37 protein-coding genes and 1 tRNA gene are annotated in these 42022 nt (G+C 70.3%); 24 read left to right on the forward strand and 14 right to left on the reverse strand.

Features of this window, described 5'->3' with window-relative positions; all coding sequences use genetic code 11:
- The first annotated feature begins 217 nt into the window (after positions 1–217).
- The 4 genes from AC07EQ_RS38705 (at position 218) to AC07EQ_RS38720 (ending at position 5541) form a co-directional block, all read left to right on the forward strand.
- Positions 218–811 carry a hypothetical protein gene (locus tag AC07EQ_RS38705; protein ID WP_207954315.1) on the forward strand — a complete coding sequence of 198 codons (594 nt, stop codon included), beginning with the start codon at positions 218–220 and terminating at the stop codon, positions 809–811.
- A 299-nt stretch (positions 812–1110) separates the two neighbouring features.
- Positions 1111–3858: a type I DNA topoisomerase gene (topA, locus tag AC07EQ_RS38710; protein WP_478392782.1), complete on the forward strand. Its 2748-nt coding sequence runs from the start codon at positions 1111–1113 to the stop codon at positions 3856–3858.
- A gap of 63 nt (positions 3859–3921) precedes the next feature.
- Entirely contained in the window at positions 3922–4254 is a 333-nt protein-coding gene (locus AC07EQ_RS38715) for a hypothetical protein (RefSeq protein ID WP_478392783.1), read from the forward strand.
- A 63-nt stretch (positions 4255–4317) separates the two neighbouring features.
- Positions 4318–5541 (forward strand): DNA polymerase III subunit delta', encoded by a 1224-nt coding sequence (locus AC07EQ_RS38720; RefSeq protein ID WP_478392816.1) that lies wholly within the window; start codon positions 4318–4320, stop codon positions 5539–5541.
- A 233-nt stretch (positions 5542–5774) separates the two neighbouring features.
- Here AC07EQ_RS38720 and AC07EQ_RS38725 read toward each other — a convergent pair whose 3' ends face one another.
- Both AC07EQ_RS38725 and AC07EQ_RS38730 read right to left on the reverse strand, forming a co-directional pair.
- Positions 5775–6014, reverse strand: coding sequence for a hypothetical protein (locus AC07EQ_RS38725; RefSeq protein WP_478392784.1), 240 nt, complete (start codon positions 6012–6014; stop codon positions 5775–5777).
- An 81-nt stretch (positions 6015–6095) separates the two neighbouring features.
- Positions 6096–7172, reverse strand: coding sequence for an alpha/beta hydrolase (locus tag AC07EQ_RS38730; protein ID WP_478392785.1), 1077 nt, complete (start codon positions 7170–7172; stop codon positions 6096–6098).
- A 190-nt stretch (positions 7173–7362) separates the two neighbouring features.
- Between AC07EQ_RS38730 and AC07EQ_RS38735 the strand changes: the two genes are divergently transcribed.
- Positions 7363–9708, forward strand: coding sequence for a helix-turn-helix domain-containing protein (locus tag AC07EQ_RS38735; protein WP_478392786.1), 2346 nt, complete (start codon positions 7363–7365; stop codon positions 9706–9708).
- A 230-nt stretch (positions 9709–9938) separates the two neighbouring features.
- On the opposite strand, the gene AC07EQ_RS38740 is transcribed toward AC07EQ_RS38735, so the two are convergent.
- Entirely contained in the window at positions 9939–11321 is a 1383-nt protein-coding gene (locus tag AC07EQ_RS38740) for a hypothetical protein (protein WP_478392787.1), read from the reverse strand.
- Between the two features lie 231 nt (positions 11322–11552).
- Here AC07EQ_RS38740 and AC07EQ_RS38745 point away from each other — a divergent pair.
- The 3 genes from AC07EQ_RS38745 to AC07EQ_RS38755 all read left to right on the forward strand — a co-directional run bounded on the left by AC07EQ_RS38745 (position 11553) and on the right by AC07EQ_RS38755 (position 13120).
- Positions 11553–11626 (forward strand) — tRNA-Thr (locus tag AC07EQ_RS38745).
- Positions 11627–11779: 153 nt separating this feature from the next.
- The gene (locus AC07EQ_RS38750; protein WP_478392788.1) at positions 11780–12112 is read left to right on the forward strand and encodes a hypothetical protein; all 333 of its coding nucleotides are present in this window, start codon (positions 11780–11782) and stop codon (positions 12110–12112) included.
- 792 nt (positions 12113–12904) lie between these two features.
- Positions 12905–13120 (forward strand): pentapeptide repeat-containing protein, encoded by a 216-nt coding sequence (locus AC07EQ_RS38755; protein WP_478392817.1) that lies wholly within the window; start codon positions 12905–12907, stop codon positions 13118–13120.
- Between the two features lie 294 nt (positions 13121–13414).
- On the opposite strand, the gene AC07EQ_RS38760 is transcribed toward AC07EQ_RS38755, so the two are convergent.
- Positions 13415–13906 carry a peptidylprolyl isomerase gene (locus AC07EQ_RS38760; protein WP_478392789.1) on the reverse strand — a complete coding sequence of 164 codons (492 nt, stop codon included), beginning with the start codon at positions 13904–13906 and terminating at the stop codon, positions 13415–13417.
- A gap of 408 nt (positions 13907–14314) precedes the next feature.
- Between AC07EQ_RS38760 and AC07EQ_RS38765 the strand changes: the two genes are divergently transcribed.
- Together AC07EQ_RS38765 and AC07EQ_RS38770 are read left to right on the forward strand one after the other, a co-directional pair.
- On the forward strand, positions 14315–14629 hold the full coding sequence (locus AC07EQ_RS38765) for a hypothetical protein (RefSeq protein WP_478392790.1): 315 nt from the start codon (positions 14315–14317) through the stop codon (positions 14627–14629).
- Positions 14626–15456 (forward strand): CHRD domain-containing protein, encoded by an 831-nt coding sequence (locus AC07EQ_RS38770; RefSeq protein ID WP_478392791.1) that lies wholly within the window; start codon positions 14626–14628, stop codon positions 15454–15456. Before AC07EQ_RS38765 ends, AC07EQ_RS38770 begins: the two co-directional genes overlap by 4 nt.
- Positions 15457–15613: 157 nt before the next feature.
- Here AC07EQ_RS38770 and AC07EQ_RS38775 read toward each other — a convergent pair whose 3' ends face one another.
- From AC07EQ_RS38775 to AC07EQ_RS38785, 3 genes are all read right to left on the reverse strand, one after another.
- Positions 15614–16060, reverse strand: coding sequence for a hypothetical protein (locus tag AC07EQ_RS38775; protein WP_478392792.1), 447 nt, complete (start codon positions 16058–16060; stop codon positions 15614–15616).
- 288 nt (positions 16061–16348) lie between these two features.
- Positions 16349–16837 (reverse strand): pyridoxamine 5'-phosphate oxidase family protein, encoded by a 489-nt coding sequence (locus tag AC07EQ_RS38780; protein ID WP_478392793.1) that lies wholly within the window; start codon positions 16835–16837, stop codon positions 16349–16351.
- A 17-nt stretch (positions 16838–16854) separates the two neighbouring features.
- Entirely contained in the window at positions 16855–18261 is a 1407-nt protein-coding gene (locus AC07EQ_RS38785) for an MFS transporter (protein ID WP_478392794.1), read from the reverse strand.
- Positions 18262–18591: 330 nt separating this feature from the next.
- Here AC07EQ_RS38785 and AC07EQ_RS38790 point away from each other — a divergent pair, with 330 nt between their 5' ends.
- On the forward strand, positions 18592–19110 hold the full coding sequence (locus tag AC07EQ_RS38790) for a DinB family protein (RefSeq protein ID WP_478392795.1): 519 nt from the start codon (positions 18592–18594) through the stop codon (positions 19108–19110).
- A 16-nt stretch (positions 19111–19126) separates the two neighbouring features.
- Here AC07EQ_RS38790 and AC07EQ_RS38795 read toward each other — a convergent pair whose 3' ends face one another.
- Positions 19127–20044 carry a LysR family transcriptional regulator gene (locus AC07EQ_RS38795; RefSeq protein WP_478392796.1) on the reverse strand — a complete coding sequence of 306 codons (918 nt, stop codon included), beginning with the start codon at positions 20042–20044 and terminating at the stop codon, positions 19127–19129.
- Positions 20045–20187: 143 nt separating this feature from the next.
- Positions 20188–21555 carry an MFS transporter gene (locus AC07EQ_RS38800; RefSeq protein ID WP_478392797.1) on the reverse strand — a complete coding sequence of 456 codons (1368 nt, stop codon included), beginning with the start codon at positions 21553–21555 and terminating at the stop codon, positions 20188–20190.
- A 120-nt stretch (positions 21556–21675) separates the two neighbouring features.
- On the opposite strand from AC07EQ_RS38800, the gene AC07EQ_RS38805 reads away from it, so the two are divergent.
- Positions 21676–22575, forward strand: coding sequence for a LysR family transcriptional regulator (locus AC07EQ_RS38805; RefSeq protein ID WP_478392798.1), 900 nt, complete (start codon positions 21676–21678; stop codon positions 22573–22575).
- Here the strand turns inward: AC07EQ_RS38805 and AC07EQ_RS38810 are convergent.
- Entirely contained in the window at positions 22572–23456 is an 885-nt protein-coding gene (locus tag AC07EQ_RS38810) for a LysR family transcriptional regulator (RefSeq protein ID WP_478392799.1), read from the reverse strand. The two genes, AC07EQ_RS38805 and AC07EQ_RS38810, sit on opposite strands and share 4 nt — an antisense overlap.
- Positions 23457–23543: 87 nt before the next feature.
- Between AC07EQ_RS38810 and AC07EQ_RS38815 the strand changes: the two genes are divergently transcribed.
- The 4 genes from AC07EQ_RS38815 to AC07EQ_RS38830 all read left to right on the forward strand — a co-directional run bounded on the left by AC07EQ_RS38815 (position 23544) and on the right by AC07EQ_RS38830 (position 27819).
- Positions 23544–24713: an MFS transporter gene (locus AC07EQ_RS38815; protein ID WP_478392800.1), complete on the forward strand. Its 1170-nt coding sequence runs from the start codon at positions 23544–23546 to the stop codon at positions 24711–24713.
- 221 nt (positions 24714–24934) lie between these two features.
- A complete protein-coding gene (locus AC07EQ_RS38820; RefSeq protein ID WP_358567257.1) occupies positions 24935–25267 on the forward strand; it encodes an ArsR/SmtB family transcription factor in 333 nt (110 codons plus the stop codon).
- Positions 25264–25497 carry a hypothetical protein gene (locus AC07EQ_RS38825; RefSeq protein ID WP_132484466.1) on the forward strand — a complete coding sequence of 78 codons (234 nt, stop codon included), beginning with the start codon at positions 25264–25266 and terminating at the stop codon, positions 25495–25497. Before AC07EQ_RS38820 ends, AC07EQ_RS38825 begins: the two co-directional genes overlap by 4 nt.
- A 141-nt stretch (positions 25498–25638) precedes the next feature.
- The gene (locus tag AC07EQ_RS38830) at positions 25639–27819 is read left to right on the forward strand and encodes an MMPL family transporter (protein ID WP_478392801.1); all 2181 of its coding nucleotides are present in this window, start codon (positions 25639–25641) and stop codon (positions 27817–27819) included.
- A gap of 80 nt (positions 27820–27899) precedes the next feature.
- On the opposite strand, the gene AC07EQ_RS38835 is transcribed toward AC07EQ_RS38830, so the two are convergent.
- A complete protein-coding gene (locus tag AC07EQ_RS38835; protein WP_478392802.1) occupies positions 27900–28583 on the reverse strand; it encodes a FadR/GntR family transcriptional regulator in 684 nt (227 codons plus the stop codon).
- Positions 28584–28761: 178 nt separating this feature from the next.
- Here AC07EQ_RS38835 and AC07EQ_RS38840 point away from each other — a divergent pair, with 178 nt between their 5' ends.
- Positions 28762–30477: a 2-isopropylmalate synthase gene (locus tag AC07EQ_RS38840; protein ID WP_478392803.1), complete on the forward strand. Its 1716-nt coding sequence runs from the start codon at positions 28762–28764 to the stop codon at positions 30475–30477.
- 306 nt (positions 30478–30783) lie between these two features.
- Here the strand turns inward: AC07EQ_RS38840 and AC07EQ_RS38845 are convergent, their stop codons facing one another.
- The gene (locus AC07EQ_RS38845) at positions 30784–31722 is read right to left on the reverse strand and encodes a zinc-binding dehydrogenase (protein ID WP_478392804.1); all 939 of its coding nucleotides are present in this window, start codon (positions 31720–31722) and stop codon (positions 30784–30786) included.
- Positions 31723–31799: 77 nt separating this feature from the next.
- Between AC07EQ_RS38845 and AC07EQ_RS38850 the strand changes: the two genes are divergently transcribed.
- Complete coding sequence (locus AC07EQ_RS38850) at positions 31800–32444, forward strand: TetR family transcriptional regulator (RefSeq protein WP_478392805.1); 645 nt, start codon at positions 31800–31802, stop codon at positions 32442–32444.
- Between the two features lie 44 nt (positions 32445–32488).
- On the opposite strand, the gene AC07EQ_RS38855 is transcribed toward AC07EQ_RS38850, so the two are convergent.
- Positions 32489–33343: a helix-turn-helix transcriptional regulator gene (locus AC07EQ_RS38855; protein ID WP_478392806.1), complete on the reverse strand. Its 855-nt coding sequence runs from the start codon at positions 33341–33343 to the stop codon at positions 32489–32491.
- Positions 33344–33443: 100 nt separating this feature from the next.
- Here AC07EQ_RS38855 and AC07EQ_RS38860 point away from each other — a divergent pair, with 100 nt between their 5' ends.
- The 4 genes from AC07EQ_RS38860 to AC07EQ_RS38875 all read left to right on the forward strand — a co-directional run bounded on the left by AC07EQ_RS38860 (position 33444) and on the right by AC07EQ_RS38875 (position 36966).
- A complete protein-coding gene (locus tag AC07EQ_RS38860) occupies positions 33444–33986 on the forward strand; it encodes a YceI family protein (protein ID WP_478392807.1) in 543 nt (180 codons plus the stop codon).
- Positions 33987–34464: 478 nt separating this feature from the next.
- Complete coding sequence (locus tag AC07EQ_RS38865; RefSeq protein WP_478392808.1) at positions 34465–35052, forward strand: M23 family metallopeptidase; 588 nt, start codon at positions 34465–34467, stop codon at positions 35050–35052.
- Between the two features lie 252 nt (positions 35053–35304).
- Positions 35305–36117, forward strand: coding sequence for an SLATT domain-containing protein (locus AC07EQ_RS38870; RefSeq protein WP_478392809.1), 813 nt, complete (start codon positions 35305–35307; stop codon positions 36115–36117).
- A 162-nt stretch (positions 36118–36279) separates the two neighbouring features.
- Positions 36280–36966, forward strand: a complete 687-nt coding sequence (locus AC07EQ_RS38875) for a hypothetical protein (protein ID WP_478392810.1) — start codon at positions 36280–36282, stop codon at positions 36964–36966.
- Between the two features lie 134 nt (positions 36967–37100).
- Here AC07EQ_RS38875 and AC07EQ_RS38880 read toward each other — a convergent pair whose 3' ends face one another.
- On the reverse strand, positions 37101–39716 hold the full coding sequence (locus tag AC07EQ_RS38880) for a PEP/pyruvate-binding domain-containing protein (RefSeq protein ID WP_478392811.1): 2616 nt from the start codon (positions 39714–39716) through the stop codon (positions 37101–37103).
- A 168-nt stretch (positions 39717–39884) separates the two neighbouring features.
- Here AC07EQ_RS38880 and AC07EQ_RS38885 point away from each other — a divergent pair, with 168 nt between their 5' ends.
- Together AC07EQ_RS38885 and AC07EQ_RS38890 are read left to right on the forward strand one after the other, a co-directional pair.
- A complete protein-coding gene (locus tag AC07EQ_RS38885) occupies positions 39885–40124 on the forward strand; it encodes a hypothetical protein (RefSeq protein ID WP_478392812.1) in 240 nt (79 codons plus the stop codon).
- 173 nt (positions 40125–40297) lie between these two features.
- Positions 40298–41917: an MDR family MFS transporter gene (locus AC07EQ_RS38890; protein ID WP_478392813.1), complete on the forward strand. Its 1620-nt coding sequence runs from the start codon at positions 40298–40300 to the stop codon at positions 41915–41917.
- The last annotated feature ends 105 nt before the right edge of the window (positions 41918–42022 follow it).

The raw sequence follows: 42022 nt of genomic DNA on the forward strand, positions 1-42022 counted from the left end.
ACGCACCCCCCCCCTCCCCCCCCCCCCTCCCCCCCCCCCCCTCCCCCCCCCCCCCCCCCCCCCCCCCCCCCCCCCCCCCCCCACCTCACAACCCCGAGGCCAGTTTCAATTGAAACTGTCATCTGGTGCTCGTGAGGGCGCAGTTTCAATTGAAACTGCGGTGGACGGTGACGCAAACGGGTGGATGTGCTGGCCAAGGTCGAACTGCTGTTCTAGCATGCGGGCCGTGGACCAGCTGTCCTTCTACTCGGCCGAGGCGCGGCAGCCAGACGTCGCCGACCTCGCGGGCATGCTGTGCGGTCCGGGGCAGGCGGTCGGTTTCGGCCGCGGCACCGCGGCCCGGCTGTCCGTGGTGGTCGACGCCGAATGGCGCGCCCGCTCCCTGGTCGTGGCCTGCGCCGAACGCGGCGTGGAGGCAGAGCTCGGCCGCTCCGAAGAAGGCCGCCCGCTGATCCGCACCGCGTTCCGCGCGGACCTCACCGGCCTCGCGGCCCGCTGGCTGCGCGGCGCCGTGAAGTCGGTCCCGCCGGACTTCGTCCCGGACGGCGCAGCCCTCCGGCTCTGGGCGCTGACCGCCGGCTCCGCCGAGCCCACCGGCTACCGCCTCGGGCTCGATCCGCACGCGCCCGACACGCATGCGCCGCTGGTCACGGCGCTGCGCGGCTGCGGCCTCCCGGCGAAGCCGGTCGGCCCGCGCGCCGGCGGGCCGGCGCTGCGCGTGACCGGTCGACGGGGGCTCGCCCGCCTCGCTGAGCTCGTCGGTCCAATGCCCGATGGTGCGATCGAGCGAACGTGGCCGTTGGTGTCCTGACCGGTTTGACGCACATCACGCCAGGTCACGCAACGGAACACCACCGTCACCCGATACGTTCGTACAAGAAGACGTTGACGAGTCTCAGCGTGTTATGTGCAACCCTGTGCCTTCCCGGCGTGCTGCGAATCGGCGCATAAGGGGCACACTGAGGAACTTGTCGGGTAGCACCGGGTGCAATGGAAGCCTCCGGAAGAAGAGAGCAGGTAAGCGTGGCTGGGTCGACACGGACGAAGAAGGCCGGCGGGACCGGCCGGGCTTCGGGGTCCTCCAACGGGGCTGGCTCCGGGGGTCGGCGCTTGGTGATCGTCGAGTCGCCTGCGAAGGCCAAGAAGATCGCCTCCTACCTGGGCTCGAACTTCATCGTCGAGTCTTCGCGCGGTCACATCCGGGACCTGCCGAAGAACGCCAAGGACGTGCCGGAGAAGTACAAGGGCCAGGCGTGGGCCCGGCTGGGCGTCGACGTCGACAACGACTTCGAGCCGCTGTACCTGGTGAGCTCGGACAAGAAGGCGACGGTCACCGAGCTCAAGGACGCGCTCAAGCAGGTCGACGAGCTCTACCTCGCGACGGACGGTGACCGCGAGGGCGAGGCGATCGCCTGGCACCTGCTGGAGACGCTGAAGCCGAAGGTGCCGGTGCGCCGGATGGTGTTCCACGAGATCACCGAGTCGGCGATCCAGGCGGCCGCCGCGAACCCGCGCGACCTGGACCACGACCTGGTGGACGCGCAGGAGACCCGCCGCATCCTGGACCGGCTGTACGGCTACGAAGTCAGCCCGGTGCTGTGGAAGAAGGTCATGCCGAAGCTGTCGGCGGGCCGCGTGCAGTCGGTGGCGACCCGGATCGTGGTCGAGCGGGAGCGCGAGCGGATCAGGTTCGTCCCGGCGGAGTACTGGGACATCTCCGCGACGATGGACGCCGGCGCGGACGCCTCGCCGCGTCGCTTCGGCGCCCGCCTGGTCAACGTGGACGGCGCGAAGCTGGCCACCGGTCGCGACTTCGGCCCGGACGGGCGGCTGAAGAACGCCGACACGCGGGTGCTGACCGAGCAGGAGGCGCGCAGCCTCGCCGCGGCGCTCGCCGACGTGCAGCTGCACGTGTCCAGCGTCGAGGAGAAGCCGTACACGCGGAAGCCGTACGCGCCGTTCATGACCTCCACGCTGCAGCAGGAAGCCAGCCGCAAGCTGCGGTTCTCGGCCGACCGCACGATGCGCACGGCGCAGCGGTTGTACGAGAACGGTTACATCACCTACATGCGTACCGACTCGACCACGCTATCCGAGACGGCGATCAACGCGGCGCGCAACCAGGCCCGGGACCTCTACGGCGACCAGTACCTATCGCCGCAGCCGCGGCAGTACAACCGCAAGGTCAAGAACGCCCAGGAGGCGCACGAGGCGATCCGGCCGGCGGGCGAGAGCTTCCGCACCCCGGGCGAGGTCGCCGGCGAGCTGCGCAACGACGTAGACGGCTACAAGCTCTACGAGCTGATCTGGCAGCGCACCATCGCGTCCCAGATGGCCGACGCGAAGGGCACCACGCTGTCGGTGCGCATCACCGGCACCGCCACCAGCGGCGAGGAGTGCACGTTCGCCGCGTCCGGTCGCACGATCACCTTCGCCGGGTTCCTGAAGGCCTACGTCGAGGCGGTCGACTCGGAGGCCGGCGGGGTCGCCGACGACGCCGAGTCGCGGCTGCCGCAGCTGGTGCAGGACCAGGCGATCACCGCGCCGGAGCTGTCGCCGGACGGGCACACCACCAACCCGCCGCCGCGCTTCACCGAGGCCAGCCTGGTGAAGACGATGGAAGAGCTGGGCATCGGGCGCCCGTCGACCTACGCGTCGATCATCAGCACCGTGCAGGAGCGCGGCTACGTCTGGAAGAAGGGCTCCGCCCTAGTCCCGTCGTGGATCGCCTTCGCCGTGGTCGGACTGCTGGAGAAGCACTTCGGCCGGCTGGTGGACTACGACTTCACGGCCGCCCTGGAGGACGAGCTGGACCGCATCGCGGAAGGGCGCGAGGAGCGGACCAGCTGGCTGTCCGGTTTCTACTTCGGCGGCGACGTGGGGCCGGAGGGCTCCATCGGTCGCGCCGGCGGGCTGAAGAAGCTGGTCGGTTCCGGGGTCGAGGAGATCGACCCGCGCGAGATCAACTCCATCCCGATGTTCAACGACGACGAGGACCGCACCGTCTACGTGCGGGTCGGCCGCTACGGCCCGTACCTGGAGCGGACGCTCGCCGACAGTTCGTCGCAGCGCGCGAACCTGCCGGACGACCTGCCGCCGGACGAGCTCACGGTGGAGATCGCGGAGAAGCTGTTCGCCACCCCGATGGAGGGCCGCAGCCTCGGTACCGACCCGGAGTCCGGGCACGAGGTCGTCGCGAAGGAAGGCCGGTTCGGGCCGTACGTCACCGAGGTCCTGCCCGAGGGCAACAAGAACAAGCCGCGCACCGGCAGCCTGTTCAAGCACATGTCGCTGGACACCGTGTCGCTCGACGACGCGCTGAAGCTGCTGTCGCTGCCGCGGGTCGTGGGCAAGGACCCGGAGTCCGGCAACGAGATCACCGCGCAGAACGGCCGCTACGGCCCGTACCTGAAGAAGGGCACGGACTCGCGGTCGCTGGAGACCGAGGACCAGATCTTCTCGATCACGCTGGAAGAGGCGCTCAAGATCTACGAGCAGCCGAAGCAGCGCGGTCGGCGGGCGGCCGCGGCCCCGCTGCGGGAGCTCGGCGAGGAGCCGGACACCGGCAAGCCGCTGGTGATCAAGGACGGCCGCTTCGGCCCGTACGTCACCGACGGCGAGACGAACGCCTCGCTGCGCAAGGGCGATGACGTCGAGTCGTTGACCATGGATCGCGCGGTGGAGCTGCTCGCGGAGCGGCGGGCCAAGGCCCCGGCGAAGAAGAAGGCCCCCGCGAAGAAGGCCCCGGCCAAGAAGACCACCGCGAAGTCGACGACGAAGACGACCGCTGCGAAGTCGACGGCGTCCAAGACGACGGCCGCGAAGAAGCGGACGAGTTCCACTTCGAAGTCGTCCTGATCCTGGTGTTCCGCCGCCCCGAGGCGGAGACTTCCGACTATCGGAAGCCTCGGGGAGGCGGACATGCGGGATGCCTTGCACGGTTTCGACGGCACGCAGCCGTTGCCGCCCTTGCCGGCTCGTCCGGATGCCCTGTTCGGCACGTTCGCGGTGCCGCAGCAGCGGACCGCGCCGCCGCAGCCCTGGACGCCGCCTAGTACGGCGGAGGACGTGCGCAGGCCGATTCGGCGCCGTCGCGCTCCGGCGGCCAGCCCCCAGACACCTCGTCTTGAGCCGCCGGGGGAGCGGCCGCGCCGCACGCCCGGGGCGGTCGTGGGCTTCCTGATCGTGTTGGCCGTCGCGGTGCTCGTCGCCCTGACGGTGCTGCGTCAGTTGCTCGAAGCGTTCTCCGGTTGACCGCAGGCCGGTCGGTGCCGCCCCGTACAGTCTGGGTGTTCGCGAAGTACTGGAGGCGACGTGATGCAAACCGACGCTCCGGACGTGCCCAGCACCGGGGTGTGGGCGGAGGTCGTCGGGCAGCCCGACGCGGTGCGGACGCTCTACACCGCCGTGCGCGCTGCTCACCGCCAGGTGCGAGGCGAGCCGGTTCCGCCGGGTTCGATGACGCACGCGTGGCTGTTCACCGGGCCGCCCGGTTCGGGCCGGTCGATCGCGGCCCGTGCCTTCGCCGCCGCTTTGGAGTGCTCCGATGCGGAGCAGCCGGGCTGCGGGCACTGCTCGGCGTGCCGGACGGTGCTGCACGGCACGCACGCCGACGTTCGCCTGGTGGCGCCCGAAGGTCTGTCGATCTCGGTCGCGGAGATGCGGGCTCTCGTGCAGGCCGCGGCGCGGCGCCCGACCACCGGCCAATGGCGCATCGTGCTGATCGAAGATTCCGACCGTCTCACCGAGGGCGCGGCGAACGCGCTGCTCAAGGCGGTGGAGGAGCCGCCGCCGAGGACCGTGTTCCTGCTGTGCGCGCCGTCCGATCACCCCGAGGACGTGTCCGTCACGATCCGCTCCCGGTGCCGTGTGGTGCAGCTGCGCACGCCGCTGGCCGGCGCGATCGCAGAGGTGCTGCACGAGCGCGACGGCGTGGACGCGGAGCTCGCGCAGTGGGCGTCGTCGGTGTGCGGCGGGCACATCGGCCGGGCGCGGCGGCTGGCGACCGACGAGGAGGCGCGGGAGCGGCGCGAGTCGGTGCTGCGGATCCCGTTGGGGCTGCGCCGGTTCTCGGACGTGTTCACGGCGGCCACCGGGCTGGTGAAGCTGGCCGAGACGGAAGCGGTCACCGCGAACGAGGACCGCAACGAGGCCGAGAAGGAAGAGCTGAAGACCGCGATGGGCGCGGGCGGCACCGGCAAAGGCACGGCGTCGGCGACTCGCGGCGCGAACGCGGCGCTGAAAGAGCTTGAGAAGCGCCAGAAATCCCGCGCCACCCGTTCCCAGCGCGACGCGCTGGACCTGGCGCTGGTCGACCTGGCGGGCTTCTACCGGGATGTGCTGGTGATGCGCACGGGTTCGTCGGCGCCGCTCAACCACCCGGATTTCGAGCGCTCGGTGGCGAAGGCGGCCGGGGAGTGGACATCGGAGTCGGCGCTGCGCCGCCTCGACGCGGTCCTGGAATGCCGGCTCGCGCTGACCCAGAACGTGAAGCCCATCATCGCGGTGGAGGCCATGCTCGCCACCCTGTACACCGGCTGACTCCACAGTGGACTCTCAGGTCCTGGGGTCACAGTGTGTCGACTCCCGGCTACACGTCGATGACGCTGGTCACCGACGACGACGGCCGTCACGCGGCGCTGATGACCGACTCGCGGCCGCGCGAATCCCCAGGACCGGTACGTGTGCGGGCGTACCAAGGGAAAACCTCGAACCGCGCCAATTCGGTGACCCGGAAGTCGTTGCGGTTCCAGCGGATTGCGGCTCCACGGCCGTCACGGCCAGTACGGGAACGTGAACGCCGCCAGCAGGAGCAGGAACAGGACCCCCAGGAGCACGAGGCATCCGACACCGTCGGTCTTCTTCGCGCGGAGCTCGACGCGGCCACCGGGCGGCGTGCCCGGATGACGGCGGTCGTAGTGCTCGATCTGCTCCTCGGCTCCCGCCGATTCGGTGCGCCAAGGTGTCCGGTAGTCGCATTCCCCGCACCAGTACCGGTACTTCTCCTCGGCCATGCCGTTTCTCCCAGCGCGTGCTGCCCGGTCGGCCGGGCGCCTCCCCGTCGCCCGGCCGACCAGACCCCCGGTCGCGGCAGATCAGGGGTGCTGGAGGCGCTGCATGATCAGCGAGACGTAGTGCTCCATGTCCTTCTGCAGGCACGGCACCGAGGCGTGCTTCCCGGTGCAGCCCGGCGCCCACGTGCTGCCGTCGCCGTAATCCGCGAAGTAGTGCGGGATTCCGGCGGCGTTCAGGTTCGCCGCGGTCACCAGGTTGGTGTCCCTGGCCACGCTCTCGACGACGGCCTGGGGCGGGTTGACGGTCAGGTCACCGCCGTTGCCGGTGTACATGGCCACGCCCATGCCGCGCAGCGACTCGACGTGCTGGGCGGGGCTCTGCGCGTTCCACACCCCGTCGAGCGGCCAGACCGGCGAGCCGAAGATCGCATCGACCGCGACCGTCGGTGTGCCCGACTCCGGCAGCAGCTCGGTGCCGATCACCGCCGCGCGCTGCGCCTGGTTGAGCAGGTCGAGGCCGCCGGAGAAGCTGCCGACGTAGCTGAACAGCTCCGGCCGGCGCTCGGCGTAGTGGAACGCCCCGAACCCGCCCATCGAATGGCCGGCGATGGCCCGGCCTTCCCTGGTGGGGATGGTCCGCAGGTTCGCGTCGATCAGCGGGATGACCTGGTCGAGGTGGAAGTTCTCCCAGTTCTGCGGGCCCAGCCCGCCGGGGTTCACCCAGTTCGAGTACCAGCTGCGAACCCCGTTGGGGTGCACCGTGATCAGCGGCGCGTCCTTGGTCGCCTGCTCGGTGATCTGCTGGTTGACCTGGGTGTTCGCCCGGTCGGGATTGCCGTGCAGCGAGTACAGCACCGGGTAGCGGTCGGCGTTGCCGGTGTAGTCCTCGGGCAGGGTGACCATGATGTCGTGCTGCCCCGCGGTCTGGCCCGGCAGCAGCGTGGGATTCGGAACCTGGTCGGAGGTCACGGAGAAGACGAACGTCCGCTGGGCGTCGTCGACCCACTCGGGCTGGCGGACCACGGTCAGGCCGAAGCCGTCGTCGAGGCGCGGGGGCTCGGTTTCGGCGGTCGCGGCGGTGGCGACGAGAGTCGAAGCGACGGTCAGGCCGGCCGCCATCGCGACCGCCCGCCACAGTGATTTCCGGAAACGGGTCATGGGTTCCCCTGTCGAAGGCTGACCTCGCCGCCTCGGCGAGCGCCGGCCGCCGGGTTCCGGCCGGTACCGAAGATGATGTTGTTTTCCCTGGTCAGTGGGCCAGGGCACGAACCGGCCAAATACGGCCGGTCCTCGCGTTCTTCGCGCTAAGGTCCCCGAGCCAGGACACGCCGCATCGAGAGGCGCCGAAGTGACGAGCCGGTTCGGTCCGCTACTGCGTCAGTTGCGACGTCGGGCGGGAATGACGCAGGAGCAGCTGGCGGAGCGGTCCGGGGTCGGAGTGCGCACCATCCGCCGGCTGGAGAACAACTCGCCCACCGATCCCCGGATCGGGACGGTGAAGCTGTTGGCGGACGCACTGGACCTCTCGCCCGACGAGCGCCGGGAACTGCTGGCCGAAGTCGGCGGCGCGCCGGCCGAGGAGGCCGCCGTCGAGACCCCCGAGGCAGCGCCGGACGTCGATCCGCCGCCCGCTCCGCGGGATGCGCTGACCGAAGCCGCGGATCAACTCGCGCAAGCGGTCGCCGCCCGCTGGCAGCGCGAGGAGGAGCAGCGCCGGATCCACGACCCGTTCCCGCTGCCGGTGCGGTGGCGGCCGGTGGCCGCGAACCTGACCGACCACCCGGACAACATCCACCGCGTTCCGCCCGGAGCCACGGCGGATCCGCTGGACCTGACCGGCGACCTCACCGAGATCGCGGACGTCTACCGGCGCATCCCGTCCGGCCGGCTGGCGGTGCTGGGGCGCGCCGGATCCGGGAAGACGATCCTGGCGCTGCGCTTCACCCTGGACCACCTGCGGACCCGCGCCGCCACCGACCCGGTGCCGGTGATCTTCAGCGTCGGATCGTGGGACCCGACGGCCACCGCGCTGCGGGACTGGCTGATCGACCAGCTCTCCCGCGACTACCCGGGCCTGGTCGCGAGCGCCCCCAACGGGTCGACGCTGGCCGCCGCGCTGGTCGAAACCGGCCGCGTGCTGCCGGTTCTCGACGGGTTCGACGAGATCGCCCACGGCCTGCACCGCAGCGCGGTGGAAGCCCTCAACACCACGTCGCTACCGCTGTTGCTGACCAGTCGACCCGGCGAGTACGCCGCGGCCGTCGAGGCGACCGCCCTGGCCGGCGCCGCCGGTGTCGAGCTGGTCGAACTCGGCCGCGCCGACCTGATCAACTACCTGCCGCGCACCGCGCGCCGGGGCACCGCCTGGGATTCCGTCCTGGACGAGCTGCGCGAACGCCCGGACAGCGAGGCGAGCGCAAACCTCGCCGCGGTGCTGAGCACGCCGCTGATGGTCGGCCTCGCCCGAACCGTCCACGGCGAAACCGGCGAGGACCCGGCCGACCTGCTGGACACCGACCGCTTCCCGACGCCGGCGGCCCTCGAAGACCACCTGCTGAGCAGCTTCGTGCCCGCCGTCTACCGCCCGAGGCCGTCCGCCGGGCGACGGAACTGGGATCCGGACCGGGCCCGGCACTGGCTGGGCTACCTCGCCGACAACCTGGACCGGCTCGGTACCGGCGATCTCAAGTGGTGGCTGGTCGGTGGCTCGCTGCGCCGCTCGTCGCGCATCCTCGCCGTCGTGCTGGCGTCCGCGTTCGTCACCGCCGTCGTCGATGCGCTCGTCTTCCTGCCCCTCTACGTGATCCAGCACGGGATCGGGTTCGGCATCGGGTTGGCCCTGCTGGACGGCTTGATGACCGGGACCGAGCTAGGGCTGGCCTTCGGGCTGCTGTACGGGCTTCTGGTCGTGTACGGGGGTGTCGGGTTCGAGCCGTCCCGCATGCGGGTGCGCTTGCCGGGCAGGAGCAGGAGAACCGGCCGCCGCGCCCGCACCGCCGCCACCAGGTTCGGCGCCGGGCTGCTGGGCGGGTTCGTGGTGGCGCTCGGGTACGCGCCGGTGAGCACGTTCATGCGCACGATGCTCAGCGAGACCCCGATCCCGGACGACGTGGCGATCGAGCTGACGCTCGTCAACTTCCTCATGTTCGGGCTCATCTTCGGCCTGGCGCTCGGGACGGGACTCGCGCTCGTGTCCGTGCTGGAGACGCCCCTCGACATCAACTCCGCCGCCACCCCGATCGGCATGCTGGCCGCGAACCGATCGGCGGTGGTGCGCCAGACCGCGTTGTTCGCGCCCCTGGCGATGCTCCTGATCGCCATCGGCGGGCGGCTCGTCGTCGATCTCTTCCAGGGTTCGCTGGGCCCGCTCAACTGGCCGCTGTTCAGCGGGCTCATCATCGGCGCAGTGGGCGGGACGAGCGGAGCCATCGCCTACGCGGCGGCGTTCACCGCCTGGGGGCAGTGGGTTCTCCTGGCACGTGTCTGGCTGCCGCTGACGGGCCGGCTTCCCTGGCAGGTGATCGCTTTCCTGGACGACGCGTACCACCGAGGAGTGCTGCGCCAGGCCGGTGCCGTCTACCAGTTCCGGCACGCCCGGCTCCAAGCCCACCTCGGCCGCGCCTACCGAGCCCAGCACGCCACTCCGGCCCGGCTCGCCCCCGCCATCCGGACGAACCACCCCGCCACCACCTGAACCGTTCGCAGCGGGTCCGGGCTGAGTGGCCGACGCATGGCGATTTCGCGCGAAATCACCACCCGCCCCTCACGCGGAGCGGCGATTTCGCGCGAAATCGCCGCCCTGCTTTCCAGGCGGTCCGGCCGCACGGGTGCCCGTCCCGTTCTGGAACGGCCGCTAAAACGGAGCTCCGGTCGCGTGGGCCGAGGGTTCCCGATTTTGCCTAAAATTGGGACCTTCCGGCGTTCTCAGCTGCGGCGGGGGAGGGCGGCGATGAGGATCGAGCCCAGGAGCAGCAGCGCCGTGCCGGTCCAGAACAGCGGGATCACGTAGTACGAGCTGCTGGTCAGGGCGAGCGGCGGAACGTCCGGGAGGTGGGCCGACGGGCCGGTCCCCGCCGGCGGCGCGACCGCCGCCGAGCCGTCGCAGTCCACGCCGCCCGCCGGAGCCCCGGCGCGGGCGATCTGCTCGCCGAAGGTGATCTGCACCAGCGAAGTCGGGAGCCCCACCGGGTGGCCGCGCAGCAGCTGCAGGTCGAAGAGCTTCGCCGCCGCCCGGACCTCGGTGCCGACGACGTCGTGCCGGAGTTCCCCGACGCTCATCCGCAGCACTCCGGCGTCCACGATCCGCTGGTCCAGCCCGGGCAGCGGCAGGTCCAGGTCCGGGTGCGCCGCATCCAGCACGCCGAGTTCCTCGCCGCCCTGGCTGACCCGCAGCACCGGCGCCTTGTAGTCCACAGTGGACGTCGAGGGGTCGCCGGTGGCCGTGGCGACCAGCCGGGGCTCGCCGACGACGTCGACGCGGATCTCCTGCGTGGTCCCGGCGAACAGCCGAACGCTCGCAACCTGCAGCGTCGAGGTCGACTGCACGGCCTTGCGGGCCTGCCCGGCGACGGAAACCAGCTGCACGTTGGAATGCGCGTTGACGGCATCCGGCACGTGCAGCAAGGACCCGGTGCCGTCCGCGGTGGGCGCCCCGCTCAGGAGCCCGTCCAGCGACAGCCCGCCGGGCAGCGCGTTGACCGCCGAAGCGCTGCCCAGCGACATCTGGGCATCGGCGATCGGCGACACGCACGGCCCGGCCTGCTCGTCCCAGCGCGCATGCACGCTGCCTTCCAAACCGCTGAGCTTGACCAGCTGATCGGCCGGCGACGCGGGCATGGGGAGGCCGCCGCTGGTGGGTGCGGCGTGATCGGGCAGCGCGGTCTGCGCCAGCCCGGTCGGCATCTGCGGCGTCTTTCCCAACAGCGCCACGCCGAACGGCGAGGCTTCGGCGATGGCCCGCTCGTGGGCGAAGAATGCGGTGGAGTTCGCCTGCGCGATCGCCCGGCCCATCCCGGCCTCGGCCACGGACTGCTTGGGCAACTGCTCCTCGAACTCGGGATCGTCGATGACGGAGTCGGTCGGCACGGTGTCCGGCAGGATGCGCACGATCCCGACCATGGTGCCGGCATCGGCGACGATCGGACCGGGAGCCGAGGTCGGCTCGGACGCCGGAGGCTGCCCGGGGTTCTCGGGCGCGGGGATGGGCGTGGTCGGCGGCGTGCTCTGCGCGAAGGCGGCAGGCAAAGACAACCCGGCGAGGGCCAACCCCACGGCGGAACACGTGCTGAAGCGGCGAAGAGCCCGCATCCGGCGACCTCCCGATCGCGTGACAGGAATCACTGCCGATCCAACGAGCCCAAGCCCAGGAGGTGACGGAAGAAGTCGACGAGAGTCCCCCGGCAAGAGGTGGGATTCCGCCGAAGTCGGGGTGCCGGAGTCCCCTGGTCAGGCGCCCGACCAGGGAAAACCTGGAGGTCGTGGAGCGGTGGGGGCCGAGAACGACCTCGGGCCCGGGCCAGCTACACTTGACCACGCAACGCCGCCTTAGCTCAGTCGGCTAGAGCGACGCACTCGTAATGCGTAGGTCAAGGGTTCGATTCCCTTAGGCGGCTCAGCAGCGGTCAACCCGCTGACCTGCGGCGGGAGAAGAGATCGATGATCTCGGCTCCCGCCGCAGTGTCGTTTTCGGGGTGCAAACGGGGTGCAGCTGTTTTGCCCACCTGCTCCACGGCAGGCCGTTCGGCGGGTGCTGGCGCCGGGTTTGGGTGCACTCCGAGCTGCTGCGCCTCAACGCCGACCACCGGCCGCCGCCGCGAGACCTGACGATCACCAGGGGAACCGGGCGGCTGCGCGGATACATCGACTGGTGCACCACTCAGCCCTGGGCCGATGACCTCGCCGATGACCTCAGTGAACTTCACCATCAGGTCGTCACGCTTGCTGGCGACTCCACGCGACCGGTCTCCCCCTGCCCGGACTGCTGGGGGCCGATGTGGTCTATCGGCGATACCGACATCCTCTCGGTCCGCTGCGGCGACTGCGGCGCTACTTACGACGGACTGCACCTGCTCGACTTGGGTCGGCGACTCGCCTCTTGAGATGACGGGCGCAGCATGAGTCGAATCAAGAGCTGCTACCAGCCATGCTGCACCGGTCCCGCGTAGCTGTGTGATCGTGAGTTGGTCAGTTCAGCCGCCCAGGACTCTCAAGGCGGTACCAACTTGTGCCGCGGGAGACCGGACAGGATTGTGGGAGCTTGAGCCGAAGAATGGCCGGATAAAAATGACCCCAATGTCGCATGTAACGGAGATTGCGCCATCTGGCGTATTTTGCGCCCAAAGCGCCCGCAAGAATGTTTGGGCGACAAAACGGACAACACTATCCATTATCGGCGCTTTTGTCATCTGGGGAGCTTCGATATTACCGGCGGCTTCAGTCGCCTGTCGAAGAGAAGGTTGAGGGCTCGCCATCTCAGACCGTTGAACGCTAAGCCACAGCTGCACAGCGATGGTGGCAGCAACCGGGGCGGCACTCGGCGGGGTAGCTGCGACACTCGCCACCGTACTGGTCAAAACGCGCCGTCAGCGGTCGACGAGCTAAAGCCCTCGACTCCCGCTCTGCGTAGCAACTCGCGCACATGCCCGGCGTTTCTACGTCAGCCGTCCGCGCCGTGATATCTGCTCGGCTACCTACGATGCACCTGCGCTGCTCACTCGAGAGGCAGTGTTTGGCGCTCGATAGTATCGATGGGGCAACATGATTCAGTTTGAAGGTAACTCGCTTGCCTGTCCGCGCTGCTCGGAAACGATGGGCACACACCTGGAACAGGTGATAGTGACCGCACGTCACGAAGACGGGGCAGATCGAGCGTCAATCTCGACAAGTTAGTTCTGTTCAGGACAGATCTCGACAACGCGGACCTAAATCGTGCTCACCTTTGGGATACCGATCTCACCGAAGCTAAGCTGGCCAACGCCAATCTCCGTGGGGCCGACCTGCGTGGCGCTGACTTGACCGAGACGTGCTTCGTCGCAGCTATCGTCGATGACGATCGCATCGCCAAGCGAGCCGATTGGCCCCTGAACCGGGGCTGTCTACTACGGTAGGAGAGTCCAGATCACGGCCCACGGCCGCCCGGGAGGGCGCCGCCGGAACTCGGCTTCTCGCGTCTCAGAATTTATGGCCGGGGGATGCGTCGAGGGCTAGATCTAGCGTCAATCGTGCGGAGGTTGGCGCCGGTTCCAGCTAGCTTGCGAGCGGAACCGGCGCGCCGCGAGTGGGAAGGTAGTGACTTTCCAACTCCCATGTTCATGCCTGCATGGCGGCGGGGGTAACGGGTTGCTCGGGCTTTCGCCACAATGGCTGTCCCAGTCGAACGGGCATCCTCGCCAGACGTATTGTCAGCTCAGCTCCACCGACCTAATGATCACTGGCTCTACCGGCACGTCACTGTGTCCGGCCTTCGTAGTGGTGGATACACCCTCGATCTGATCCACCACATCGGTGCCCTCCACAACCTTGCCGAACACCGCGTAACCCCAACCGTCCTGGCCCGGGTAGTTAAGGAAATCATTGTCGGTGGTGTTGATGAAGAACTGCGCGCTCGCTGAATGCGGGTCCGAAGTGCGTGCCATCGCGACTGTGTACTTGTCGTTGCGGAGGCCGTTGTCGGCCTCGTTCCTGATCGTCTGCGGTGCTGGCTTCTTCTCCATGTCTGCGGTCATGCCACCGCCCTGGATCATGAACTCAGGAATTACCCGGTGGAAGATGGTGCCCTCGTAGTGGCCGGCCTTGGCGTAATCAACGAAATTGGCCACGGTCTTCGGCGCCTTTGACTCGTCGAGCTCTAGGGCGATATCTCCGGCGGAGGTTTTCAGCAAGACTTTAGTCATGTCGTCACCGTAACCGAACATCGACCATTGCTCACCCTAAAGGATAGGAGTCGTGCCAAGTTCGCCCGATGGGTCCGGCTTTGGCCGGCGGTCTGGGGAACGGAAGCGTGATGTCCGAAGTCGAGCACATCCAGACCTTGGCATTCGGCTGGTGGGGCGGTCTGCCGATCCCGCCCGGCGTCGGCGACAACACCGGCTGGGCCCCCGGCGCAGTGGGACCCGGACCTCGGCGGCCTGGTCGACCAGGACGGAAACCCCGTCACACCAACGGATCCGCCACCGGAATCTTACCCACCCGAGGTCGTCATCATCACCCCGCCGCAGACCGACCAGCCCGAACCCGAACCCAGCTCGCCACCGGACAACGCCGATCCGGTCCTCGACGGGGGCGACGCGCAGCCCTAGGCCATGACCGCAAGGAGGGCCGCGTGGACATCGGCGCTCCTGGTCTCGGCCGGGCCACAAGCCGGGATCGGCGGCCTCCTGGTCGTGCTGCTGGTGTGGGTGATGCGCAGCAGCTCGACGACGAACGCCGGAAACGGTGGCGCGCGGAAGACGCTGCGGCCAAGGCCCGACGGGGGACACATGAGACGTCCGCGCTGGTTGACGTGGACCCGGGCCCGCGCCCTGGTGCTGCTGGCCGTGGTGGTGTGGGCCGCGTGGCTGACGTGGTCGCTGGCCGACCGCACCCACACCTCCGAGCAGGAAACCGCCACGGCGTGATCGCGTTCGACGGCGTCGTGCACATGGTCGCCGCCGGTCGCGCCAACCACGCAGGCAAGGCCAAGGCGTCCGGCCCGAATCCCGGCGGCGACGGCAACACCCTGTACGTCGGGTTCGAGTGGGATTACGCGGGCAACACCCCACCTTCCCCGAGCGGCACGGAGGGGGAGCTTGGTGATCCCGCCCCCGACGAGCCGTCGAACAGAATTCATTGCTCACTCACAGGATGTCAGTGCTTCGCCTGTTCGGTGCTTTGCCGCTCATTGACCCGGCGGGCACGAGTTTTCCTTTGCACGATGGGAAAAATCGAAAACCTGGAGGGACAAATGCCGTTCTTGCGTCGTGTTGTCGTCTCGACCGTCACGATCATGTTGGCTCTGGCGGGTCTGACTACCGGCATGGCCAGCGCCACCGAACCAGTCCACAAGCCAGACCGCCTTCACGGGGTGAAGCTCGTCGCCAAGCTCGACGGCGCCCAGGAAGTGCCCGGACCCGGTGATCCCGACGGCTTCGGGACCGCTCGCCTCACGGTTTTCCCGGACCAGGTGTGCGTGTACCTGAAGGTCTCCCGGATCGCGCTACCCACCACCGCGGCCCACATCCATCGCGGTGCGCGCGGGGTCGCGGGTCCAGTGGTCGTCACCCTCCCGAACCCGGTCACCGGTGAATCGGACGGCTGCGTCCCGGTCGACCCAGCTCTGGCCAAGGAGCTGGTCGACATGCCGTCCGAGTTCTACGTCAATGTGCACAACGACGAGTTCCCGGATGGTGCGGTTCGCGGGCAGCTTTCACAGCACAAGTTCAACGGCGCCGCCCCCGTGGTTTAGCACGTAAATCGGCCCGTGGGGCACCTGCTGTACTGGCCGGACGAGAACAACCCCGCCCATGGATCGCAAAGGCGCCGACCGTCTGCCGGAACGACCCACGCATGAACACGCCCCCGCACCCTTCACTGGGTGCCGGGGGCGCGTTCGTCGTTGCGGCCTACGGTGCGAGCTCGTCGACCAGGAGCCGGAGCGGCGTGGCGAGTTCGGGGTGGTCGCCCATGTCGACGCGGCGCAGGAGGCGGGAGGCGACGTAGAGCGGTGCGGTGGTGCCGGTCGGGGTGTCGAGCACGTCGGCGAAGGCGTCCCACAAGGTCGCGGCGGTGCAGGGCGCAAGCAGGCTGTAGCGGTACAACGATGCCGGATCGGTGCCGACCGGGCCTCGGCCCCAGAGCTCCCGATCGAGGATGCCGAGCTCGGGTTGCAGCAGGTTCGCCCAGTGCAGATCACCGTGCACGGTTTCCCGCTCTCGCACCTCGACCGACAACCCGAGCGCATCGTGCACGACTTTGAGGATGGCCGATTCGTCCTTCCCCATCCGCGCCGTACGGGTCGACCTGATCACGTCGAGGCTGCGGCGCAGCTCGCCCCACCACGCCGACGGCAACTCGACCTCGGCCCGCAGTGCGTCGGTGTCCGCTACGAGGGCCGAAATGCACTCGTAATGCGTAGGTCAAGGGTTCGATTCCCTTAGGCGGCTCTGCGAAAACCGCAGGTCACTCCCGTGACCTGCGGTTTTTCTTTTGGGTGGGAGAGGCGCGGCCCAGGTGGTCCGGAGGCCGGTGCCCACGGGCGGCCTCCGCGCTGATCTCTTTGGTCGAGCGCCGCATGGTTCGAAGGCCTTGGCCGGCTCGCCGGTGGTTCGGGCGAGCCGACCGTGCCTGGGCAGTCTGGTTCAGGCGGTTCTTTCTGGTTGCCAGATCGTGGTGTGCAGGTCTGTTCCTCGGACCAGTTGGATTCGCCAGGGGGTTATTCGGATCACCGCGTACTCCGGGTCTTCCGGGCCTCCTCGCCAGTAGTGGATCGGGTCGTAGCCCACTCCTCGGGGGCCTCCTTCGACGTACACGTTCCAGGCGTGGCGCTTGGACTCCTCGTCGTCCGCCCAGGCCGAGGTGCTGTCCACGAAGACCGCGTTCTGACGCGGGCTCCAGTACGAGTACGTCGTGTGCGGGTTGTTGGCGAGGTGCGCCGTTTTGATCGGCGTCTTGTAGGCCGCGAGCCAGCCGACCGGTTGTCCGTCGACGACTTCCCAGACCGGGAGCAGGACCCTGGCCCGGGGGCGGTGCCGGCTGTCGACGGTGATCATCGTGGCGTACTTGATGTCGCGGACGTAGCTGTTGAACGTGTCCTGGACGTCCGCGAAGTCGGTGGTCCTGGTGGTCATGCCGGGCTCCTGTGCGGTCAGTGCGTGGTGAGGATCTTGGCGTCGCCCGGCTCGATCGCCGGGCTCTTGCGAGGCCGCAGCCCGAACGCGCTGATGAGGCCGGCGATCAGCGCGGCGGCGAGCGGAACGACGAGGGCCGCGTGGTAGCCGTCGAGCATCGCGGCCGGGGTCTCGGAGGCCGTGGCGGCGATGTTGACGGCCGTGACGGTCGACAGCCCGAGCGCGGCACCGAACTGGAACGACGTGTAGAGGAGACCGCCCGCCAGGCCTTGGTCGGCCTCGTCGATCCCGTCGGTGGCGACGATGGTGAGCGGGCCGTACACCAGCGAGAACGCGAGGCTCAGCAGGATCAGGCTGGGGAGCATCATCAGGTACGCCCAGTCCGCGCCGACGGGCAGGAACAGCGCGTACGCCAGCGCGGCGAGCAGCAGCCCGCCGAAGATCACCCTGGCGTTGCCGAACCGGTTGACCAGCTTGGGGGTGAGCGTGGGCGAGAGGACGGCGTCGAGGCCGATGACGATCATCGCGAAGCTGGTCTGCAGCGTCGACCAGCCGCGCAGTTCCTGCAGGTACAGCACCACGAGGAACTGGAATCCGAAGAACGCGCCGACGAAGAGCACCCCGATGGCGTTGGCGCGGACCACCGCGCCGGAGCGGAAGATGCCCAGCCGGACGAGCGGCGCGGTGACCCGGCGTTCGATGACGATGAAGGCGGCGAGGAAGGCCAACCCCGCGGCGAACGTGCCCAGCGTCCAGCCGATTCCGGTGTGCGTGGCGCGTTCGACGCCGAGCACGAGCAGCACGATGGCGGCGGTGATGGTGATGCCGCCGGCCAGGTCGATGCGCCGGCCGGTCCGTTCGGGGCGCGGTGACTTGGGCACCAGGGCGAGCGCGGCGACCAGGATGAGCAACGACATCGCGACCGGCGCGAAGAACACCCACCGCCAGTGGATGGAGGTGAGCAGGCCGCCGACGACCAGGCCGATCGAGAAGCCACCGGCCGCCGTGCCGGAGTAGATCAGCAGGGCCTTGTTGCGCTGCGGGCCTTCTTCGAAGCTGGTGGTGATGATGGACAGTCCGGCCGGGGTCATGAAGGCGGCGGCGACCCCGGTGACGAATCGGGCGACGATCAGCATCCAGCCTTCGGAGGCGAGCCCGCCGAGGCCGGAGAAGAGCAGGAAGACGGCCAGCCAGAAGACGAACATCCGACGCCGTCCGAAGAGGTCGGCGGCCCGGCCGCCGACCAGCATGAATCCGCCGTAGCCGAGGACGTAGGCGCTCATCACCCACTGCAGTTCGCCGGTGGACATGCCTAGTTCGGCCCTGATGGCGGGGAGGGCCACGTTGAGCATCGCCACGTCGATGCCTTCCAGGAAGATCGCCCCGCACATGGCGAAGAGCACTCCCCAGTCACGCGCACGCATCTGAATTCCTTGTTCTCGTTGGAAAAAACCTGGTACCACCACGATCTGTCGAGGCGTGCGGGCGAACAACGGCGAAGATCTCGACGTTCGTTCAGCCAGGCTTACCGGTCTCCCGTTCGGCGCGGCGCGTCGGCAGAATTGCCGCTACGAGCCGGCGGGGTGATCGTCCGGCCTGCATGCCGGAAGACGACAGGTGGAGCGTTCCTGCGGGTACGGGGTCGTGAGCGTTTTGTGTCGCGATAGCGGCCCAAAGTGCTCACGAGGGTTCGCGAGCCCGGTTATTCGTTCGACTTCGCGCGTCGGGGCGGGGAAGCTGGGGACGTTCGGCGAATGGAGGGGGTTGCGGTGGTGGAGCGGATCGATCCGCCGGTGGTCGGCGGCGAGCGGGAGATGCTGCGGGCATACCTCGACTTCCACCGCGCCACCCTGGCCATGAAGTGCGAGGGGCTGTCCGACGCCGACCTGCGGCGGCAGTCGATGCCGCCTTCGACGCTCTCGCTGCTCGGCCTGGTGCGGCACATGGCCGAGGTGGAGCGCACCTGGTTCCGGCGCGTGATCGACCGCGAGGACATTCCGCTGGTGTGGTCGGACGACGGCGACTTCCAGGTCGCCTACGACGCGAGCGCGGCCACCCGCTCCGAGGCGTTCGACGCCTGGCAGGCGGAGGTCGAGCACTCGCGCCGGATCGAAGCCGCCGCCGAGTCGCTCGACGTGACCGCGCCCCAGCCGAGGTGGGGCAAGGACGTGTCGCTGCGGCTGGTGATGCTGCACCTCATCCACGAGTACGCCCGGCACAACGGCCACGCGGACTTCCTGCGGGAGGGCATCGACGGGGTCGTCGGGGCCTGAGCGCGCCCGGAAGCCGTCAGCCGCACGTGCGGGACAGGACCGCCCGCGCCGCCTTCCGCAGGGCGGCGACGAACGGTTTGTCGTGGTTGGCGGGCAGCCAGGCCAGCGCGGACGTCCACGGCTCCAGGCCGGTGACGTCCACATAGGACACACCCGGTCGCGGGTACAGCTCCCGGCCGACCGTCGGCGGGAAGAGCAGCCCGCCGCCCATGGCGATCAACTGCAGGCCGCTCTCGAAGTCGCCCATCGCGTGCGGGCTGTACCGGGCGGGACGGCCGCCCGGGCGCGGGTCGACGGCCCAGAAGTCCTGGTAGACCTTGGGAACCCGGTCCGACCAGCCGATGTGCTCCCGGTCGGCGAGGTCGGCCAGTGCCAGCGGGCCCTCGGCGGCCAGCGGGTCGTCGGCGGGCATCGCCGCGCACCGCGGGCCGCTGTCCAGCGGAAGCGCCCGGATGCCGTTCGGGACCGGCAGGAACAGGAACGCCGCGTCCACGTCGCCGCGCGAAATGGCGTCGGTGACATCGAAGCCGGTGCGCAACACCTGGACGTCCAGCTGCGGCAGGTAGCGCCGGAGTTCGTCCAGGATCGCCGGAATCGGCGGCAGGGAGGTGATCGCCTCGAACGAGCCGATCAAGATCCGCCCGGAGCCCGCCTGCGCGTCGGCCTCGCGGCGCAGCTCCTGCATCGCGTACGCCACCGCCCGCATCCGCGCCTGCAGCGCCTCCCCGGCGGAGCTCAGCGCCACTCGGCGGGAGGTCCGGTCGACCAGGGCCACCCCGAGGTCGCGCTCCAGCGACTTGATGTGGCGGGAGAACGTGGGCTGGGCCATGAACGCGCGTGCCGCGGCGCGGCCGAAGTGCAGTTCTTCGGCCAGGAGCAGGAACAACCGGATCTGCTGGATGCTCGGGTTCCCCGAACCGCCCAGCTTCGCCATAGCCGCGAGGCTATCAATCCGCCGCGAAGCCGCATCGAAGTTCCCTTTCGCGGACGGCGTCACCCGCGAAAGACTCCACCTGCCACTGGGGGAAAGGTGCGAGCGCCCCGGTCGGATACCACCGACCGGGGCGCCGCTGCTCGTCACGCCGGGACCGGCTCCCGGCGCTTGCCGGTCCTGAGGCTGAAGGCGCCGATCGCGGTGGCGAGCAGGGCCGCGGCGAAGGGGACGGCGAGCGCCGCGCGGAAGCCGTCGAGCGGCGTTCCGGGCGCGGCGACGTTGACCGCGGCGGCGCCGGCGAGGCCGAGCGCCGCGCCGAACTGGAACGAGGTGTAGAGCAGGCCGCCGGCGAGGCCCTGCTCGGAGTCCTCGACGCCGTCGGTGGCGACGATGGTCAGCGGGCCGTACACCAGCGCGAATCCCGCGCCGAGTATCACCAGGCCCGGGGCCATCGCGGCGTACGTCCAGTCCGCGCCGAGCGGCAGGAACAGCGCATACCCGAGCGCGGAGACCAGCAGGCCGCCGAAGATCAGCCGGGCGTTGCCGAACCGCCGGACCAGCCAAGGCGTGAGCGTGGGCGCGAGCACCGCGTCGAGGCCGAGAGCGATCAGCGCGAAGCTGGTCTGCAGCGTCGACCAGCCGCGCAGCTCCTGCAGGTACAGCACCACCAAGAACTGGAAGCCGAAGAATCCGCTGAACAGCAGCAGCCCGATGGCGTTGGTGCGCAGCAGTGGCACGCTGCGGAAGATGCCCAGCCGCACCAGCGGCGCGGTGGCGCGGCGTTCGATGGCGACGAACGCGGCCAGCAGGGCAGCGCCTGCCGCGAACGTGATCAGCGTCCACTCGATGCTGGTGTGCGTGGCGCGTTCGACGCCGAGGACGAGCAGCACGATGGCGGTGGTGATGGCCACGCCGCCGGCCACGTCGACGCGTCCGGCGCGACGCTCCGGCTGCGGTGACTCGGGTACCAGGGCGAGCGCGCCGACGAGGATGAGGAACGACATGACGACCGGCGCGAAGAACACCCACCGCCAGCCGATCGCGGTGAGCAGGCCGCCGACGACCAGCCCGATCGAGAAACCGCCCGCCGCCGTGCCGGAGTAGACGAGCAGGGCTTTGTTGCGCTTCGGTCCTTCCTCGAAGCCGGTGGTGATGATGGACAGCCCGGCAGGCGTCATGAAGGCGGCGGCGACCCCGGTGACGAACCGGGCGACGATCAGCATCCAGCCATCGGCGGCGAGCCCGCCCAGGCCGGAGAAGACCAGGAAGACGGCCAGCCAGCCGATGAACATCCGGCGGCGGCCGAACAGGTCCGCCGCCCGGCCTCCCACCAGCATGAATCCGCCGTAGCCGAGGACGTAGGCGCTCATCACCCACTGCAGTTCGCCGGTGGACATGCCGAGTTCGGCGCGGATGGCGGGCAGCGCGACGTTGAGCATCGCCACGTCGATGCCTTCCAAGAAGATCGCCCCGCACAAGACCATCAGCACGCCCCAGTTGCGCGCAGTCATCTGCGATTCCTCAAAGGTGTGGGGAATTTCTGATGACACCAGCCTCGAGCCACCGCCCGCCGGGAACAACGGCGAAGATCTCGACGTTCGTTCAACCAGGCTTACCGATAGGGAGGGCGCATGGAGCGCGATGAACTGGAGTGCTTCCTGATCCTCGCCGAAGAGCTGCACTTCGGACGGACCGCTGACCGGATGCGCCTGTCGCGGGCCAGGGTGAGCCAGCTCGTTCAGCGCCTCGAACGCCGCGTCGGCGCGCCGCTGTTCGCCCGGACGAGCCGCCGCGTCGCGCTCACCCCGCTCGGCCGCCAGCTCCGCGACGACCTCGAACCGCACCACCGCGCGATCGACGCCGCCCTGGCGCGTGCCGTGTCGAACGCGCGGAGCATCAACGGCGTGCTGCACGTCGGCTTCTCCAACCCGCTGGCCGGCGAGATCGTGTTGAAGGCGGCGGAGGCGATGCACACCGAGCACCCGGAGCTGGCCGTGGAGATCTGCGAGGTGCCGATGGCGGACCCGTACGGCCAGCTGCGCCGGGGCGAGTTCGACGTGCAGCTGACGGAGTTCCCGGTGCGCGAGGACGATCTCAGCGGGAGCCCGGGCCTGTTCACGGAGCCGCGCACGCTGGCGATCGCGGCCGATCACCCGCTGGCCGACAAGGACGCCGTGTCGGTGGAAGACCTCGCCGAGGTGCCGCTGCTGGCCATCGACGGCGCGCTGCCGGACTACCTGCTGGAACACCACGTGCCGACGCACACGCCGAGCGGCCGGCCGATCGGCCGCGGCCCGGCGGTCACCAACATGCAGGAAGCGCTGATGCTCGTCGCGGCGGGCAAGGGCGCCTTGCTGTGCGCGGCGCACACCGCCACCTACTTCGCCAGGCCCGGCGTCTCGTACGTGCGGTTCATGGACGCCGAGCCGGTCGGATACGGCCTCGTCTGGCGATCGGCCGACAGCAACGGAGCGGTGCAAGCCTTCGCCCGGACCGCCAACGCGGTCGCCCGAGACCTGGCGAGCCGCTAGGCGTCGGCGAGGACTTCGGCGAACGCCAGGACGCGGGTGGTCGCCGCGGCGCGCGGCCAGACCAGGCCGAGGACGGAGTCCGGCAGGCCGGTGACCGGGACGAACGCGATGTCGCGGCGGGCGTGGGAGACCGCGCAGGGGCGGCAGAGCAGCATCGCGCCGCGGTTGGCGGCGGCGCGGGTGATGCCTTCCTGCAGGGTGGTGATCGTGCTCGCGCGCGGGATCGGGCGGCCGCTCGGCGTGCGCGGCGGCGTTTGGGCGTCGCGCCAGTAGGGCGGCGCCGGTTCGGCGGGCGCGATCAGCTCGGAGCCGGCGAGTTCTTCGGCGGAAACCGAATCCAGGGCGGCGAAGCGATGCCGCAGCGAGACCGCGATGTTCGGCTGCTGGCGCGAGAACGTCGGCCCCACCACGAGATCCGGCTCCTGCACCGGCAGCAGCACGATCGCCGCGTCGACCTCGCCGCGGCGCAGCGCGCCGAACGGATCGCTCAGCGGGATCTCGGAGATCTCGGTGGCGCAGTCGGGAAATCGCGACTGGAAGGCGTCGATCCGGGCCATCACGGGCTCGGAGACCTGCCCCTGGAAGCCGAGGCGCAGCACGCCCCGCACGCCTCGCGCCTCCGCTCGGGTTCGTTCGACGACGTCCTTGAGACCGTCGTACGCCGGGCGGAGGTCGGCGAGGAAGCGCTCGCCGAGCGTGGTGAGGCGGACCCTGCGGTTGGTGCGGTCGACCAGCCGCGCGCCGAGCCGGCTCTCCAGCGAGCGCAGCAGCTGGCTGACCCGGCTCTGCGATACGTAGAGGCGTTCGCCTGCGCGGCCGAAGTGCAGTTCCTCGGCGAGCACCAGGAAGCACTCCAGCTCTCGAACCTCCAGGCCGCCCATGTCCCTCCTCCGCTCGATGAGCACAGCTGATCCAAGGATGAGGACTTCGGCGTTGTTCCCGGTAGGCGGGCCGCCGAGGCTGTGACCATGACAACGACCGACACCTCGACCCCGCCCGTGGTGCGGGGCCGGCCCGCCGTCGCGGCGGTCGCCGCGGCGACGTTCTCCGTGGTCACCACCGAGATGCTGCCGGTCGGCCTGCTCACGTCGCTCGCCGCGGAGCTCCGCGCGCCGGAAGGCGTGGCGGGCCTGACGATGACGGTGCCCGGCCTGGTCGCGGCGTTCGCCGCACCGCTGCTCACCGTCGGCGCCGGGCGGCTGGACCGGCGCTGGGTGCTGGTCGCGCTGATGGCCTTGCTGGCCTCGGCGAACCTGCTCTCGGCGGTCACGCCGAACCTGCCGCTGCTCGTCGCGCTGCGGGTGCTCGTCGGCGTGTCCATCGGCGGGGTGTGGGCGATCGCGGCGAGCTCGGCCGTGCGGCTGGTGCCGGAGCGGTCGGTCGGCGCTGCGACGTCGCTGATCTTCAGCGGGATCGCGGTGGCCTCGGTGCTCGGCGTTCCGGCGGGGACGTTCATCGGCGAGCTCGGCGGCTGGCGGGCGTCGTTCGCCGTCATGGGCGTTGTGTCGCTGGTGGTGGCGGTTGCGCTCGCGGTGCTGCTGCCGCCGTTGCCCGCCGAGGAGCCGATGCGCTTCAGCGTCGTGCCGAAGTTGTTGCGCAGCGGCGCGGTGCGGGGCGGCCTGTTCGTCATCTTGCTGCTGGTATCCGGGCATTTCGCGGCCTACACCTACGTGCGGCCCGTGCTGGAACAAGTGTCCTCTGTAGACGATAGATTGATCAGCGCGCTCCTGCTGGCGTACGGATTGGCCGGGGTGGCGGGGAATTTCGCGGGTGGTGCGGTGTCGGTCCGCGATCCGCGCCGCACCCTGTTGCTGATCTCGGCAGTGCTCGCGGCGGCGGTGTTCGCGCTCGGCCTGCCGCTCGGCGTCGTCGGTGCGACATCGGCGCTGCTGGTCTGGGGCGTCGCCTACGGCGGTGTCTCGGTGAGCACGCAGAACTGGCTGCTCGCCGCGGCGCCGCAGGCCAGGGAAGCGGCATCGTCGCTGTTCGTGGCGGCCTTCAACGTCGCGATCGCCCTGGGTGCCCTGCTGGGCGGCCGGATGGTCGACGCGATCTCCCCGCCCAGCGCCTTCTTCCTCGCCACGGCCCTGGCCCTGGCCGCGCTGCTCGTGGCCGCCGCCGGGCGCACGTCCCGCTGACCGTTCCTGCCTGATCGGATCCGGGAACACTCCGGGTTGTTCCCGAAGGGGTGAAGGTGGCGTTTTCGCGCGAAACCGGCGTTCGCCACGCCTGGCGGGTGACGGTTTCGCGCGAAAACGGCGCACGGCGGCCCCGCCGATCGCCGGGTGCACGCCAGCCCTGGTGCATGACAGTCTGGGCTGTCATGCGAAAGTATCGGCTGACGGATCGGGGTGGGTTGATGGACAGCGAGGAGCTGCTGGCGTTCCTCGGTGCCGTGGGGCATGCGCAGCGCCTGCGGATCATCGCCGAGCTCGCCGACGGGCGGCTGTACGTGAGCGAGCTCGCGCGTCGGCTCGGCATGTCCCGGCCGCTGCTCTACATGCACCTGGAGCGCCTGGAGAAGGCCGATCTCGTCGCGGGACACCTGGAGCTGTCCGCCGACGGCAAGGCGCTCAAGTACTTCGAACTGCGTCCCTTCGAACTCCGCCTCGACGTGGCCACCATTCGCGCGGCGGTGCGGGAGTCGGGCGACGAAGCGGGCTCGAACGACGGGAAGGGGACCCGGAAATGACCAATGCCGTGGTCGGCATCGCGATCGTCCTGATCATCGTCGCCGGCATCACGATCGGCTTCATCGCCTACTTCCGGATGCTGCGGCACCGGGCCGACGCCGAGGCGATGGCCGAGTACCGCGAGTTCGCGGCGCGGGCGACCGCCGAGCAGGAGGAGCTGCGCCGGGAGATCGCCGAGATGCACGGGCGGCTCAAGGAGGTCGAGTCGCTGCTGCGCAGCGTCGGCTGACGCGCAGCTTTTCCCAGCGGGAGGGCCGTTTTCGGCCCTCCCGCTTTTGTCGTCCCCGGTTCGGACCGGCTCGCTTGACCTCGCTATCTTCCACCTGTAAGTCTGATCTTACAGGCGTAAGGATTCGAGGAGCTGGGGCGAGTGGGGAAGTCGAGGACCGTCCAAGTGGCGAGGTGGAGCGCGGAGCATCCGGTGCGCGCCCTGATCGGCTGGTTCGTGTTCGTCGGACTCTGCCTCGGCGCGGGCGCGCTGGCCGGCACGAACAGCGCGACGGTGGCCGACCACTGGGTCGGCGAGGCGGGGCGCGCCGACGCGATGGCCGCATCCGGCGGCCTGCAGCGCAAGCCGATCGAGCAGATCACCATCGCCGCCCGCTCCGGCCCGCTGGACCAGGCCCGCGCCGAGGCGGCGGCCACCGAGGTGGCGAGCCGGATGCGGGCGTTGCCCGCGGTGGAAACCGTTGCGCCGCCGGCGCGTTCGGCCGACGGCGCGATGCTTCGGGTCGAAGTGACCATGAAGGGGCCCGACGAGGAGGCCGACAAGCAAATCGGTTCGCTGCTCGCGCTGACCGAGCAGGTGCAGCAGCGCCACCCGGCGTTGCTGGTGGCGGAGACCGGCAACGTCTCCACCAGCGCGGGAGTCGATCAGCAGCGCGGCGACGACCTGGCGCTGTCCGAGGCGATCACCCTGCCGGTCACGCTGATCACGCTGCTGGTCGTCTTCGGCTCGGTCCTGATGGCCGGGGTGCCGCTGCTGCTCGCCCTCTCGTCGATCGCGGCGGCCATGGGGCTGTCGATGCTGGTGTCGCACGTGGTGCCGGACGTGGGCGTGGGCAACAACATCATCCTGCTGATCGGCATGGCGGTCGGCGTCGACTACGCGCTGTTCTACCTCAAGCGGGAGCGGGAGGAGCGGGAGCGGGCGGGCGGTCGGCTGGATTCGGCCGCGATCGTCGGGCTGGCGGCCGAGACCGCCGGTCGGACGGTGGTCGTCTCCGGCATCGCGGTGATCGTCTCCACCGCGACGCTCTACCTGGCCGCCGACGTGATCTTCTCGTCGCTGGCCACCGGCACGATCACCGTCGTGCTGGTCTCGGTGGTCAGCTCGGTCACCGCGCTGCCCGCGCTGCTGGTGGTCCTCGGCCGCCGCGCCGAGCGCCGCGCGAAGCCCGCGAAGCCCAAGAAGGTCCGAAGTGGACGGATTTGGGACGCGATGCTGCGCCCGGCGGCGAAGCGCCCGGTGCTCACGCTGTGCGTCTCGGTGGGGGTCCTGCTGCTGCTCTCGCTGCCGGTGCTCGGCATGCAGATGCGGGTGCTCAACCAGGACAGCCACTCCCGGGAGATCCCCGCGATGCGGACCTTCGACCGGATGACGGCCGCCTTCCCCGAGCTGCGGACCCGGCACGACGTCGTCGTCCGAGCCGAACCGGCCGAAGCCGAGGCGGTGCGCGCCGCGCTGGTGGATCTCGGCCGCCGCGTCCAGGGCGATCCGCTGTTCATGGCGTCTGCGCCGCCGCAGACCTCGTGGGACGGGCGGGTGAGCATGCTGCAGCTCCCGGTGCCGTTCAAGACGAGTTCGGCGGAGGCGACCCGGTCGTTGACGCACCTCCGGTCCGACTACGTGCCCGCGGCCTTCCGCGCGCTGCCCGGGGTCGAGGTGGCGGTCAGCGGGGACGTCGCGCACGACGTCGACTACCTGGCTCACCAGAACAGCAAGCTGCCGCTGGTGATCATCGCGTTGCTGGTGCTGACGTTCGTGGTGTCGGTGGTGGTCTTCCGCTCGGTGGTGATCGGGCTGGTCGGGGTCGCGCTGAACCTGCTGTCCGCGGCGGCGTCGATGGGGCTGCTGGTGATCTTCTTCCAGTACGGGCTGGCCTCGGCGCTGTTCGGCTTCGATCCCAGCGCCACCAGCGCGATCGGTTCGCGGGTGCCGCTGTTCCTGTTCGTCATCCTCTTCGGGCTGTCGATGGACTACCAGATGTTCGTGGTGAGCCGGATCAGGGAGGCAGCGCTGCGCGGTGTCCCGACCCGGCAGGCGGTCCTGCAGGGCGTCGGGCAGTCGGCGAAGGTCGTGACCAGCGCGGCGATCGTGATGGTCACGGTGTTCGCCACCTTCATGTTCCTGCACCTGGCGGAGATGAAGCAGATCGGCTTCAGCCTGGCGGTGGCGGTCCTGCTGGACGCCTTCGTGATCCGGGTCCTGGTCCTCCCGGCCGCCCTGACCCTTCTGGGCCGGGCGACCTGGTGGCCGTCCCGCCTGGTGCACCGCGCCGAACCGGAAACCACCCCGATCCCGGTCCGGCAGGCCGATCCGGTCGGCTGACGTGCGCTCGGGGCCGTGAGTCTTCTGGGCTGCTATGACCGCCCAAAAGACTCACGGCCCCGTCGGATCCACAGTGGACGTCATGGTGCCGGGTGGACGTAGGAGAGGATCTTCGCGAGGTGGTTCCGGGCGGCCAGGCCCGCGGCCTCGGGGTCGCCGGCCCGGATCGCCTCGGCGATCTCCTGGTGCTCGTGCTGGTCCACCGGTCGTTGTACGTCGGATTCCCGCATCAGGCCCAGCATGTCGAGCATCGCCTCGCGGACGCGCTCGGCCAGGGAATCGAACAGGCCGGTGATGATCGTGTTGTGCGCCGCCTCGGCGATCGCGCGGTGGAACGCGAGGTCGGCGTCCACGAACTCCTCCGGCCCGGCGTGCTGGAGCGCCTCGCGCCGGGTGGCCGCGGCGGTGATCGCTGCGAGGTCCTCGTCGGTGCGCTTCGCGGCCGCGAGGCGGGCGGCCTCCACCTCCACCGCGATGCGGCCCTCCGCCACGTCCGAGATCACCGCCTTGCGGACGGTCGTCGCCCAGTCCTCGACGGGATCGGTCCGGATGACGTAGACGCCGGAGCCGTGGCGGGATTCGAGCAGCCCGCGACCGGCGAGTTCGCGAACCGCCTCCCGGACCGTGGACCTGCCGACGCCGAACTCGGTGGCGAGGGAGGTCTCGCTCGGGATCTTCCCGCCGACGGGCCAGTCGCCCGAGCCGATGCGCTGCAACATCGCCTCGGTTGCCTGCTCCGACAGCGGGTATCGACGCAGCGACACGGACGGCCTCCCGAATTATCAGGTTGTCTGAGGACCTGACCTATTGTACGTTGCCTGTCATGTGGTTGGGAGCTCGCGGCCTTAGCGGCCGCGGCAGGGGCTGACCGGACCGGCGCCCCCTGTCGCGGGGTGTTGCCGCGCGCCGGTGGAGACCGTCCGAAACCCCGGAAGGCAAGACATGACCTCCCCGCACATCGCCGCGCGCTGGAACCCGCAGCAGCCGTCGGGAATGCCGCACCACCGCTACCGGAGCGCGTTCGACCGCGTCGCCGTCCCCGAGATCGACCGGACCTGGCCGCGCAACCGCATCGAGCAAGCGCCGCTGTGGGTTCCCGTCGACCTGCGCGACGGCAACCAGGCGCTGGCCGAACCGATGGACCCGGCGCGCAAGCGGCGGTTCTACGAGATGATGACCTCGATCGGCTACAAGGAGATCGAGGTCGGATATCCGTCCGCGTCGCAGACCGACTTCGACTTCGTCCGGCTGCTGGCGGAGGCGGACCTGGTGCCGGACGACGTCACCGTCGCGGTGTTCACCCCGGCCCGCCGGGACCTGATCGAGCGCACCTTCGAATCCATCGCCGGCCTGGACCGGGTCGTCGTCCACATGTACACCCCGACCGCGCCGCTGTGGCGGGACGCGGTGCTGCGCAGCGGCCGCGACGACCTGCGGGAGTTGATCCGGAAGGCCGGCGAGGACGTGCTCCGCTGCGGCGGGGACCGGCCGGGGATCCGGTACGAGTTCTCCCCGGAGGTCTTCAACCTGACCGAGCCGGACTTCGCGATCGAGGTCTGCAACATGATGATCGACCTGTGGGACGCGAGCGCGGACCGCCCGGTGATCATCAACCTGCCCGCGACGGTCGAGGTCGCCACGCCGAACGTCTACGCCGACCAGATCGAGCACCTGAGCAACAACCTCGCCCGGCGGGACGACGTGATCCTGTCGGTTCACCCGCACAACGACCGGGGCACCGGGGTCGCGTGCGCGGAGCTGGCGGTGCTCGCCGGTGCGCAGCGCGTCGAGGGCTGCCTGTTCGGCAACGGCGAGCGGACCGGGAACGTCGACCTGATCACGCTCGCGCTGAACCTGTACTCGCAGGGCATCGACCCCATGATCGACCTGTCGGACATCGATTCGGTCCGGGACACAGTCGTGCACTGCAACCGGATCGGCGTCCACGAACGGCACCCGTACGTCGGCGACTACGTCTACACCGCGTTCTCGGGAACGCACCAGGACGCGATCCGGAAGGGGTTCCAGCGGCACGCGCTGGGCGCGCGGGAGAGCGGCGTCCCGGAATCCCAAGCCCGCTGGGAAGTTCCGTACCTGCCGATCGATCCCCACGACGTCGGCCGGGACTACGAGGCCGTGATCAGGGTGAACAGCCAGTCCGGCAAGGGTGGCATCGCCTACCTCATGCAGACCGAGCACGGGCTGGACCTGCCGCGCGGGTTGCAGGCGGAGTTCGCGCAGGTGGTCCAGCGGCACACCGACGCGACCGGCGCGGAGGTGGACGCGGCCACGCTGTGGAAGCTGTTCGCCACGACCTACCTGGAGGACCCGGACCCGTCGATCGCGTTGACGGGCTGGTCGGTGAACCACGGGCCGTCGGGTGACCGGCTGACCGCGACGATGGAGGTCGGCGGCGAGGCCACGACGCACGAGGTGACCGCGGAAGGTGCCGTGTCCGCGCTGGTGCAGGTGCTGGAGGAGCACGATCGGACGGTGGACATCGTGAACCTCGTCCAGCAGTCGATCGAGCCGGGACGCGCGGCGCGCGCCGCGACGTACCTGGAGTACCGCACGGCGGAGGGCACTGCGTGGGCGGTCGGGATCGATGTCTCGGTCATCGCGTCGAGCCTGCGGGCCGTGATGGCCGCCGCGAGCTGAGACCTGGTGAGCCGGGCCGTGTGTGTTTTGTGCTGCTATAGCAGCACAAAACACACACGGGTCACAGGCTGGCGTAGATGTCGCGGTACAGCCGCAGGGCCCGGGTTTCGAGGTCCGCCGGGTCCTGACCGGCGAAGCGGTCCGGGCGGAGGTGCCGAGGCGATCGCCGTGGTCGCGCGCGTAGACGTGCTGCTCGGGCCAGCGCACGAACACGTCCTCGGGCAGCTGCGCCGCGATCGATGCCCCGACGATGCCCGCCCCGATTACCACGATCTTCCTCGCCATGGCAACGAACCTACGTGGCCCTCAAGAGATTTCGAGGACCGCCTTGCCGTGCAGGGTCCGGCCGAGCAGCGCCTCGATCGCTTCCGGGGCGCGGTCCCAGGCGCCGCGCCAGGACACCTGCGGGTCCAGGTCGCCGGTCGCGATGCGCTCGGCCAGCCAGGTCAGATCCGGTGCCAGGCCGGTGCAGCGGAGCAGGAAGAACGTGGCGATCGTGCGGTCGTGCCGCTCCGGAGCGCCGAAGAGCGCGCCGAACGGGAAGTTCTCGCCCTTGCCGGTGGTGTGCCCGACCGCCACCAGTGTGCCGCCCTCGGCGAGCCGGTCGTGGGCGGCCACCAGCTGCTCGCCGCCGACCAGGTCGACCACACCGTCCACTGTGGCCGATTCGGCCGGATTGGACACCACCTCGTGCGCGCCGAGCGCGCGCAACCCGGCACCGTGCGCGGCCGGATTCCCGGTGGAGGCGGTGACGTGCGCGCCGCCCATCCGAGCCAACTGCACGGCATATCGCCCGGTCCCGCCGGTGGCGCCGGTGACCAGCACTCGCTTGCCGAGGATCGGGCCGATCCGGTGCAGCGCGCGCAGTGCGCTCGCGCCGGCCACCGGAATGGTGCTGATCGCGCCGAGGTCGGCGCCCCGCGGGACGGTGCCGATCAGGTGGGTGTCGACGGCTCGGAGTTCGGCCCATGCGCCGTCCGGGGCCAGGGTGACGACCGGCGTGCCTTCGGCCGGGCCGGAGCCGTCGGCCGCCGCGCGCTCGACGATTCCCGCCGCGTCCCAGCCGAGGACGCTGCCGTCCGGGGATTCCTCCAGGATGTGCCGCACTTCGCCGTAGTTCAGGGAGGTCGCCGTGACCCGCACCAGCGCCTGGTTCGGCGCGGGAACGGGGTCCGGGGCCTGGCCGAGGCGGAGGCCGCCGGGTGCCGAGCGGTCGACGAGCAGTGCGCGCATGGTCCCTCGCATGAAAGTGATCCAGTAACTTATGTAACTGAGTACCATAAGTTTCCGAGTTACACTAGGGCTCGGGTAATCTGTCCGCGATGAGCGCCCCGTCCCGCCCCGTCTCGCTGCGCGAGCGCAAGAAGCTGCGCACCCGGCAGGCGATGATCGACACCGCCCTGGCGAAGTTCACCGAGCAGGGCTTCGACGCCACGACGGTCGACGAGTTGTGCGAGGCGGTCGAGGTTTCCAAGACCACGTTCTTCCGCTACTTCGGCTGCAAGGAAGACGTGGCGCTGGCACCGACCGAAGACCTCTGGGCGGAGTTCCTGGCCGACCTCGAAACCCGCGAGCCGGACGACCGCCCGCTGCTGGAGGCCGGGCAGGACGCGTTGCTCGCGGCGCTGCAGCGGATGCCCGCCGAAGGCTGGGCGGAGCGGGTGCTGCTCAGCAGGCGGCTGGCCGCCGCGACGCCGTCGATGGACGCGCACGGCCTGCAGTTCTGCGGCCGGACCACCCGTTCCGCGATGGAGACCCTGCACCGCCGCTTCGGGCTGCCCGATCAGGCCGACGTGCGCGCCCGCCTCGTGATGGACCTGCTGGTCGCCGCGTTCCACTGCGCGATGGAGAGGTGGCTGGCGCGGGAGGATTCGCACACCCGCGACGACCTGGTCGACTGCGCCCGGCACGCCTTCGCCGCGATCCCGGGCGTCCTCACGCTCTCGCCGGGCGAGTGGCGTTCGTGAGTGCCGAGTCCGGGTAAGAACCGGACTCGGCACTCACGAGCAGGTCAGCCGGAGACCGCCCGGAGGGCGCCGGGCTGGCGGCCGTCGAGGCGGTCGAGCGCCGCGGAGGTCGCTTCGTCGGCAGGCAGGTAGATGATCATCCGCTGGTCGGCGTCCGGCAGTTCCACGATCTCGAAGTCCAGCAGCAGCTCGCCGACCTCGGGATGCACCCAGCGCTCCGCGCCGGTGCGTTGGAGCACGGCCGCGGGCGTCTCGAACCGGCTGGTGAAGGACGCCCCGGCGGCAGCGGTCAGCTCCGCGGCGAGGCCCGCGGAGTGCGGGTCGTCGACGCGGAACCCGAGCTTCAGGAAGTTGGCGAGGCCGTCGGCGATGCGCGCCCACTCGGGATGCGCGACGCGGGCGCGGTCGTCGGTGAACACGTAGCGCAGCAGGTTCGGCGCATCGGTGTCCAGGACGCCGAGCGGCCCCGCCAGCCGCCGGTAGCCGCCGGTGCACGCGAGCACGTCGCAGACCCGGTTGATCACCAGTGCCGGGCCGGGTTCGAGCCGGTCGAGGATCGCCTGCACGTTCGGGCGCACGGCCTGGCCGGGCGGCTCGGCCACCCGCGGGCACAGCGCGGTCGGTTTGTCGTGGCCGAGGATCAGCCACAGCTGCTCGCGATCCTCGGTGGACAGCCGCAGGGCGTCGACGATGGCGCCCAGCACCTCGGGGGACGGGTGGCGGTCCCGGCCCTGCTCCAGCCTGGTGAGGTACTCGACGCTGATCCCGGCGATCGTGGCCAGTTCGGCGCGCCGCAGCCCGGGCGTCCGCCGGCGGGGCCCGGTGGGCAGGCCCACCTCGGCCGGGGTGATGGCCTCCCGCCGGGCGCGCAGGAAGGCCCCGAACTCGTTGTCGCGCACGACCGGAACCTACCTGCCCGCGGCGCGCCGGTGGTGGCCCTGCCGGGGACAGTCTCAGCGCGGTCTCCCTCCGCGGCGGCGAGCCGGGCAGGTTCGAGCCATGACGACTGAAACGACCGCACTGCCCCTGAAGACCGGCCGCTGGGCACTGGACCAGCTGCACTCCTCGGTCGGCTTCGCGATCCGCCACCTCGGGGTTTCGAAGGTGCGGGGCCGCTTCGCCGAGGTCGACGCCGAGCTGGTGGTCGGCGGGACGCTCGACGGCAGCGCGATCAACGCCACCGTCGCCGTCGCGTCCATCGACACCGGCAACGCCGACCGCGACGCGCACGTGCTGGCCCCCGACCTGCTCGACGTCGAGAAGCGCCCGACGCTGGCCTTCCGCTCCACCCGGCTGAGCGGCGAAGGCGAGGACTGGACCCTCGAAGGGGAGCTGACCATCGGCGAGGTGACCAGGCCGATCGCCTTCGACGTCGAGTTCGGCGGCGTGCAGGACCTCCCCGACGGCAGCCGGCACGCCGGGTTCGAGGCCAACGGTGAGATCCGCCGCCGCGACTACGGCATCAACTTCGGTCCCGGCGAGGCGCTGCTCGGCGACGTGGTGAAGATCCAGCTCGACGTCCAGTTCGTCGAGCCGAAGTGACCGGGCGCGAGCCTCCCGGGCGGTCCGGGAGGCTCGCGGTCGCGCACCCGGCGGCCGGGGCTGCTACCCGCACCGCCGCGCGGGCCCCTTTCTAACTCGATCGAGTGTCTGCCAGTCGGGTGGTGTGCCGACCGGGGAGGTGACCGGGCGGAACGGACGCGCCCGACACCCTCCGTGGTCGGGTGAAGGGGCTTCGGGTCCGGGCCACGCGCCGTTCACCGGGACTTGTGACCACTGTGGACGCTCGGTGTCGGCTTCGATTCCTTGTGGTGGATTCGCCGACACCTGCGTGCGGGACACCGTGAATTGCCCATCCTTCATGCCATTGAGCCAGTTCCCAATGCATTTCCGCCGCAGTTCGGCTCCAATCTTGCCCGGAACCGCTCGCCTGCCGGATTCGAATGACCGGCGATCAGGTGCGGAATTCGGCCCGGCCGCCGCGTGAATACCGCGGCGGCGGGAGGAGTGGAAAAGCGCAATGGCAATGCGAGAGAAGACCGCGGCCGCCGTGTTGACCGGCCTGCTCCTCGGCGGCGCTTTTTGCACCGCAGGAGCCCTTGCCGCCCCGGTTGTGCAGGATGCCCACCGGCAGCCCCCGAAGCCCAGGCCCGGCCTGGCCGCGCACTTCGCCGCGCGCTCGCCCGCCAAGCCCGCGCCAGCGGACGAGTCGGACGAGGCGTGGGTATCGCCGACGGACGGCGAGATCAGCAGCGGCTTCGGCGGCCGCTGGGGCACCATGCACAACGGCGTGGACATCGCCAACGACATCGGCACGCCGATCCGCGCCGCCGCCCGGGGCATCGTCATCGATTCCGGCCCGGCCTCCGGATACGGCATGTGGATCAGAATTGCGCACCGCCGCGACGTCGTTTCGATTTACGGCCACATCGACGAGGATTTCGTCGAGGTCGGGGAACAGGTGCGCGCCGGGGAGCAGATCGCGACCATGGGCGATCGGGGCGAATCCACCGGGCCGCACCTGCACTTCCAGATCGAGGTGGCCGGGCAGCCGGTGGATCCGGAGCAGTTCTACCGCACCGTGGACGCCGAGCTGACGCACCGGTAGTGCACCCCCGGCCGGCCGGCGCCGCTGTCAGAGTGGCAGGCCCAGGAAACCGCCCACGGCGTCGGACGCGGCAGCATTCGCTGTTATTACTGCGCGTTATCGATCGTGCAGCGCCGCGCGAACTCAGCGACGATCACCCGGCACATCCGGCAGTGGACCGATCGGCCGAATGGATCATCACCCTCCTGGCCGATTGTCGTGGTGCTCCGGGAGCTACTTCGATCGCATTAACGCGCTGGAGGGATCGATGTGATGGAGCGAGTGGATGCGGCCGGGATCGTCGGCGGTGGGGTGCTCGCCGGGGGCGGCCGGCCGGCGGACTGGGAGCGCCGGATCGCCGAGCGGTCCGAGGAGCACTACCGGGCGCGGCTGGTGCAGCGGCTGCTGCTGGTCTGGGCGGTGCCGGGCAACCTGTTGCTGATCGGCGCGGCCGCGGCCGCGCTGTGGTTATGGACGTCCGCACTGCCCGCCGCGATCGTGTTCGCGCTGGCACTGGCCTCGCTGGCGGTGTCGGCGAAATTCCTCTACCAGCAGCACTTTAAGGTTCGCGCGGTGGAATCAGAACTCCGCGCGCTGGAGTACGCGCACCGCGAGCACCTGCTGGACGAACTGGGGCCTGGGGATCTGCTGGGGGCGCACAAGCGCTACCGGGCGCAGCTGCCGGAGCTCATCGAGCGCTACCGGGGCGAGGCCCGGCGGGACCGCTGGAAGGACAACGTCCTGCAGACGGTGGTCATCGGCGGCTCGATCGTCGCCGCGACCGCGACGGCGGCATCGATGTCCGTTGTGGACTTCCGGTGGGTCGCGGTGGCGTTGTGCCTGCTGGTGGCGGTGGCGGCGGCGTTCGCCGGGCATGCCAAGTACCGCGACCGGTCGGCCGCGTGCCAGCAGGCCGGCGACGCGCTGGAGCGCGAGTACGAGTCGGTGGAGCTGCGGGTGGGCCGGTACCGGCGGTTCGACAGCGAGAGCGAGGCCTACGCGGAGTTCGCCGACGCGGTCGAGTCGCTGCGGGCCGAGCGGGCGTGCCGGTTGCCGTCGGCATCGACGGAGGGGATCGGCCAGTAATCACTTCCGCGTCATGTACACGAAAGTGAAGTTATTTAGCGGGAAACGATCACTGATTGTCCACATTTCCCACTTATGTGATCGCTGAATGGTGGTGGGTGATCCTTCCGTAATCTCCGGCCCGGCGCACAGGAATCGGCCTGTGCAGAGAGGAGCATTGCGATGAAGCGCACCCTTACCGCAGCGGCCGCTGTGTTGGTCGGCGGCGCCGGCGCGGTCGGCTTCGCAGCTACCGCGAACGCGGCCGAGACCCCGCAGCTGCCCGCGGAGCTGCCCACGGACAACAACCTCGCGCAGACGGCGTACCACTTCGGGGGCACGCTGCACTCCGCGCAGCAGACCGTGGGCGACGTCGTCCCGGTGGAGGAGCACCTCGCCGGCCGCAGCGGCGGCGACCCGCTCGGCGGCGTCACCGGTGCGCTCGGCGGCGTGACCGGCGGCAAGAGCCTCGACCCGAGCAGCGCGCTCGGGGCGACGCCGGTCGGCGACGTCGTCCCGGCCCTGCAGGTCGCGCCCGTGGCCCGCTCCGGCGGCCCGGCCAACGACCTGCTGCCGGTCGGCGCGGACTCGGCGCTGCCGGGCGGGCCGCAGACCAAGCCCGCGCAGCAGGAGGTCGACATGGTCGGCGAGGCGGTCCACGGCGTGGCGTCCACCACCCCGCTTGCCGGTAGCCAGCTGCCGCTGTCCCGCAGCGGCGACGCGCTCGGCGGCCTCACCGGCCCGCAGGGCCCGCTGGGCAGCCTGGCCGGCCTCCCGGTCGGCAAGACCGACCCGACCACGGCGCTGGACAAGGTCAACGACGTCGTCAGCCACGGCCCGCTCGGCGGCGTCAACCAGCTCGGCGCCTGACCGCGCCCGCCACACCGGACGTCGACAACCGAAGAACGCGATCGACTGCACCGCTGCACCGGCGGACGCTTCCGCCGACGGCGCCCCCGATGACGATTCGATGGCCCCTGCCGAACCGGCGGGGGCCATCGTCGTCAGGCGAGCTCGACGGTTCCGGCCGAGCCGTGCACGGTGATCCGCTGGCCGTCGGCGATGCGGGTGGTGGCGTCGGGAACGCCCACCACCGCGGGGATTCCGTACTCCCGGGCCACCGTCGCGCCGTGCGAGTTCGGCCCGCCCATCTCCATCACCAGGCCGCCCGCGGTCAGGAACAGCGGCGTCCAGCCCGGATCGGTGGACGGCGCGACCAGGATCTCGCCGGGCGCGAGCTGCGCGCGGACCGGATCGTGCACCACGCGCGCCGTCCCGGTCACGGTGCCCGCCGAAGCCGAAGTCCCGGCCAACTGGCCGTCGACCGTCGCCACCGGCAGCGCCGCCTCGGGCTCGGTGCCGTCCGAGAGCAGCACGCGCGGCGGGTTCCGGCGCCGCAGCTCCCTCTCGTGCGTTTCGCGGCGCCGGGCCACCAGATCCCGGTGGTCGGCGCCGGAGATGGCCGCGTCGATCTCCTCGTATTCCAGGAAGAACACGTCGTCCGCGCGTTCCAGGCGGCCCTTCGAGGCGAGTTCCTCGCCCACGGCCTGCAGGTGGCGGCGGGCGTTCGCGATCGCCAGCACGATGCAGTACTTCGGCAGTTCACGGAGCCCGGCGAGCTGCCGCACCCGGTCCACCACGAACCCGGCGACCCGTGCGCGCAGCGGGTTCCGGCGCCGCAGCCGGGACACGATCTCGGCGGCCGTCCGCTCCGCCTCGGCCACACCACGCCGGTACTGCTCGTCGGCGTCGTGCCCGCTCTCGCCCGTCCGCACGTAGTTCGAGACGAGCCCGAGCACGTGCGTCGGGTCCTCCGACCAGCGCGGCACGCCGACGTCGATCTCCGCCACCGTCCGGTGCCCGTTGCGCGCCAGGAAGTCACTGAGTCCACTTTGGACATCGGTGGGCAGCGTCCGGTGCCGGTAGCGCGCGGCGAGTTCGTCGGGGGAGGATTCGCCGAACAGCCGGGCGGTTCCGGGATCCCGGCGGGCGAGCTGCGCGATGCCCCACAGCTCCAGGTCCATCTCGGTGGTGACGTTGTGCGGGATGCCGCGCAGCACGATCTGCACCTCCTCGGCGGTGGCGGCCCGGCCGACCAGCTTCGGCAGCAGCCGGCTGAGGAGGAGGACGGGCAGCATCCGCGGCGGGATCTGCGCGATGCGCGGGACCGCGACCTCCGCGATGCCCCGCCGCGCCGCGGCCAGCCGCTCGCGCGCGGACGACGGCTCGTCGGCGGCCAGGGCCGCCCGGATCTCCGGCACCATGCCGAAGAGCCGCTCGCGGGTGCGCGCGGGATCGCGCAGCGTGCGCGCCAGCCCGATGGGCGCCTTGGTGTGCAAGAGGATTCCGCCGATCCGGCGCAGCAGCGGCCACGGGATCTTCGGGTTCAGGGGAAGTCGCGGATCGTCGAGCAGCGACTCGAAGACCTTGCCGGTGCGGGCTTCGGCCACCGCGAACACCCGGGGGCCGATGGCGCGGCCGATCCGGCCGCGGGTCATGCCGGTGATGTCGGCGAACAGCCAGCCGTCGGCCTGTCGCCACAGCTTCGGGCGGTGGCCCTCGGCGGGGATGCCGATGTTGCGCATCAGGTTGGTGAGCATCAGCGCCAGCGTCGCCGCGCCCAGCGGCGTGATCGGCCGGTAGACGCCCTGCACCACGTTGATCGACAAGTAGACGTGCAGGCCGCCGAGCGGCTCGGCGGGCAGCGGGAACAGCGTGGTGACCGGCCGCGACTGCGTCAGCCAGACGGTGCCGTCGCCGTCGATGGCCCACTCTATGTCCTGCGGCGCGCCGTAGTGCCGCGCCACCTCCGCGCCCAGCGCGGCGAGCGCCGCGGCCTGGTCTTCCGTGATCGACGGCAGATCGGCCTGCTGCGCAACGGATTCCGTGCCGCCGCCGGGTTTCGGCCGGATGCCGGCGGGCTTGTCGCCGAGCCGCTTCGCGGTGACCCGGCCGGACTCCACCACGAAGTGGTCCGGTGTGACGGCGCCGGACACCACCGATTCGCCGAGCCCGGTGTTCGCGTCGATCACGGCCTCGGACCGCCGCCCGGTGACCGGGTTCGCGGTGAACAGGACGCCTGCCGCGGTCGCGTCCACCATGCGCTGCACGACGACGGCCAGCCGCACCGTGCGGTGGTCGATGCCGTTGGCGGCGCGGTAGGCCACGGCCCGGTCCGTCCACAGCGAACTCCAGCAGCGCCGCACCGCGTCCAGCAGAGCCTCCTCGCCGACGACGTTCAGGTAGGTGTCCTGCTGGCCGGCGAAGCTGGCGTGCGGCAGGTCCTCGGCGGTCGCGGAGGAGCGCACCGCCACCGGTGCGTCCGGGCCGAGTTCCGCGTAGGCGGCGGTGATCGCGGCGGCCAGCCCGGCCGGGAGCTCGGCGCCGGCCAGGCGGGAGCGGATCTCGGCGGCCGAGCCGGGCAGCCGGTCCAGCAGGTCTTCGGCCGGTTCCCGGCAGACCTCGTCGTAGGCGCGCGTGCTGATGCAGAAGCCGGGTGGCACCCGGAAGCCGGCCGCCGACAGCTCGCCCAGGTTCGCGGCCTTGCCGCCGACGAGCTCGCCGTCGCCGGCGCCGATCTCGCCGAGGTCGAGCAGGGTCCGGGTCTCCAGGGTGCTCATCGCATACCTCCCTCGCCGTTGGGAGCAAGGTAGCTCGCCGATGGCCAAAAAATCAACATGTGTTGAATTTTCGCTGGGCCATTCGGGGGATATCGATGGCCGTCGCATCACGAGCCGGGCCGAGCGCCATTCCTCCTCCCGAGGAAGGGAGCGGGGATGCATTGGTGGATGGCGGTAGCGACGATGTCCGGTCTGGTGGTGCTCGCCCCGGCGATCTGCAGGCAGCTGCGCCGGCGGCGCGCGGTGGCGCGGGCGCGGACCGAGCTCGCCTGGTTCTACCAACCGCGCTCGCCGCGCGAGCGGTTCACGCCGGGCAGCGGCAAGCACGCCGCGACGGCCCCGGTCGTCGTGCTCCGCCGGGCCGACGGCACGACGCTGGGGATGGCCCGGCCGTCGCGACGGCGCTGACGTGGTCCAGGGCACAGGAAACGAAGTTGCTTCGCATTTCATCCGAGGTCATGCTTGACCGCGCCAACTAGTTGAGTGCTGCAAGCAAATTTCTGGGGATGTTCGTGCCGCAGCGCTCCCGCCGGCCTCGCACGCCGGCCCATCCCGAGGAGCAACCCCTGGAAGGGAAAGCCATGTCGGAAACGGCTGTGCCCCCGGCGCAGGCCCCGGCACCCGCACTGACCCACCGCCAGATCCTGACCGTGATCACCGGCCTGATGCTCGGCATGGGCCTGGGCGCGCTCGACCAGACCATCGTCGGCTCGGCGATCCGGGTCATCGCCGACCAGCTGCACGGGCAGACCGCGCAGGCCTGGGTGACCACGGCCTACCTGATCACGGCCACGATCACCACGCCGCTGTACGGCAAGCTTTCCGACATCTACGGCCGCAAGCCCCTCTACCTGACCGCGATCTCGCTGTTCCTGGCCGGCTCGCTGCTGTGCGGGATGGCGAACTCGATCTACGAGCTCGCCGCGTTCCGCGCCATCCAGGGCCTCGGCGGCGGCGGGCTGATGTCGCTGGCGCTGACGATCATCGCCGACATGGTCCCCGCCCGGCAGCGCAGCCGCTACCAGGGCTACTTCATGGCGGTGTTCGGCACCGCCAGCGTGATCGGCCCGGTGATCGGCGGCCTGTTCGCCGGCCTGGACAGCTTCCTCGGCATCGACGGCTGGCGCTGGGTGTTCCTGGTGAACCTGCCGGTCGGGCTGGCGGCGCTGGCCGTCGTCGCCAAGGTGCTCAACGTGGCCACCGAGCGGGTCCGGCACCGCATCGACTACCTGGGCGCGGTGGCGCTGGTCGTGCTGCTGGTGCCGCTGCTGACCGTCGCCGAGCAGGGCCGCGAGTGGGGTTGGCTGTCGTCGACCTCGCTGACCATGTACGGCATCGGCGCGGTCGGCCTGCTGCTGTTCGTGTTCGCCGAGAACCGGATGGGTGCCGAGGCCCTGCTGCCGCTGCGGATGTTCCGGCAGCCGTCGTTCCGGATGGGCAACCTGCTGAACTTCCTGGTCGGCATCGGCATGTTCGGCGGGCTGAGCTCCGTGCCGCTGTACCTGCAGATCGTCAAGGGCCTGAACCCGACCGAGGCCGGGATGATGCTGCTGCCGATGACCGCCGGGATCATGGTGTCGACCGGCGTCGTCGGCAAGCTGATCTCCAAGACCGGCCGGCTGAAGGTGTTCCCGATCGTCGGCGCCGCGTTCATGGCCACCGCGCTGTTCCTGTTCAGCCTGATCGGCGTGGACACCTCGCTGGTCCAGGTGGGGCTGACGGCGGTGATCATGGGCGGCGGACTGGGCATGCTGATGCAGACCCTGACGCTCGTCGTGCAGACCGGCGCCACCTCGCGCGACATGGGCGTGGCGACCGCGTCGGTGAACCTGTTCCGGCAGACCGGCGGCACCGTCGGCGCGGCGGCCTTCCTGTCGGTGCTGTTCAGCACGGTCGGCGGGCGGATCGCGGACTCGACGCGCGCGGCGTTCGCCACGCCGGAGTTCACCGCCGCGCTGCGCGACCCGGAGGTGCTGGCGAACCCGGTGAACCGGACGTTCGCCGAGGCGCTGCAGTCGGGTGGCGCGGCCGGGATCGACATCAACGACACGTCGTTCCTGTACGGCCTGGACCCGCGCCTGGCGCGGCCGGTCCTGGAGGGCTTCGCCAGCTCGATGGACACGGTGTTCTTCGTCGGCGGCTGCGTGGTGCTGGTGGCCTTCGCACTCACCTGGTTCCTGCGCGACATCCGACTGGACTGACGGCGCCGCAATTTCAATGAGCCTTTTTCATCCTGCTTCGTGTTCGAGGGTGAGGATGGCTTGGGCGAGGGTGCCGACTTGGTGGGGGCAGCAGCGGACGCGGTC

This window comes from Saccharopolyspora sp. NPDC045839 (assembly GCF_056431645.1).

Excerpts from the sequence above, each read along its gene's own strand:
- AC07EQ_RS38705 (WP_207954315.1), top strand. The coding sequence starts at position 218 with ATGCGGGCCGTGGACCAGCTGTCCTTCTACTCGGCCGAGGCGCGGCAG.
- AC07EQ_RS38715 (WP_478392783.1), top strand. The coding sequence starts at position 3,922 with ATGCGGGATGCCTTGCACGGTTTCGACGGCACGCAGCCGTTGCCGCCC.
- AC07EQ_RS38720 (WP_478392816.1), top strand. The coding sequence starts at position 4,318 with ATGCAAACCGACGCTCCGGACGTGCCCAGCACCGGGGTGTGGGCGGAG.
- AC07EQ_RS38725 (WP_478392784.1), bottom strand. The coding sequence starts at position 6,014 with ATGGCCGAGGAGAAGTACCGGTACTGGTGCGGGGAATGCGACTACCGG.
- AC07EQ_RS38730 (WP_478392785.1), bottom strand. The coding sequence starts at position 7,172 with ATGACCCGTTTCCGGAAATCACTGTGGCGGGCGGTCGCGATGGCGGCC.
- AC07EQ_RS38740 (WP_478392787.1), bottom strand. The coding sequence starts at position 11,321 with ATGCGGGCTCTTCGCCGCTTCAGCACGTGTTCCGCCGTGGGGTTGGCC.
- AC07EQ_RS38760 (WP_478392789.1), bottom strand. The coding sequence starts at position 13,906 with ATGACTAAAGTCTTGCTGAAAACCTCCGCCGGAGATATCGCCCTAGAG.
- AC07EQ_RS38765 (WP_478392790.1), top strand. The coding sequence starts at position 14,315 with ATGACCGCAAGGAGGGCCGCGTGGACATCGGCGCTCCTGGTCTCGGCC.
- AC07EQ_RS38780 (WP_478392793.1), bottom strand. The coding sequence starts at position 16,837 with ATGACCACCAGGACCACCGACTTCGCGGACGTCCAGGACACGTTCAAC.
- AC07EQ_RS38785 (WP_478392794.1), bottom strand. The coding sequence starts at position 18,261 with ATGCGTGCGCGTGACTGGGGAGTGCTCTTCGCCATGTGCGGGGCGATC.
- AC07EQ_RS38790 (WP_478392795.1), top strand. The coding sequence starts at position 18,592 with ATGGAGGGGGTTGCGGTGGTGGAGCGGATCGATCCGCCGGTGGTCGGC.
- AC07EQ_RS38795 (WP_478392796.1), bottom strand. The coding sequence starts at position 20,044 with ATGGCGAAGCTGGGCGGTTCGGGGAACCCGAGCATCCAGCAGATCCGG.
- AC07EQ_RS38800 (WP_478392797.1), bottom strand. The coding sequence starts at position 21,555 with ATGACTGCGCGCAACTGGGGCGTGCTGATGGTCTTGTGCGGGGCGATC.
- AC07EQ_RS38805 (WP_478392798.1), top strand. The coding sequence starts at position 21,676 with ATGGAGCGCGATGAACTGGAGTGCTTCCTGATCCTCGCCGAAGAGCTG.
- AC07EQ_RS38810 (WP_478392799.1), bottom strand. The coding sequence starts at position 23,456 with ATGGGCGGCCTGGAGGTTCGAGAGCTGGAGTGCTTCCTGGTGCTCGCC.
- AC07EQ_RS38815 (WP_478392800.1), top strand. The coding sequence starts at position 23,544 with ATGACAACGACCGACACCTCGACCCCGCCCGTGGTGCGGGGCCGGCCC.
- AC07EQ_RS38820 (WP_358567257.1), top strand. The coding sequence starts at position 24,935 with ATGGACAGCGAGGAGCTGCTGGCGTTCCTCGGTGCCGTGGGGCATGCG.
- AC07EQ_RS38825 (WP_132484466.1), top strand. The coding sequence starts at position 25,264 with ATGACCAATGCCGTGGTCGGCATCGCGATCGTCCTGATCATCGTCGCC.
- AC07EQ_RS38840 (WP_478392803.1), top strand. The coding sequence starts at position 28,762 with ATGACCTCCCCGCACATCGCCGCGCGCTGGAACCCGCAGCAGCCGTCG.
- AC07EQ_RS38845 (WP_478392804.1), bottom strand. The coding sequence starts at position 31,722 with ATGCGAGGGACCATGCGCGCACTGCTCGTCGACCGCTCGGCACCCGGC.
- AC07EQ_RS38850 (WP_478392805.1), top strand. The coding sequence starts at position 31,800 with ATGAGCGCCCCGTCCCGCCCCGTCTCGCTGCGCGAGCGCAAGAAGCTG.
- AC07EQ_RS38860 (WP_478392807.1), top strand. The coding sequence starts at position 33,444 with ATGACGACTGAAACGACCGCACTGCCCCTGAAGACCGGCCGCTGGGCA.
- AC07EQ_RS38865 (WP_478392808.1), top strand. The coding sequence starts at position 34,465 with ATGGCAATGCGAGAGAAGACCGCGGCCGCCGTGTTGACCGGCCTGCTC.
- AC07EQ_RS38870 (WP_478392809.1), top strand. The coding sequence starts at position 35,305 with ATGGAGCGAGTGGATGCGGCCGGGATCGTCGGCGGTGGGGTGCTCGCC.
- AC07EQ_RS38875 (WP_478392810.1), top strand. The coding sequence starts at position 36,280 with ATGAAGCGCACCCTTACCGCAGCGGCCGCTGTGTTGGTCGGCGGCGCC.
- AC07EQ_RS38880 (WP_478392811.1), bottom strand. The coding sequence starts at position 39,716 with ATGAGCACCCTGGAGACCCGGACCCTGCTCGACCTCGGCGAGATCGGC.
- AC07EQ_RS38885 (WP_478392812.1), top strand. The coding sequence starts at position 39,885 with ATGGCGGTAGCGACGATGTCCGGTCTGGTGGTGCTCGCCCCGGCGATC.
- AC07EQ_RS38890 (WP_478392813.1), top strand. The coding sequence starts at position 40,298 with ATGTCGGAAACGGCTGTGCCCCCGGCGCAGGCCCCGGCACCCGCACTG.